49 protein-coding genes (2 of these 49 cut by a window edge) are annotated in these 55,987 nt (G+C 60.7%); 22 read left to right on the top strand and 27 right to left on the bottom strand.

What is annotated here, in order from left to right:
- Positions 1-775, bottom strand: the 5' portion of a protein-coding gene (locus tag AC1RDQ_RS20320) for a substrate-binding periplasmic protein (RefSeq protein ID WP_492587975.1). 23 nt of this gene lie to the left of the window's left edge; 775 of the gene's 798 nt are visible here — the first part of the coding sequence; the start codon lies at positions 773-775; its stop codon lies off the left edge, out of view.
- A gap of 123 nt (positions 776-898) precedes the next feature.
- Here AC1RDQ_RS20320 and dnaX point away from each other — a divergent pair, with 123 nt between their 5' ends.
- From dnaX to AC1RDQ_RS20295, 5 genes are all read left to right on the top strand, one after another.
- Positions 899-2,986: a DNA polymerase III subunit gamma/tau gene (gene dnaX / locus AC1RDQ_RS20315; protein WP_223616154.1), complete on the top strand. Its 2,088-nt coding sequence runs from the start codon at positions 899-901 to the stop codon at positions 2,984-2,986.
- 67 nt (positions 2,987-3,053) lie between these two features.
- A complete protein-coding gene (locus tag AC1RDQ_RS20310) occupies positions 3,054-3,392 on the top strand; it encodes a YbaB/EbfC family nucleoid-associated protein (RefSeq protein WP_007971455.1) in 339 nt (112 codons plus the stop codon).
- Between the two features lie 275 nt (positions 3,393-3,667).
- Positions 3,668-4,699 carry an NADPH-dependent curcumin/dihydrocurcumin reductase gene (curA, locus tag AC1RDQ_RS20305; protein WP_492587974.1) on the top strand — a complete coding sequence of 344 codons (1,032 nt, stop codon included), beginning with the start codon at positions 3,668-3,670 and terminating at the stop codon, positions 4,697-4,699.
- Between the two features lie 79 nt (positions 4,700-4,778).
- A complete protein-coding gene (recR, locus tag AC1RDQ_RS20300) occupies positions 4,779-5,381 on the top strand; it encodes a recombination mediator RecR (protein ID WP_057396224.1) in 603 nt (200 codons plus the stop codon).
- Between the two features lie 205 nt (positions 5,382-5,586).
- Positions 5,587-6,735 (top strand): acyl-CoA dehydrogenase family protein, encoded by a 1,149-nt coding sequence (locus AC1RDQ_RS20295; protein WP_492587972.1) that lies wholly within the window; start codon positions 5,587-5,589, stop codon positions 6,733-6,735.
- A gap of 139 nt (positions 6,736-6,874) precedes the next feature.
- Here the strand turns inward: AC1RDQ_RS20295 and AC1RDQ_RS20290 are convergent, their stop codons facing one another.
- The 8 genes from AC1RDQ_RS20290 to ccoG all read right to left on the bottom strand — a co-directional run bounded on the left by AC1RDQ_RS20290 (position 6,875) and on the right by ccoG (position 15,405).
- The gene (locus AC1RDQ_RS20290) at positions 6,875-7,423 is read right to left on the bottom strand and encodes an adenine phosphoribosyltransferase (protein WP_008057870.1); all 549 of its coding nucleotides are present in this window, start codon (positions 7,421-7,423) and stop codon (positions 6,875-6,877) included.
- Between the two features lie 80 nt (positions 7,424-7,503).
- A complete protein-coding gene (gene fnr / locus AC1RDQ_RS20285) occupies positions 7,504-8,238 on the bottom strand; it encodes a fumarate/nitrate reduction transcriptional regulator Fnr (RefSeq protein WP_046041331.1) in 735 nt (244 codons plus the stop codon).
- 90 nt (positions 8,239-8,328) lie between these two features.
- Positions 8,329-9,711, bottom strand: a complete 1,383-nt coding sequence (gene hemN / locus AC1RDQ_RS20280; protein ID WP_492588008.1) for an oxygen-independent coproporphyrinogen III oxidase — start codon at positions 9,709-9,711, stop codon at positions 8,329-8,331.
- 237 nt (positions 9,712-9,948) lie between these two features.
- A complete protein-coding gene (locus AC1RDQ_RS20275; protein ID WP_492587971.1) occupies positions 9,949-10,632 on the bottom strand; it encodes a sulfite exporter TauE/SafE family protein in 684 nt (227 codons plus the stop codon).
- The gene (gene ccoS, locus AC1RDQ_RS20270; protein WP_056721958.1) at positions 10,625-10,843 is read right to left on the bottom strand and encodes a cbb3-type cytochrome oxidase assembly protein CcoS; all 219 of its coding nucleotides are present in this window, start codon (positions 10,841-10,843) and stop codon (positions 10,625-10,627) included. The genes AC1RDQ_RS20275 and ccoS overlap by 8 nt, the downstream gene beginning before the upstream one ends.
- 22 nt (positions 10,844-10,865) lie before the next feature.
- Positions 10,866-13,319, bottom strand: coding sequence for a heavy metal translocating P-type ATPase (locus AC1RDQ_RS20265; protein WP_492587969.1), 2,454 nt, complete (start codon positions 13,317-13,319; stop codon positions 10,866-10,868).
- 119 nt (positions 13,320-13,438) lie between these two features.
- Complete coding sequence (locus AC1RDQ_RS20260) at positions 13,439-13,978, bottom strand: FixH family protein (RefSeq protein ID WP_057715675.1); 540 nt, start codon at positions 13,976-13,978, stop codon at positions 13,439-13,441.
- 11 nt (positions 13,979-13,989) lie between these two features.
- Positions 13,990-15,405, bottom strand: coding sequence for a cytochrome c oxidase accessory protein CcoG (gene ccoG / locus AC1RDQ_RS20255; RefSeq protein ID WP_090454077.1), 1,416 nt, complete (start codon positions 15,403-15,405; stop codon positions 13,990-13,992).
- Between the two features lie 417 nt (positions 15,406-15,822).
- On the opposite strand from ccoG, the gene AC1RDQ_RS20250 reads away from it, so the two are divergent.
- Positions 15,823-16,041 (top strand): hypothetical protein, encoded by a 219-nt coding sequence (locus AC1RDQ_RS20250; protein ID WP_131726882.1) that lies wholly within the window; start codon positions 15,823-15,825, stop codon positions 16,039-16,041.
- A gap of 241 nt (positions 16,042-16,282) precedes the next feature.
- Here the strand turns inward: AC1RDQ_RS20250 and ccoP (AC1RDQ_RS20245) are convergent, their stop codons facing one another.
- The 8 genes from ccoP (AC1RDQ_RS20245) to ccoN (AC1RDQ_RS20210) all read right to left on the bottom strand — a co-directional run bounded on the left by ccoP (AC1RDQ_RS20245) (position 16,283) and on the right by ccoN (AC1RDQ_RS20210) (position 23,190).
- Positions 16,283-17,260 (bottom strand): cytochrome-c oxidase, cbb3-type subunit III, encoded by a 978-nt coding sequence (gene ccoP, locus AC1RDQ_RS20245; RefSeq protein ID WP_349736691.1) that lies wholly within the window; start codon positions 17,258-17,260, stop codon positions 16,283-16,285.
- Positions 17,257-17,442, bottom strand: a complete 186-nt coding sequence (locus tag AC1RDQ_RS20240) for a CcoQ/FixQ family Cbb3-type cytochrome c oxidase assembly chaperone (protein WP_003175465.1) — start codon at positions 17,440-17,442, stop codon at positions 17,257-17,259. The genes ccoP (AC1RDQ_RS20245) and AC1RDQ_RS20240 overlap by 4 nt, the downstream gene beginning before the upstream one ends.
- Positions 17,443-17,447: 5 nt before the next feature.
- Positions 17,448-18,056 carry a cytochrome-c oxidase, cbb3-type subunit II gene (gene ccoO, locus AC1RDQ_RS20235; RefSeq protein ID WP_009042961.1) on the bottom strand — a complete coding sequence of 203 codons (609 nt, stop codon included), beginning with the start codon at positions 18,054-18,056 and terminating at the stop codon, positions 17,448-17,450.
- Complete coding sequence (gene ccoN, locus AC1RDQ_RS20230; protein WP_008050393.1) at positions 18,056-19,498, bottom strand: cytochrome-c oxidase, cbb3-type subunit I; 1,443 nt, start codon at positions 19,496-19,498, stop codon at positions 18,056-18,058. The genes ccoO (AC1RDQ_RS20235) and ccoN (AC1RDQ_RS20230) overlap by 1 nt, the downstream gene beginning before the upstream one ends.
- Positions 19,499-19,980: 482 nt before the next feature.
- A complete protein-coding gene (ccoP, locus tag AC1RDQ_RS20225) occupies positions 19,981-20,934 on the bottom strand; it encodes a cytochrome-c oxidase, cbb3-type subunit III (protein ID WP_492587967.1) in 954 nt (317 codons plus the stop codon).
- On the bottom strand, positions 20,931-21,143 hold the full coding sequence (locus AC1RDQ_RS20220) for a cbb3-type cytochrome oxidase subunit 3 (protein WP_223473374.1): 213 nt from the start codon (positions 21,141-21,143) through the stop codon (positions 20,931-20,933). Before AC1RDQ_RS20220 ends, ccoP (AC1RDQ_RS20225) begins: the two co-directional genes overlap by 4 nt.
- Before the next feature lie 3 nt (positions 21,144-21,146).
- Positions 21,147-21,755, bottom strand: coding sequence for a cytochrome-c oxidase, cbb3-type subunit II (ccoO, locus tag AC1RDQ_RS20215; RefSeq protein ID WP_057715669.1), 609 nt, complete (start codon positions 21,753-21,755; stop codon positions 21,147-21,149).
- A 10-nt stretch (positions 21,756-21,765) separates the two neighbouring features.
- Positions 21,766-23,190 (bottom strand): cytochrome-c oxidase, cbb3-type subunit I, encoded by a 1,425-nt coding sequence (gene ccoN, locus AC1RDQ_RS20210; protein WP_102668942.1) that lies wholly within the window; start codon positions 23,188-23,190, stop codon positions 21,766-21,768.
- A 94-nt stretch (positions 23,191-23,284) separates the two neighbouring features.
- Between ccoN (AC1RDQ_RS20210) and AC1RDQ_RS20205 the strand changes: the two genes are divergently transcribed.
- Positions 23,285-23,962: an alpha/beta family hydrolase gene (locus AC1RDQ_RS20205; RefSeq protein WP_492587965.1), complete on the top strand. Its 678-nt coding sequence runs from the start codon at positions 23,285-23,287 to the stop codon at positions 23,960-23,962.
- Positions 23,963-24,150: 188 nt separating this feature from the next.
- On the opposite strand, the gene AC1RDQ_RS20200 is transcribed toward AC1RDQ_RS20205, so the two are convergent.
- From AC1RDQ_RS20200 to acnA, 3 genes are all read right to left on the bottom strand, one after another.
- A complete protein-coding gene (locus AC1RDQ_RS20200; protein WP_492587964.1) occupies positions 24,151-25,716 on the bottom strand; it encodes a methyl-accepting chemotaxis protein in 1,566 nt (521 codons plus the stop codon).
- Positions 25,717-25,821: 105 nt separating this feature from the next.
- Positions 25,822-26,613: a CPBP family intramembrane glutamic endopeptidase gene (locus tag AC1RDQ_RS20195; RefSeq protein ID WP_090454089.1), complete on the bottom strand. Its 792-nt coding sequence runs from the start codon at positions 26,611-26,613 to the stop codon at positions 25,822-25,824.
- A 193-nt stretch (positions 26,614-26,806) separates the two neighbouring features.
- Positions 26,807-29,548, bottom strand: coding sequence for an aconitate hydratase AcnA (acnA, locus tag AC1RDQ_RS20190; protein WP_492587963.1), 2,742 nt, complete (start codon positions 29,546-29,548; stop codon positions 26,807-26,809).
- A 222-nt stretch (positions 29,549-29,770) separates the two neighbouring features.
- Here acnA and rlmM point away from each other — a divergent pair, with 222 nt between their 5' ends.
- Entirely contained in the window at positions 29,771-30,844 is a 1,074-nt protein-coding gene (gene rlmM / locus AC1RDQ_RS20185; protein ID WP_057715663.1) for a 23S rRNA (cytidine(2498)-2'-O)-methyltransferase RlmM, read from the top strand.
- 190 nt (positions 30,845-31,034) lie between these two features.
- A complete protein-coding gene (gene tusA, locus AC1RDQ_RS20180) occupies positions 31,035-31,286 on the top strand; it encodes a sulfurtransferase TusA (protein WP_056721984.1) in 252 nt (83 codons plus the stop codon).
- 126 nt (positions 31,287-31,412) lie between these two features.
- Here tusA and AC1RDQ_RS20175 read toward each other — a convergent pair whose 3' ends face one another.
- A complete protein-coding gene (locus tag AC1RDQ_RS20175) occupies positions 31,413-32,807 on the bottom strand; it encodes an MATE family efflux transporter (RefSeq protein ID WP_492587962.1) in 1,395 nt (464 codons plus the stop codon).
- 255 nt (positions 32,808-33,062) lie between these two features.
- On the opposite strand from AC1RDQ_RS20175, the gene pdxB reads away from it, so the two are divergent.
- Positions 33,063-34,205 carry a 4-phosphoerythronate dehydrogenase PdxB gene (gene pdxB, locus AC1RDQ_RS20170; protein WP_057715661.1) on the top strand — a complete coding sequence of 381 codons (1,143 nt, stop codon included), beginning with the start codon at positions 33,063-33,065 and terminating at the stop codon, positions 34,203-34,205.
- 248 nt (positions 34,206-34,453) lie between these two features.
- Here pdxB and AC1RDQ_RS20165 read toward each other — a convergent pair whose 3' ends face one another.
- Positions 34,454-34,633, bottom strand: a complete 180-nt coding sequence (locus tag AC1RDQ_RS20165) for a PA1571 family protein (RefSeq protein WP_057715660.1) — start codon at positions 34,631-34,633, stop codon at positions 34,454-34,456.
- 251 nt (positions 34,634-34,884) lie between these two features.
- Between AC1RDQ_RS20165 and AC1RDQ_RS20160 the strand changes: the two genes are divergently transcribed.
- Complete coding sequence (locus AC1RDQ_RS20160) at positions 34,885-36,672, top strand: ABC transporter transmembrane domain-containing protein (protein WP_492588007.1); 1,788 nt, start codon at positions 34,885-34,887, stop codon at positions 36,670-36,672.
- A 99-nt stretch (positions 36,673-36,771) separates the two neighbouring features.
- Here AC1RDQ_RS20160 and AC1RDQ_RS20155 read toward each other — a convergent pair whose 3' ends face one another.
- On the bottom strand, positions 36,772-38,700 hold the full coding sequence (locus AC1RDQ_RS20155; RefSeq protein WP_057715658.1) for a transglycosylase SLT domain-containing protein: 1,929 nt from the start codon (positions 38,698-38,700) through the stop codon (positions 36,772-36,774).
- 215 nt (positions 38,701-38,915) lie between these two features.
- Between AC1RDQ_RS20155 and AC1RDQ_RS20150 the strand changes: the two genes are divergently transcribed.
- Complete coding sequence (locus AC1RDQ_RS20150) at positions 38,916-40,835, top strand: ATP-binding cassette domain-containing protein (protein ID WP_008022990.1); 1,920 nt, start codon at positions 38,916-38,918, stop codon at positions 40,833-40,835.
- 183 nt (positions 40,836-41,018) lie between these two features.
- Here AC1RDQ_RS20150 and AC1RDQ_RS20145 read toward each other — a convergent pair whose 3' ends face one another.
- Entirely contained in the window at positions 41,019-41,459 is a 441-nt protein-coding gene (locus AC1RDQ_RS20145; RefSeq protein WP_046041383.1) for a universal stress protein, read from the bottom strand.
- 104 nt (positions 41,460-41,563) lie between these two features.
- Here AC1RDQ_RS20145 and AC1RDQ_RS20140 point away from each other — a divergent pair, with 104 nt between their 5' ends.
- The 7 genes from AC1RDQ_RS20140 to AC1RDQ_RS20110 all read left to right on the top strand — a co-directional run bounded on the left by AC1RDQ_RS20140 (position 41,564) and on the right by AC1RDQ_RS20110 (position 50,140).
- Positions 41,564-42,001: a hypothetical protein gene (locus AC1RDQ_RS20140; RefSeq protein ID WP_090454096.1), complete on the top strand. Its 438-nt coding sequence runs from the start codon at positions 41,564-41,566 to the stop codon at positions 41,999-42,001.
- A 619-nt stretch (positions 42,002-42,620) separates the two neighbouring features.
- Entirely contained in the window at positions 42,621-44,768 is a 2,148-nt protein-coding gene (gene fadB, locus AC1RDQ_RS20135) for a fatty acid oxidation complex subunit alpha FadB (RefSeq protein ID WP_057715656.1), read from the top strand.
- A 29-nt stretch (positions 44,769-44,797) separates the two neighbouring features.
- Complete coding sequence (gene fadA / locus AC1RDQ_RS20130; RefSeq protein WP_008023006.1) at positions 44,798-45,973, top strand: acetyl-CoA C-acyltransferase FadA; 1,176 nt, start codon at positions 44,798-44,800, stop codon at positions 45,971-45,973.
- A gap of 95 nt (positions 45,974-46,068) precedes the next feature.
- Entirely contained in the window at positions 46,069-46,305 is a 237-nt protein-coding gene (locus AC1RDQ_RS20125) for a DUF1653 domain-containing protein (protein ID WP_057715655.1), read from the top strand.
- A 114-nt stretch (positions 46,306-46,419) separates the two neighbouring features.
- Positions 46,420-49,047, top strand: coding sequence for a type I DNA topoisomerase (gene topA / locus AC1RDQ_RS20120; RefSeq protein WP_492587961.1), 2,628 nt, complete (start codon positions 46,420-46,422; stop codon positions 49,045-49,047).
- A gap of 240 nt (positions 49,048-49,287) precedes the next feature.
- Positions 49,288-49,812, top strand: a complete 525-nt coding sequence (locus AC1RDQ_RS20115; protein WP_057715652.1) for a DUF6586 family protein — start codon at positions 49,288-49,290, stop codon at positions 49,810-49,812.
- A 94-nt stretch (positions 49,813-49,906) separates the two neighbouring features.
- The gene (locus tag AC1RDQ_RS20110) at positions 49,907-50,140 is read left to right on the top strand and encodes a hypothetical protein (RefSeq protein WP_046041430.1); all 234 of its coding nucleotides are present in this window, start codon (positions 49,907-49,909) and stop codon (positions 50,138-50,140) included.
- Positions 50,141-50,232: 92 nt separating this feature from the next.
- Here the strand turns inward: AC1RDQ_RS20110 and sulA are convergent, their stop codons facing one another.
- Together sulA and lexA are read right to left on the bottom strand one after the other, a co-directional pair.
- A complete protein-coding gene (sulA, locus tag AC1RDQ_RS20105; RefSeq protein ID WP_007991406.1) occupies positions 50,233-50,709 on the bottom strand; it encodes an SOS-induced cell division inhibitor SulA in 477 nt (158 codons plus the stop codon).
- A gap of 10 nt (positions 50,710-50,719) precedes the next feature.
- On the bottom strand, positions 50,720-51,328 hold the full coding sequence (gene lexA, locus AC1RDQ_RS20100) for a transcriptional repressor LexA (protein WP_007995278.1): 609 nt from the start codon (positions 51,326-51,328) through the stop codon (positions 50,720-50,722).
- A gap of 229 nt (positions 51,329-51,557) precedes the next feature.
- On the opposite strand from lexA, the gene AC1RDQ_RS20095 reads away from it, so the two are divergent.
- From AC1RDQ_RS20095 to AC1RDQ_RS20085, 3 genes are all read left to right on the top strand, one after another.
- Positions 51,558-52,265, top strand: a complete 708-nt coding sequence (locus tag AC1RDQ_RS20095; RefSeq protein ID WP_056857021.1) for a TetR/AcrR family transcriptional regulator — start codon at positions 51,558-51,560, stop codon at positions 52,263-52,265.
- Positions 52,266-52,423: 158 nt separating this feature from the next.
- On the top strand, positions 52,424-53,434 hold the full coding sequence (nagZ, locus tag AC1RDQ_RS20090; RefSeq protein WP_007974039.1) for a beta-N-acetylhexosaminidase: 1,011 nt from the start codon (positions 52,424-52,426) through the stop codon (positions 53,432-53,434).
- A gap of 12 nt (positions 53,435-53,446) precedes the next feature.
- Positions 53,447-54,184 carry an S-methyl-5'-thioinosine phosphorylase gene (locus AC1RDQ_RS20085; protein WP_095965243.1) on the top strand — a complete coding sequence of 246 codons (738 nt, stop codon included), beginning with the start codon at positions 53,447-53,449 and terminating at the stop codon, positions 54,182-54,184.
- Between the two features lie 145 nt (positions 54,185-54,329).
- On the opposite strand, the gene AC1RDQ_RS20080 is transcribed toward AC1RDQ_RS20085, so the two are convergent.
- Positions 54,330-55,987: the 3' portion of an SNF2-related protein gene (locus AC1RDQ_RS20080; RefSeq protein WP_349736682.1), read on the bottom strand. It continues 1,036 nt past the right edge of the window; only the last 1,658 of its 2,694 coding nucleotides appear in the window; the start codon falls outside the window, past its right edge; its stop codon occupies positions 54,330-54,332.

Raw genomic sequence — 55,987 nt, 5'->3', positions numbered from 1 at the left:
GGCGGTTTTTTGCCGTTTGCGGTTTATCCACAGCCGCAGGCTCGCCACCGATATACAGCCGAACAACCTCATCGATCTCCCCGGACATCTTCATCCGCGCCAGGGTGCGCAGGATGCTCTGCACCGGAATCTTCGGGTCGTTGCGGACGTAGCAACCGATTTGGTTTTCCTGCAGCACTGCCACGCCTTGCAGTTGCTGCTCCGGCAGCAGGCGGTGATTGAACCAGTCCAGGCTCCATTGATTGCTGACGGCATAGCGATTGCGGCCGGCCAGGAGCTTTTCCAGCACTTGTTCCTGATTGCGTGCGTCGTCGCGCTGCAGTTGGCCGGTGTCGAACAGCGGCTGCAGGGTCGGGTAGCTGTAACCGAGCACGGTGCCAATGGGCTGTTCCGGCAAGTCGGCGGGGTTGACTGCGCCGGGCGGCGCATGCCGGTTGATCAACAAGTCAGGTTGAATGAAGAGCGGGATGCTCCAGAGATAATCGCCAGGCTGATCGGGCAGCCACGATTGCGCGGCATAACAGCGGACATCGACCTCGCCTTGCTCCATGGCGTTTTCCACCCGCCCGCGGGGCAATACATGGAATTCGGCCGGCACGCCGACCTGAGTCGCGAGGCTGAGCATCACGTCATACAGGATGCCCTGGGTCGGCTTGCCCCGTTCAAGCTGCACCATGGGCATGGTCCAGCTGTCGGATATCACGAAGCGCAGCGGTGCTTGCGCAGCCACGCCGTCCAGGCTGATCAACAGCAATGCCCCCAAGGCCAGCCGCATAAACACTCCGTTAAAAGCCCCCGATGTGCAGCTTAGCCACAATACACGAGCGCACCGGATGCAATTTGTCCCTTGCTCCGCTAGCATTAGCCGCTTCTGCTTCCTTCGCTGCGACGGTTTTCGATGAGTTATCAGGTTCTTGCACGTAAATGGCGTCCGCGCTCGTTCCGCGAAATGGTCGGCCAGACCCATGTGCTCAAGGCTCTGATCAATGCCTTGGACAGCCAGCGGCTGCACCACGCCTACCTCTTTACCGGTACCCGTGGGGTCGGCAAGACCACCATCGCGCGGATCATTGCCAAATGCCTTAACTGCGAGACAGGTATCACTTCGACCCCCTGTGGCGAATGCTCGGTGTGTCGCGAAATCGACGAAGGCCGCTTTGTCGACCTGATCGAGATCGACGCCGCGAGCCGCACCAAGGTCGAAGATACCCGCGAATTGCTCGACAACGTGCAGTACGCCCCGAGCCGCGGGCGCTTCAAGGTCTACCTGATCGACGAAGTGCACATGCTTTCCAGCCATTCCTTCAACGCACTGCTCAAAACCCTCGAAGAGCCGCCACCCTACGTCAAGTTCATCCTGGCGACCACTGACCCGCAGAAACTTCCTGCAACGATTCTGTCGCGGTGCCTGCAATTCTCCCTGAAGAACATGACGCCGGAACGCGTTGTCGAGCACCTGACCCACGTACTGGGTGTCGAGAACGTGCCGTTCGAAGACGATGCGCTGTGGCTGCTGGGCCGTGCCGCCGACGGGTCGATGCGTGATGCCATGAGCCTGACCGACCAGGCGATTGCCTTCGGTGAAGGCAAGGTCATGGCCGCCGACGTGCGGGCGATGCTCGGGACCCTCGATCACGGGCAGGTCTACGACGTCCTGCATGCCCTGATCGAAGGCGATGCCAAGGCGTTGCTCGAAGCCGTCCGCCATCTGGCCGAACAAGGCCCGGACTGGAACGGCGTGCTTTCGGAAATTCTCAATGTGCTGCACCGCGTTGCCATCGCCCAGGCCTTGCCGGAAGGTGTCGATAACGGTCACGGCGACCGTGATCGCGTGCTGGCACTGGCCCAGGCGTTGCCGGCCGAAGACGTGCAGTTCTACTACCAGATGGGCCTGATCGGGCGCCGCGACCTGCCGCTGGCGCCGGATCCCCGGGGCGGTTTTGAAATGGTGTTGCTGCGGATGCTGGCGTTCCGGCCCGCAGACACCGCGGATGCCCCGAGGCAACCGTTAAAGCCAGTGGGGATCAGCCAGGCCACAGTTGATTCCGCAAACTCAGTGGCTGCCGCGCCGGTTGTTGCGCCGGTAGTCGCTGCGGCCGTTGCACCGATAGCGGCTGCGCCAGTGGCAGCTCCAGCTCCAGCGCCTGCACCGGAACCGGTTGCGCCGGTCGTTGTGCCAGAACCTGCGCCTGTGCCTGTGGTTGAAGCGGTCGTGGTCGAAGAGGTTGTCGACCTGCCGTGGAATGACCCGGTCGAGCCAGCGCCCGTCCAGCAACCGGCGGCAGAGCCGGTGCTGGAAACCGCCAGCGAACAACCCGAATTACCGCCAATGCCGTTGCCGACGCCGGACAGCGTGGTGCCGGACGCCCCGGAGTGGGCCGCCGCGCCGATCCCGGAACCTTCGGTGGCCGACGTCGATGCCGCGACGCCGGGCATGGACCTGGATGACGAGCCGCCGCTGGACGAGGATTACATCGAGCCGGACATGGATTCGGCCTACAGTTACCTCGACGAACTGGCCAGCGAGCATGCCGCCGACCCGGCTCCGGAGCCCGAGCCTGAGCCCGCGGCGATGCCGGCCACTGGTCTGGCCCTGCAATGGCTGGAGCTGTTCCCGAAATTGCCGATCTCCGGTATGACCGGCAGTATCGCCGCCAACTGCACGCTGATCGCGGTCGATGGCGACAATTGGCTGATGCACCTGGACCCGGCCCACAGTGCCTTGTTCAACGCCACTCAACAGCGTCGCCTCAACGATGCGCTGAACCAGTATCACCAGCGCACGCTGACCCTGAGCATCGAGCTGATCAAGCCCGAGCAGGAAACCCCGGCACAAGCGGCTTCGCGCCGCCGCGCCAACCGTCAGCGCGAGGCGGAGGAATCGATCCACGGTGATCCGTTCATCCAGCAAATGATGCAGCAGTTCGGTGCAGTGGTCCGTAACGATACTATTGAACCTGTCGACGCCCTGGTCACTCAGGGCTAATAACTGAAGGCACCTGGCCGCATGGGCCGGGCGCTGTTTTAATCCAAGTACTTTTGAGGTGATTACCATGATGAAAGGTGGCATGGCCGGCCTGATGAAGCAGGCGCAGCAGATGCAGGAAAAAATGGCCAAGATGCAGGAAGAACTGGCCAACGCCGAAGTCACCGGTAAGGCCGGTGGCGATATGGTCACCGTGGTGATGACCGGTCGTCATGACGTCAAGAGCGTGACCATCGACCCAAGCCTGGTCGAAGGCATGAGCGAAGACGACAAGGAAATGCTGGAAGCGGTCATCGCATCCGCGGTCAACGATGCCGTGCGCAAGATCGAAGCCAACAGCCAGGACAAAATGGGCAGCATGACTGCCGGCATGCAACTGCCGCCGGGCATGAAACTGCCATTCTGATTCGCCTTCAGGCGGCAGATGAGTTACAAAAATGCCAGGCATAGCGCCTGGCATTTTTGTTTTCGGCATTGGAGATGTAGTGTCTGGAATGCCGTCATCGCGAGCAAGCTCGCTCCCACAGGGGGGGCATTCCAAATGTGGGAGCGGCGGTGCGGCGATCCGACTTGCTCGCGATGAAGTCGCCTCGGTCTTGCTGAATAAACATCGAACGCCCTACCGCCACAAAGGTCTGCTCCCTACATCACAGAACCTCATTGATCACAGGAGACGCTGCCATGTCCGACCCCCTGACCCTCAATCAACGCATTGTCCTGGCTTCTCGCCCGGTGGGCGCGCCAACGCCGGAAAACTTCCGTATGGAGCGGGTGGCGCTACCGGACCTGGCTGACGGTCAGGTGCTGCTCAAGACCGTTTTCCTGTCGCTGGATCCCTACATGCGCGGACGCATGAGTGACGCACCTTCCTACGCCGCACCGGTGGAAATCGGCGAAGTCATGACCGGGGGCGCTGTCAGCCGGGTCGAGCGCTCGCTCAATCCGAAGTTTCAGGAAGGTGACCTGGTGGTCGGTGCCACCGGTTGGCAAAGCCACAGCATCAATGACGGTCGCAGCATCATTCCGATTCCCGCGCTGCCAAGCCCTTCGATGGCCCTCGGGGTGCTGGGGATGCCGGGCATGACCGCGTACATGGGTCTGATGGACATCGGTCAGCCGAAGGCCGGCGAAACCCTGGTGGTTGCAGCGGCGTCCGGGGCGGTGGGCTCGGTGGTCGGCCAGGTGGCGAAGATCAAGGGGTTGCGCGTGGTCGGTGTGGCAGGCGGTGCGGAAAAGTGCCGTTATGTGGTCGACGAGTTGGGCTTCGACGCCTGCATCGACCACAAGAGCCCGGACTTTGCCGACGAACTGGCGCAAGCCTGTCCCAAGGGCATCGACATCTATTATGAAAACGTCGGCGGCAAGGTATTCGAAGCCGTGGTGCCATTGCTCAATCCCAAGGCACGGATTCCGCTGTGTGGCTTGATCGCGTCCTATAACGCCCATGAGGCGCCGAGCGGCCCGGATCGCCTGCCACTGTTGCAGCGCACCCTGTTGACCAAGCGGGTGCGCATCCAGGGCTTCATCGTGTTCGATGATTATGGTGATCGCCAGCCGGAATTCCTCAGTGCCATGGCGCCCTGGGTACGCGATGGCAAGGTGAAGTTCCGCGAAGACGTGGTCGATGGCCTGGAACAGGCGCCTGATGCGTTTATCGGCCTGCTGGAAGGGCGTAACTTCGGTAAATTGGTGGTTCGGGTTTCCCGGGACTGAGTAATTCACGCTGCAATTTGACGCTCAACCGAGGCGCGGGTATAAACCGCGTCTCGTTGTTTTGTCGGACTTTTCCACCATGAGCTTCAGCCCTTTGATTCGCCAACTGATCGACGCCCTGCGAATTCTGCCAGGCGTGGGTCAGAAAACCGCCCAGCGCATGGCGTTGCAGTTGCTCGAGCGTGACCGCAGCGGCGGCTCGCGCCTGGCGCTGGCCCTGAGCCAGGCCATGGAAGGGGTCGGTCACTGCCGCTTGTGCCGTACGCTGACGGAAGATGATCTGTGCCCGCAATGCGCCGATACCCGTCGCGACGACACCTTGCTCTGCGTGGTGGAAGGGCCGATGGACGTCTATGCGGTGGAGCAGACCGGTTTTCGCGGGCGCTATTTCGTGCTCAAGGGCCATCTGTCGCCGCTCGACGGCTTGGGGCCGGAAGCCATCGGCATTCCGCAGTTGATGGCACGGATCGAAGAGGCCGGCACCTTCACCGAAGTCATCCTGGCCACCAACCCGACCGTGGAAGGTGAAGCCACGGCGCACTACATCGCCCAATTGCTCAGCAGCAAAGGCCTGATCGCCTCGCGCATCGCCCATGGCGTACCGCTGGGTGGCGAGCTGGAGCTGGTGGATGGCGGGACGCTGGCGCATTCGTTTGCCGGACGTAAGCCGATCACCCTGTAATTTGTGTTGTTCGGGCTGACGCCATCGTCGGATCGCCGCCCGGAGCAAGCTCGCTCCCACATTGGTTTTGTGTGCACCGCAGAACCCCTGTGGGAGCGAGCTTGCTCGCGATGCAGGCGGCGCGGTCCGTCTGAATGACACAATCCTGTTGAAAACCAAGCAAGCGCTCGGTTAACTTCACTGACCCCTTCAGTGGAGCTCGCCGATGTCTGCCTTTCAGGAATACTTCGACCCCAGCCACCAATTGGTCCGCGACAGCGTCAGACGTTTCGTCGAACGCGAGATTCTTCCTGACGTCTCGCAGTGGGAAGAAGCCGAAAGCTTTCCTCGCGAGCTCTACCTCAAGGCCGGCGCGGCGGGGATTCTCGGCATCGGGTATCCGGAGGCCTACGGAGGCAGTCACGAAGGGGATCTGTTCGCCAAGGTTGCCGCCAGTGAAGAGTTGATGCGTTGTGGCTCAGGCGGGTTGGTTGCCGGCCTGGGGTCGCTGGATATCGGCTTGCCGCCCATCCTCAAGTGGGCCCGACCCGAAGTGCGGGATCGAGTGCTGCCCCAGGTGCTGTCGGGAGAGAAGATCAGCGCCCTGGCCATCACCGAGCCCGGCGGCGGTTCCGACGTCGCCAACCTGCAAACCCGTGCCGTGCGCGACGGTGACTTTTACCGGGTCAGTGGCAGCAAGACCTTTATCACCAGCGGCGTGCGCGCGGATTTCTATACCGTCGCAGTGCGAACGGGCGAACCGGGTTTCGGTGGCATCAGCCTGTTACTGATCGAGAAGGGCACACCGGGTTTCACCGTGGGACGGCAGCTGAAGAAAATGGGCTGGTGGGCGTCAGACACCGCTGAACTGTTCTTCGATGATTGCCCAGTGCCCGCAGGAAACCTGATCGGCGCCGAGAACATGGGCTTTGCCTGCATCATGGGCAACTTCCAGAGCGAGCGCCTGGCCCTGGCATTGATGGCCAACATGACCGCACAGCTGGCGCTGGAAGAGAGCCTGAAATGGGCACGTGAGCGCGAAGCCTTTGGCAAACCGATCGGCAAGTTTCAGGTGATCAAGCATCGCCTCGCCGAGATGGCGACCGCGCTGGAGGTGTCCCGGGAGTTCACATACCGCCAGGCCGCGAAAATGGCGGCGGGGCAGAGCGTGATCAAGGAGATTTCCATGGCCAAGAATTTTGCGACGGATACTGCGGACCGGATCGTGACCGATGCGGTGCAGATACTTGGAGGGCTGGGTTACATGCGCGAGAGCCTGGTGGAGCGGCTGTACCGCGATAACCGCATCCTGTCGATTGGCGGCGGGACGCGGGAAGTGATGAACGAGATCATCAGCAAGCAGATGGGGCTTTGAACCGATCTTGAATTTAGTGGTGTTGCCGCTGACGCCATCGCGAGCAAGCTCGCTCCCACAGTGGATTGCATTCTTTCTGACAGAACGCGGTCGAATGTGGGAGCGAGCCTGCTCGCGATGGCGGTCTGACAGGCGCCGCTTACTTGTCGCTCAACGCAAACTGCGTCAGGCAGAACGTAGGAATGCCCATGTCTTCCAGACGCTGCGAGCCACCCAGTTCCGGCAGATCGATGATCGCCGCCGCTTCATGCACCCGGGCGCCCATGCGGCGGATCAGGTTGGCGGCGGCAATCAGGGTGCCGCCGGTGGCGATCAGGTCATCGAACATCACCACCGAATCCCCCTCGCACAGGCTGTCGGCGTGCACTTCCAGGAAGGCCTCGCCGTATTCGGTCGCATAGCCCTCGGCCAGCACGTCGGCTGGCAGCTTGCCTTGCTTGCGGAACAGCACCAGCGGCTTGTTCAACTGATAGGCCAGTACCGAACCGATCAGGAAGCCACGGGCGTCCATCGCGCCGATGTGGGTGAAGTCAGCCTCGACATAACGGTGGGCGAAGCTGTCCATCACCAGGCGCAGGGCCGTGGGCGACTGGAACAGCGGGGTGATGTCGCGAAAGATCACACCCGGTTTCGGGAAGTCGATGACAGGGCGGATGAGGGATTTGATGTCGAAGGAGTCGAAGACCATCGTCGTGGTGTCCTGGCAGGGCTGCAAACGACGCAGTATAACGGCGGCTGACCCGTTTCGCTCAGCCGCAACGTTTTGTTTCAGCCTTCCAGTGAGCCACCGGCCAGGGCGCACAGCTGGATCGGGTCGATAATCCGGATTTCCTTGCCTTCTGCCGCAATCAGCTCGTTTTGCTGGAAGCGGGTAAAGACGCGGGACACGGTTTCCACCGCCAGGCCCAGGTAGTTGCCGATTTCGTTACGCGACATGCTCAGGCGGAACTGATTGGCGGAAAAACCCCGGGCGCGGAAACGTGCCGAAAGGTTGACCAGGAAGGTGGCGATGCGTTCGTCGGCGGTCTTTTTCGACAACAGCAGCATCATCTGCTGGTCGTCACGGATTTCGCGACTCATCACCCGCATCAGCTGACGGCGCAACTGCGGCAATTGCAGGGCCAGTTCGTCGAGACGCTCGAAAGGAATTTCACACACCGAGGTGGTTTCCAGGGCTTGTGCCGACACAGGGTGCTTTTCCGTGTCCATGCCTGACAGACCGACCAGTTCGCTGGGCAGGTGGAAGCCGGTGAGCTGTTCTTCACCGGTGTCGCTCAGGCTGAAGGTCTTGAGGGCGCCAGAACGGACCGCGTAGACAGAATCGAAGGTATCGCCCTGACGGAACAGAAATTCGCCTTTTTTCAGCGGCCGGCCACGTTTGACGATTTCGTCCAGCGCATCCATGTCTTCCAGATTCAGCGAAAGTGGCAGGCAAAGAGGGGCCAGGCTGCAATCCTTGCAATGGGCTTGATTATGAGCGCGCAGTTTTACTGGCTCGGACATTTCTTCAATCCTTGTGGGAATTCACACATAAGACGTAAGGGTAACTCACCATAGGATATCGAGGCCAGTCTGGGGCGCTAGCTTGCAGAATTAGATTACCCGTGAAAATCGCTGGCGACTGTGTTGTTCCAGGTACGCGTCGAACACCATGCACACCGAGCGCACCAACAGTCGCCCGGCGGGCAGGACGGTGATCCTGTCGCGATCGAGTTCGATCAGCCCGTCTTTGGCCATGTATTGCAACTGGGGCCAGAGATCGCCGAAATAGCCTTGGAAATCGATGTTGAAGGCCTGCTCGATGTCAGCGTATTCGAGACTGAAATTGCAGATCAATTGCTGGATGACCGCACGCCGCAGCCGGTCATCGGCATTGCACAGCAGGCCGCGGCTGGTGGCCAGTTGCATGGATGCGAGCGCGTTCTGGTACTGGTTCAGGTCGCTGCTGTTCTGGCAGTACAGGTCGCCGATCTGGCTGATCGCCGACACGCCGAGGCCGATCAGATCGCAATGACCGTGGGTGGTGTAGCCCTGGAAATTGCGTTGCAGGGTCGATTCTTCCTGGGCAATCGCCAGTTCATCGTCGGGCAGGGCGAAGTGGTCCATGCCGATGTAGCGGTAACCGGCGCTGATCAGTTGCTCGATGGTGCGCTGCAACATTTCCAGTTTCTGCGCCGGTGTCGGCAGTTCATCGCTGTTGATGCGCCGCTGCGGCATGAAGCGTTCCGGCAGGTGGGCGTAGTTGAACACCGATAATCTGTCCGGTTGCAGGCGGATGACCTCTTCCACGGTGCGGGCGAAATTCTCCGGTGTCTGTCTCGGCAGGCCGTAGATCAGGTCGATGTTGATCGAGCGAAACTGCAAGGTGCGGGCGGCGTCGATTACCGCGCGGGTTTCTTCCAGGCTTTGCAGGCGATTGACTGCACGTTGCACGGCCGGGTCGAGGTCTTGCAGGCCGATGCTGACCCGATTGAAACCCAGTTCCCGCAGCAGGCCCATGGTCGACCAGTCGGCCTCACGCGGGTCTATCTCGATGCCGTAGTCGCCGGAGTCGTCGTCCAGCAAATTGAAGTGTTTGCGCAAGTGCGCCATCAATTGGCGCAGTTCGTCGTGGCTGAGAAAGGTCGGCGTGCCGCCACCGAAGTGCAGTTGCTCGACTTTCTGCGTGGGGTCGAGGTGGCAGGCGATCAACTGGATTTCCTGCTCCAGACGCTGCAAGTACGGTTGCGCCCGGCCGCGATCCTTGGTGATGACCTTGTTGCAGGCGCAGTAATAGCAAATGTTCGCGCAGAACGGCACGTGCACGTACAGCGACAACGGGCGTTGGGCCTTGCGGCTGTCGCGCAGGGCATGAAACAGGTCGAAGGTGCCGACCTGGCTGTTGAATTGCACGGCGGTCGGGTACGAGGTGTAGCGTGGTCCCGCCAGGTCATAACGGCGGATCAGATCGGTGTCCCAACGAATGGCGTCGAGCATCATGCGGGCATTCCCCCGGATAGGCTGGCAGTGTCAGCCACTTTATGCGAGGGCGGGGTGGGGCATCTTGATTTGCATCAAGTGGGCGTTTGAAGCTCATTTGTGGCGAGGGGGCTTGCCCCCGTTGGGCTGCGAAGCAGCCCCAAAATCAGAGAATGCGGTGAGTCAGTGCGAAAGGAGTTGCCGGGTTTACGACGGCTTCGCCGCCGAACGGGGGCAAGCCCCCTCGCCACAATGTTAGTGCCCCATCAACCAATGCTGATGCGGCCCCGGAAAGGTCCAGATGCCGAACAGCATCACCAGCAATCCGCCCGCCATCCGCACGCTGCGCTTGCGCAACAGTGCGGTGATGCGCTCGGCGGCAAGGCCTGTCGCCAGCAGCACTGGCCAGGTGCCGAGCCCGAACGCGAGCATCAACAACGCACTGTCCAGCGCGTTGCCCTGGCTGGCCGACCATAACAAGGTGCTGTAGACCAGGCCGCACGGCAGCCAGCCCCAGAGCGCGCCCAACAGCAGCGCACGCGGAACGTTCGACACCGGCAGTAACCGGTTGGCGACTGGCTGGATGTGCCGCCACAGGCCTCGACCGAGGCTTTCGATACGGGTCAGGCCGCTCCACCAGCCGGCCAGGTACAGGCCCATGGCAATCAGCAGCAAGCCGGCGAGGATGCGCAGGAACATCGCCGCCGGGCTGCTGGCTACGGCCCATCCGGCCAGGCCGATCAGCAGTCCGGCACAGGCATAGCTCAGAATCCGGCCCAGGTTATAGGCCAGCAGCAGACGAAAGCGGCGGCTGCGTTGCTCCTTGGGAATCGCCAGGGTCAGCGCGCCCATCAAGCCGCCGCACATGCCTAGGCAATGGCCGCCGCCGAGCAAGCCGAGGATCACCGCAGACACCAGCAGTGGCGTCAATTCAAGCATGGGGCGGGGCCTTGTCGTCCGTTTTGGCCGGTTGGCCGCTGGCCTCGTCGACGGCGGCGGTGTGGTTCGGGTCCTGGTCGTCGAACAGGATGCTGTGGGCCGGGCCGTCAAGGTCGTCGTACTGACCGCTGTCCACCGCCCAGAAGAAGATATAGACGGCGATGGCCACGATCAGCAGCGCAGCGGGAATCATCACGTAAAGAGCTGGCATCTGGACTCCATGCCCGCGCGGCTCAGGCCGGCAGCGGGCGGGTTTCTGGCGTGGTGCCGGGGGCGGGCGCGCTCGGCATGCGAGTCAGGCGCAGCGCGTTCAACACCACGGTCAACGAACTGATCGACATGCCCACCGCAGCCCATACCGGAGTGATCCAGCCGAGGGCGGCGAAGGGCAACATGAGGCCATTGTACAACCCGGCCCACAGAAGGTTCTCGATAATGACCCGACGGGTGCGCCGCGCCAGGCTGAAGGCTTGCACCAGCGCGTCGAGGCGGTTGGACAGCAGCACGGCGTCGGCACTGGTTTTTGCCAGGTCGGTGGCCGAGCCCATGGCGACGCTGATATCCGCAGCCGCCAGCACCGGCACGTCATTGACCCCGTCACCGAGCATCAACACCTTGCGGCCTTCCTTGTGGAGTTGTTGCAGGACCTGCAGTTTATCGTCCGGACGCAAGCCGCCGCGGGCTTCATCGATACCCAGTTCCGCCGCCACGCTGGCGACCATCGGCGAGCTGTCGCCGGACAGCAGCAGCGTGCGCCAGCCACGCGCCTTGCACGCAGCGAGCAGCGCGGGTGCATCGGCACGCAAGCGATCGTCGAGGACGAGCCAGGCCAGCGGCCCCTCGCTGTCGCCGAGTAGCAGCCATTGGCCGGCTTCTTCGGGCATCGATGGCACCATGGCGCCGCTGAGTTCGCAGACAAAACCCGGTTGGCCGATACGCAGACGCCGCCCATCAACCAGCCCCTCCAGGCCAAGGCCCGGTGTGCTGTGGACTTCTTCGGCAGCCGTCGGCGCACGACCGAAAGCGCGGGCGATCGGATGTTCGGAGCGGTTTTCCAGGGCGGCAGCGAGGCTCAGGCATTGATCGCTGTCGAGCGCGCCGAGGGGGCGGATCGAACGCAGCGCCAGGCGTCCTTCGGTGAGGGTGCCGGTCTTGTCGAAAATCACCGTGTCGATCTGGTTCAGGCCTTCCAGCACATGGCCGCGGGTCAGCAACAGACCGAGTTTGTGCAGTGTGCCGGTGGCGGCGGTGAGGGCGGTCGGCGTCGCCAGCGACAAGGCGCACGGGCAGGTCGCCACCAGCATCGCCAGCACGATCCAGAAGGCTCGCGAGGCATCCAACTGCCACCACAGCAGGCCAATCGCGGCGGCAGCGATCAACGACAACAGCAGGAACCATTGCGCGGCGCGGTCGGCGATTTCCGCCAGGCGCGGTTTTTCCGCCTGGGCGCGATCGAGCAGGCGAACGATGGCCGAGAGGCGAGTGTCCTGGCCCAGGGCCTGGACCTCGACGGTCAGTGCGCCTTCGACGTTCATTGTGCCGGCGGTGACCGCGTCGCCGAGGGTGCGTGGTTGCGGCAGGTATTCGCCGGTCAGCAGCGACTCGTCGACACTCGACTGGCCGTCGAGGATCTTGCCGTCAGCCGGGAGAATGGCGCCCGGATGAACCAGCACCTGATCGCCGACACGCAGTTCACTGAGCAGAATGCGTTCGCTCTGGCCGTCGGCTGTCAATCGCAGGCACGAGGCGGGCAATAGATTCACAAGCTGCGCGGTGGCGGCGGCGGTGCGCTCGCGGGCGCGGCGTTCCAGATAACGCCCGGCCAGCAGGAACAGGGCAAACATGCCGACGGCATCGAAATACAGTTCGCCGACCCCGCTGATGGACGTCCAGATTCCGGCGATGTAGGCGCTGCCGATGGCCAGCGACACCGAAACGTCCATGGTCAGGTGGCGGGTGCGCAGATCGCGCATGGCGCCTTTGAAGAACGGCGCGCAGCTGTAGAACACAATCGGGGTGGTGAGGAACAGCGCGACCCAGCGCAGGATGGTGTGCAGTTCGGGGCTGAGGTCGATGTTGAATTCAGGCCAGGTGGCCATGGTTGCCATCATCGCCTGGAACCACAGCAGACCGGCCACGCCGAGCTGGCGCAGGGCCAGGCGGTTTTCGCTGGCCAGTTGTTCGCTGGCCCGGTCGGCCTGATACGGGTGTGCGGCGTACCCGATGTGACGCAGTTCGCTGAGGACCTGGCTCAGCGGCAACTGCTCATCGGCCCAGCGTACGTGCAGGCGATGGTTGGACAGGTTCAGGCGCGCTTCGGCCACGGCCGGCAAGTTGCGCAGGTGTTTTTCGATCAGCCAGCCGCAGGCCGCGCAGCTGATGCCTTCCATCAGCAGTGTGGTTTCGGCCAGTTCGCCATCGTGGCGGACAAAGGGCTGCTGCACATCGGCGCGGTCGTACAGCGCCAGTTCATCCACCAGTTGCACCGGCAGCGCTTCAGGGTTGGCCGAGGCTTCGCTGCGGTGCTGGTAATAGCTTTCCAGGCCACCGGCGACAATGGCCTCGGCCACGGCCTGGCAGCCTGGGCAGCAGAATTCGCGGGTTTGCCCCAGGACCGCAGCGGTGAAGCGGCTGCCGGCCGGGACGGGCAGGGCGCAGTGGTAGCAGGGGAGTGGGGTGGTGGTCATGGAGTATTCACTAGTACTGCTGAATCTCTATCGTCGGATAGGGCCTCATCGCGAGCAAGCTCGCTCCCACAGGGATCAACTGTGGGAGCGAGCTTGCTCGCGATGCGCGAAGCGCGGCTTTACTTTTTCAGGTCTTCGGCACCTTGCAACGGCTCATCACCGAGCAGCAGATCCTTGTCATGGCTGACCGGTTCCTCTTCGAACATGCGCCAGATGTGCTCGTCCTGAGTGCCAAGCAACTCGACAAAACGCCGGCCTTCGATCTTGTCACTCAACTGGCCGATGTAGCGGCCCTGTTCGGTTTCGCTGCGGGTCAGGGTGATCTTGCGATCCTTTTCCGGCTGGGTCGGCGAGATCAGGTTCAGCTCCAGGGTCTTGGGCTGGCTGTCGCCGCTCAGGCGCAGGTCAACCTCGCCAGTCATGCCGTCGAGATGAACGCTGGCGCGCATTTTCAGGGTCTGGGCCAGCAGCTCACGGTCGAGGGAGCGGTTGATGCCTTTGCCGGCCTCGTAGTAGTTGTCGTTGACCAGGTTGTCCGGGTTGTTCACCGCGATGGTCACCATGGACAAGGTCAGGGCCACCGAGCAGGCCAGGATCCCGATGATGATCCACGGCCAGAGGTGCTTGTACCAGGGGCTTGCGGCATTTGCTGCGGGCATGTTCAGTTCTCTCAACGATTCTGTGGGCCGATGAACCGGCTCTTGGCTTCAATGTGGACGCTGTCGTCATCGGCGTCCTTGAGGATGAATTTCACCTCGTTGGTGCTCGACGGCAGTTTTTCCGGTGCAACGGACAGCTCGGCAGGCTGGCTGACGATCTCGCCGGCCGCGACCTTGATCTCGCGTCGACCCTGCAATTTGAGATCCGGCAGGCCGGATGCTTCGAGCAGGTAGGTATGGTCGCGCTGGTCCTTGTTCATGATTTTCAGGCTGTAGACGTTTTCGATCCGGCCTTCGGCGTTCTCGCGGTACAGCACGCGGTCCTTGCTGACATCGAAACCCACCAGCGCACGCATGAAGAATGCCGTCACCAGCAGGCTGATCATCGCCAGCAGCACAATGGCATAGCCAATCAGGCGCGGGCGCAGTTTATGGGTTTTCTGTCCGGACAGGTTGTGCTCGGTGGTGTAGCTGATCAGTCCGCGCGGGTAGTCCATCTTGTCCATGATGGCGTCGCAGGCATCGATGCAGGCGGCGCAACCGATGCATTCGATTTGCAGGCCGTCGCGGATGTCGATGCCCGTCGGGCAGACCTGGACGCACATGGTGCAGTCGATGCAGTCACCCAGGCCCTGGGCCTTGTAGTCGATACCTTTTTTACGCGGTCCACGGCCTTCGCCACGGCGCGGATCGTAGGAAACGATCAGGGTGTCCTTGTCGAACATCACGCTCTGGAAGCGTGCGTACGGGCACATGTAGATGCACACCTGTTCGCGCAACCAGCCGGCGTTGCCGTAAGTGGCGAGGGTGAAGAAACCGACCCAGAAGTACGACCAGCCATCCGCCTGGCCGGTGAAAAATTCGAACACCAGTTCGCGGATCGGTGAGAAGTAGCCGACGAAGGTCATGCCGGTAACGAAGCCGATCAACAGCCACAAGCTGTGTTTGCTGAACTTGCGCACAAATTTGTTGGCGCTCATCGGCGCCTTGTCGAGCTTGATGCGTTGGTTGCGGTCACCTTCGGTGACTTTTTCGCACCACATGAAAATCCAGGTCCAGACACTTTGCGGGCAGGTATAGCCGCACCAGACCCGTCCGGCGTACACGGTGATGAAGAACAGGCCGAAGGCGGCGATGATCAACATGCCGGACAGCAGAATGAAATCCTGAGGCCAGAAGGTGGCGCCGAAAATGAAGAACTTGCGCTCCGGCAGGTTCCACCACACGGCCTGATGACCGCCCCAATCCAGCCACACCGTGCCGAAGTACAGCAGGAACAACAGGGCTCCGCCGGTCATCCGCAGGTTGCGAAACAGGCCGGTGAAGGCGCGGGTGTAGATTTTTTCCCTGGAGGCGTAGAGGTCGACGCTGTTGTTCGCGTTTTTGGTGGGTGGAGTGACGTCGTGTACCGGAATCTGGTTGCTCATCATTGCATCCCACGGCAGTGGAAAAATGCCTCGGTCAGTACGTGCCGACCGCGGTCAAAAAGGGGTGTTGCAGTGGCGCAATGATACGCCTGTCGCTCTAGCCTGCGGGTGCGACCTTTGGTCGCGTTGGGGAAAAATCATGAATGGTGTAGCAGATGTAACAAAACATGATGCAGGTCAATTGACTATAGACGATTTATCTTTTTTCTCCGTCGAGCGTCGACGGGTGCCTGGGTGGAAAGAGATATCAAAAGTCTGCTGTATAAAGAATATATTTTTAACTTTGGTCATACTTTGTGATTGTTGGTCGATGGATGTTTGGTTCTTGTTTTAATAAGTTGTCACTGCGGCAGCAATAAGATTTGATTGTGGTGTTGCGTGTCGTATATTTAAAAATCTACTTAAGGATAAGTAAAAATGTCTATTAATGATAAAGATTGCACCTGGGCAACTCAGTCTGTTGGACCAGTCACTGTCGAAGCTCATGAGCCTGGTACAGACTGCACGATTCCGGCACCAGCCACGACTGTGGATATGGTGGCGCCGACGGCGAAAAAAGTTCAGGAAAATCGCTCTTCAGGCAACAAGAAAGGGACTGGTGGTCTGGACAGTCTGGGTGGCGGTAACCTTCCTTGATTACAACCAATACGCATGAATGCGAAGTGTGTTCATGAGCGTCTAAAACGGTTTTGCCAACTAAAAATGGCGAAGCCGTTTTACATTGGTTGATTGAAGAGTGCGTGAAAAATAATAACCCGGATGACTCGCCAGCAAGTCCATGGAACTATGCGCAAATAAGCGTGCGTAGACTTGAAATGAAAACGGCCCCGCCAATTCACATTGGCGGGGCCGTTTTTTGTTGCTTCAAGCGTTTGCCTTACTCGGCGTCCGCTGCCTTCTCACCGTGAGACAGGCTGTAGACGTAAGCGGCCAGCAGGTGAACCTTGTCGTTACCCTGCATTGCCTCTTGTGCAGGCATCTGGCCCTGACGGCCGTAACGGATGGTCTGCTGCAGTTGAGCGAAGCTCGAGCCGTAGATGAACGCTGCCGGGTGAGTCAGGTCAGGTGCGCCCATCGCTGGCGTACCCTTGCCTTCCGGACCGTGGCACGCCACGCAGTTGGTGGCGAACAGTTTCTGCCCGGCAGCCGGGTCGGCCTTGGCGCCTTCCGGCAGCTTGCGGCCATCGAGGTTGGTCAGGATAAACGCGGCCACGTCGGCCACGCCTTGCTCTCCGATCACTTCAGCCCACGCAGGCATCACCGCGTGACGGCCGCCCATGATGGTGGTCTTGATGGCTTGCGCGTCGCCGCCCCAGCGCCAGTCGGCGTCGGTCAGGTTAGGGAAGCCGTAGGCGCCCTTGGCGTCGGAACCGTGGCAAACCGAGCAGTTGGAGGCGAACAGGCGGCCGCCCATCTTCAGGGCTTGCGGGTCCTTGGCCACTTCTTCGATTGGCATGGCCGCGAACTTGGCGAAGATCGGACCGAACTTGGCGTCCGACCTGGCCATTTCCTTTTCCCACTCGTGAACGCCGGTCCAGCCGGTCTGGCCGTTGGCGAACGGGGTCTGCTTCTCGTTGTCGAGGTAGCCATAACCCGGCAGCAGGCCTTTCCAGTTACCCAGGCCCGGATACAGCACCAGGTAGCCCAGTGCGAAGATGATGGTGCCCACGAACAGCATGAACCACCATTTCGGCAGCGGGTTGTCGTACTCCTCGATGCCATCGAAGGAGTGCCCGACGGTCTCGTCTGTCTGCTCGGTGCGCTGGCCCTTGCGGGTCGACAGCAGCAGCCAGGTCAGGGAAAAGATCGTACCGAGACTGAGGACTGTGACGTACAGACTCCAGAATGTAGTCATTCTTTGTTACTCCTAGAAGCTTGCTCGACGTGCTTGATGGCTTCGGGATCATCCGCAAAAGGCAGCAAGGTCGCGTCTTCAAACTCAGACTTGCGCTTGGGGCTGAATACCCACAGCGCCAGACCGATGAAGGCCACCATCACAACGACGGTGCCCAGGCCACGAATCATCCCGATATCCATTTAGATCACCGTTTGCTTTTGATGATGGTGCCCAGGCCTTGCAGATAGGCCACCAGCGCGTCCATTTCGGTTTTGCCCTTCACAGCATCCTTGGCGCCGGCGATGTCTTCGTCGGTGTAAGGGACGCCGAGCGTGCGCAAGACTTCCATTTTCTTGGCGGTGTCTTTGCCGTCGAGCTTGTTTTCCACGAGGAACGGGTAGGCTGGCATTTTCGACTCAGGCACCACGTTGCGCGGGTTGTACAAGTGCGCACGCTGCCAGTCATCGGAGTAACGACCGCCGACGCGGGCCAGGTCCGGACCGGTACGCTTGGAACCCCACAGGAACGGGTGGTCCCAGACGCTTTCACCGGCGACCGAGTAGTGGCCATAGCGTTCGGTTTCAGCACGGAACGGGCGGATCATCTGCGAGTGGCAGCCGACACAACCGTTGGCGATATAAACGTCCCGGCCTTCCAGTTCAAGGGCGGTGCGGGGCTTCATGCCCTCGACCGGCTTGTTGGTGACATCCTGGAAAAACAGCGGAACGATCTGGGTCAGGCCGCCGATGCTGACGGCGATGACCATGAAGAAGGCCAGCAGGCCAATATTCTTCTCGACTGCTTCATGCTTCATCAGTGAGCTCCAACTACGGCAATCTGTTCGGCGGCTTTGGCTTCAGCCGGGTTCGAGGCGCGTACGGTACGGAATACGTTGTAGGCCATGAACAACATGCCGGTGGCGAAGAACGCACCGCCCAGGGCGCGGACAATGAAGCCCGGGTGGCTGGCTTGCAGCGCTTCGACGAACGAGTAGGTGAGGGTGCCGTCATCGTTGATTGCACGCCACATCAGGCCCTGGGTGATGCCGTTGACCCACATCGAGGCGATGTAGAGCACGGTACCGATGGTCGCGAGCCAGAAGTGCGTGTTGATCAGGCCGGTGCTGTGCATCTGCGCACGACCGAACAGTTTCGGGATCATGTGGTAGATGGCGCCGATCGAGATCATCGCAACCCAGCCCAGAGCGCCGGCGTGTACGTGGCCGATGGTCCAGTCGGTGTAGTGCGACAGGGAGTTGACGGTCTTGATGGCCATCATCGGGCCTTCGAAGGTCGACATGCCGTAGAACGCCAGGGAGACGACCAGGAAGCGCAGGATCGGGTCGGTGCGCAGCTTATGCCAGGCGCCCGACAGGGTCATCATGCCGTTGATCATGCCGCCCCAGCTTGGCGCCAGCAGGATGATCGACATTGCCATGCCCAGGGACTGAGCCCAATCCGGCAGCGCGGTGTAGTGCAGGTGGTGCGGACCGGCCCAGATGTACAGGGTGATCAGCGCCCAGAAGTGCACGATCGACAGGCGATAGGAGTAGATCGGACGTTCGGCCTGTTTCGGCACGAAGTAGTACATCATGCCCAGGAAGCCGGTGGTCAGGAAGAAGCCCACGGCGTTGTGGCCGTACCACCACTGGATCATTGCGTCCGTCGCACCCGAGTAGGCCGAGTAGGACTTGAACAGGCTGACCGGCAGCGACATGTGGTTGACGATGTGCAGCATCGCGGTCACGACGATGAACGCGCCGTAGAACCAGTTACCCACATAGATGTGCTTGGTCTTGCGCTTGACGATGGTGCCGAAGAACACCAGACCGTAGGTGACCCAGACAATGGCCAGCAGAATAGCCAGGGGCCATTCCAGTTCCGCGTATTCCTTGGTGGTGGTGAAACCCATCGGCAAGGTAATGATCGCGCCGACGATCACCGCTTGCCATCCCCAGAAGGTGAAGGCGGCGAGGCTGTCGGAAATCAGTCGCGTTTGGCAGGTTCGCTGCACGACGTAATAAGAAGTGGCAAACAGTGCACATCCACCGAAGGCGAAAATCACCAGGTTGGTGTGCAACGGGCGCAGGCGTCCAAAGCTCGTCCATGCCAGACCGAAGTTCAACTCCGGCCAGACCAGTTGCGAGGCGATGAAGACACCAAGCCCCATGCCAAGGATCCCCCAGACCACCGTCATGATGGCGAACTGGCGGACTACCTTATAGTTATAAGCAGTCGGACTGATTGCTGTGCTCATTCTAAGGTTCCACGGTTTGGGTGTTTTATTAGGATTAAAAATCGGCCGCAAGTATGGAGAAAGCAGGGGGTCATTGCAACGCGCCATGACCTGGGTCAATGCTTTCAAAAGCTGATTCTGCGGCCTTTCCATGCGCCGCGTAGGGACAAAATTGCCCGTGGGCAAAACGTCCCGGCGGACTGATCAGGCGAGGGGGTCAGGTCGGATGTAACGCGGTGTGTTCAAACGCAACGTTTGGCTGACCGAAGGCAACTGGCGCGACAGCCGGTATCTACCAGCCTTTGCGGCCTGTCATCGGGCAGATTCGTCGAACACATCGTTCAGGGTCGACCTGGAACCGGCACCGGCCAGTCCGCATCGGGGGAAGCTTAGACTCGAATCCGGGGTTCCGAAAGAAAGTCTGTGCGAGGGTGCGACAATGGGTCGCAAAGGGGCAGGGAACTGCCGCATCCGGGAGAATGCGGCAGCAGAGCGGTCGGAATTTATTTGCGGTTGTCTTCAGCCTGCAGGCGCTCGGTATTCAAACCGTGGGACAGGCTGTACACATACGCAGCCAGCAACTGCACCTTATCGTTGCCGAGCAGTTCGTTCTGCGCCGGCATATGGCCTTGGCGACCATGCCGAATCGTCTGTTCAAGCTGCGTCAGGCTTGTACCGTAAATGAAGCCGGCCGGGTGGGTCAGGTTCGGTGCGCCCATGGCTTCAGTGCCCTGGCCATTGGCTCCGTGACAGGCGACGCAGGTGGTGCTGAAGGCTTGCTGTCCGGCTTGCAGGTCGGCTTTGCTGTCGGTAGGCAACGGCAGCTTGGCCAGGCCATGGCGCACATAAGCGGCGACGTTTTTCACACCTTCCTCCCCCAGGGCTTCACCCCAGGCCGGCATCATCGCCATCCGGCCGCCCATGACGGTGGTCTTGATGGTTTCCGGGTTGCCGCCCCAGCGCCAGTCGCTGTCGGTCAGGTTGGGGAAGCCGAATGCACCCTTGGCGTCCGAGCCGTGGCACACCGAGCAGTTGGAGGCAAACAGGCGGCCGCCCATTTTCAGAGCCTGCGGGTCCTTGGCCACTTCTTCCACGGGCATTGCCGCGAATTTGGCGAAGATCGGCCCGAACTTCGTGTCAGCCTTGGCCATTTCCTTTTCCCATTCGTGCACCCCGGTCCAGCCGTTTTCGTAGCCGGGGAGGATGCCTTTCCAGTTGCCCAGGCCCGGATAGAGGATCAGATAGCCGACGGCAAACACCAAGGTGCCAACGAACAGCATGAACCACCATTGCGGCAACGGATTGTCGTACTCCTCAATACCGTCGAAGCTGTGGCCCATGGTCTGGTCGACACTGCCCTTGGTTTCGCCCTTGCGGGTGCTGAGCAGCAACCAGGTCAGGCCGATCAGGCTGCCGATGGTCAGTACGCAGATCCACGTACTCCAGAAGGTGGTCATGGCCGGGTACTCCTTGTTGCTGATTCTTCAGTGATGTCGGGTTGTGGCTCGTCGGCGAACGGCAACAGGCGCGCTTCGGCGAATTCCGGGCTGCGCTTGCCGTTGAATACCCACAGTGTCAGGCCGACGAAGGCCACGAACACCACGACGGTGCCCAGGCCGCGGATCATTCCAGTGCTCAATTCGATCTCTGTAAAAGACAGGGGCATGGCTCACCTCTTGCTCTTGATGGCAGTGCCGAGCACTTGCAGGTAGGCGACCAATGCATCCATTTCGCTCTTGCCCTTGAGTGAAGCGACGGCGCCGGTGATGTCTTCGTCGGTGTACGGCACGCCCAAGGTACGCATGGCCTTGATCTTGGTTTCGGTATGACTGCTGTCGACCGGGTTGGCCACCAGCCACGGGTACGCCGGCATCTTCGACTCCGGCACGACGTTGCGCGGGTTGTACAAGTGCGCGCGGTGCCAGTCATCGGAGTAGCGCGCACCGACACGGGCCAAGTCCGGCCCGGTGCGTTTCGAGCCCCACAGGAACGGGTGATCCCACACGCTTTCGCCAGCCACCGAGTAGTGCCCGTAGCGTTCGGTCTCGGCACGGAACGGACGGATCATCTGCGAGTGACAGCCGACACAGCCTTCGCGGATATAGATATCGCGACCTTCCAGTTGCAGCGCGGTGTAGGGCTTCATGCCTTCCACCGGTTTGTTGGTCACGTCCTGAAAGAACAGCGGGACGATCTGGGTCAGGCCGCCGATGCTCACGGCCAGGATCATCAGCAGCAGCAACAGGCCGACGTTTTTCTCGATAGTTTCGTGTTTCATGGCGGACTCCTCAGGCCATCTGCGCGGCAGCGGCGACTTCGGCAGGCTGCGAGGCCCGCACGGTGCGCCAGGTGTTGTAGGCCATCAGGAACATGCCGCTGAGGAAGATCGCGCCACCCACCAGCCGCACGACGAAGCCTGGGTGGCTGGCCACCAGGGTTTCGACGAAGGAGTAGGTCAGCGTGCCGTCCTCGTTCACCGCACGCCACATCAGGCCCTGGGCGATGCCGTTGACCCACATCGAGGCGATGTACAGAACGGTGCCGATGGTGGCGAGCCAGAAGTGCGCGTTGATCAGGCCGATGCTGTGCATCTGCTCGCGGCCGAAGACTTTCGGGATCATGTGGTACAGCGCGCCGATGGAGATCATCGCCACCCAGCCCAAGGCGCCTGCGTGTACGTGGCCGATGGTCCAGTCGGTGTAGTGGGAGAGGGCGTTGACCGTCTTGATCGCCATCATCGGCCCTTCGAAGGTCGACATGCCGTAGAACGCCAGCGACACCACGAGGAAGCGCAGGACGGGGTCGCTGCGCAACTTATGCCAGGCACCCGAAAGGGTCATCATGCCGTTGATCATCCCGCCCCAGCTCGGCGCCAGCAGGATCAGCGACATCACCATGCCCAGCGACTGCGCCCAGTCCGGCAGCGCCGTGTAGTGCAAGTGGTGCGGACCGGCCCAGATGTAAAGGGTGATCAGTGCCCAGAAGTGCACGATGGACAAACGATAGGAGTACACCGGACGTTCGGCCTGTTTCGGCACGAAGTAATACATCATCCCGAGGAAACCGGCGGTGAGAAAGAAGCCTACGGCGTTGTGCCCGTACCACCATTGCACCATCGCATCGGTGGCACCGGAGTACAGCGAGTAGGACTTGGTGAAGCTGACCGGCAGTTCCATGTTGTTGACGATGTGCAGGATCGCCACGGTGACGATGAATGCACCGAAGAACCAGTTACCGACATAGATGTGCTTGGTCTTGCGCTGCATGATCGTGCCGAAGAACACGATGGCGTAGGCGACCCAGACAATGGTGATCAGGATGTCGATCGGCCATTCCAGCTCGGCGTATTCCTTGGAGCTGGTGTAGCCCAGCGGCAGGCTGATGGCTGCCAGGAGAATCACAAGCTGCCAGCCCCAGAAACAGAACGCGGCGATTTTCGGCGCAAACAATTGGGTCTGGCAGGTGCGTTGCACCGAGTAGAACGAACTGGCGAACAGCGCGCAGCCGCCGAACGCGAAGATCACCGCGTTGGTGTGCAGCGGGCGCAAACGGCCGAAGCTGGTCCACGGCAGATTGAAGTTGAGTTCGGGCCAGACCAACTGGGCAGCGAGAAAAACCCCGAGCCCCATGCCGACGATGCCCCACACCACCGTCATAATGGCGAATTGGCGGACCACCTTGTAGTTGTAGGCGGTACTGATAGAAGTGTTCATGGTTCCCCATCCACGGTTCAGCCGAAGTGAGCGCGCAGCGCAAGGCAGTGCACCCTTCGGCCGGAGTTATAGGCAGACTAAAAGCGAGGCAAGCATGGACAAAGGGCACAAGGCCGGTATTGACGGGGATCAATGGGTGCAGTGCGTGCGGGATCATGGATGGTTGTGGAATGCCGCCGCTGGCAAGGCTGCGGCGACGCTGATCCTCGCCCATGGCGCCGGCGCACCGATGGACAGCGACTGGATGAGCGACATGGCTGCACGCCTCGCCGCTCAAGGCGTCAACGTGTTGCGCTTCGAGTTTCCCTATATGGCGCAACGGCGCCTCGATGGCGGTAAACGCCCGCCGAACCCCGCGCCGAAACTGCTGGAATGCTGGCGTGAGGTGTATGCCCAGGTGCGACGCCATGTCACTGGGCCGCTGGCCATCGGCGGCAAGTCCATGGGCGGGCGCATGGCCAGTCTGCTGGCGGATGAGTTGGGCGCGGATGGGCTGGTGTGCCTGGGTTATCCGTTCTATGCGGTGGGCAAACCGGAGAAGCCACGGGTTGAGCATTTGGCGGAGTTGAAGACGCGGACCTTGATCGTGCAAGGTGAGCGCGATGCGTTGGGCAACCGGGAGGCGGTCGAGGGTTACGCGCTATCGCCGGGTATCGAGGTGTTCTGGCTGGTGGCGGGGGATCATGACTTGAAGCCGCTGAAGGCTTCGGGGTTTAACCATGAGCAGCATTTGGCGGCGGCGGCGCAGAAGGTGGCTTCATTCCTTCAGTGAGGTTTTGTGCGGGCTGTAAGGCCCCCATCGCGAGCAAGCTCGCTCCCACAGTGATTTGTGGTGTGGCTCAAAACCCTGTGGGAGCGAGCTTGCTCGCGATGGGGGACTACCAGACAACATCACTGTCACCGGCTCAATAAAAAACCCGGAAGCTCTCACTGTCCGGGTTTTTATCATTCCAGCAGCAATCAGCGGTTAAACCGCTCCACCAACGAATACTGGGTATTGGCAGTCTTGGTCAGCTCTTCACTCAGCAACGCCGAGTTCTGCGCCTGTTCCGAGGTCTGGTCCGCCAGTTCCGAAATGTTGCTGATGTTGCGGCTGATCTCTTCGGCCACGGCACTTTGCTCTTCGGTCGCGGCGGCGATCTGGGTGGTCATGTCGGTGATGTTGGCCACCGCTTCGCTGATCCCCACCAGCGCCTGGTCCGCTTCCAGTACCCGCGCCACGCCTTCTTCCGCCTGACGATGCCCGGCTTCCATGGTTTGCACGGCAGTGCCGGCGGTGTGCTGGAGCTTGGCGATCAGCGCGTGAATCTGCCCGGTGGACTCGCTGGTGCGTTGCGCCAGCTGACGGACTTCGTCGGCCACCACCGCAAAACCACGACCCATCTCGCCGGCACGGGCCGCTTCGATGGCGGCGTTCAGGGCCAGCAGGTTGGTCTGGTCGGCGATGCTTTTGATCACGTCGACCACGCCACCGATTTCGTTGCTGTCCTTGGCCAGTTGGGTCACGGTCACGCCGGTTTCACCGACGACTACCGACAGGCGCTGGATGGCTTCGCGGGTTTCCCCGGCGATGTCACGACCACGACCGGTCAGGCGATTGGCTTCCTGGGTGGCGTCGGCGGTGCGTTGCACATGACTGGCGACTTCCTGGGTGGTAGCGGCCATCTGGTTGACGGCGGTGGCCACTTGCTCGGTCTCGACCCGTTGACGTTCCAGGCCGCTGGAGCTGTTGTGCGCCAGGGCGTCGGACTGTCTGGCCTGATCGGTCAGGTGTTCGGCCGTGTCCTGCAGACGCGTCAGGCAGGTTTTCAGGCGTGCTTCCTGACTGAGAATGGACATTTCCAGACGCGCCTGGGCGCCGCGGCTGTCGGTGTACATCTGTGCGATCAACGGATCGGAGGTGGTCTGCTCGGCCAGGCGCAGCAAACGCTTGAGGCCTCGCTGTTGCCACTGGAGGCCCATCAGGCCCAGTGGCACCGAGAGCCCCGCAGCCAGGGCAAACCCCCAGTGGGAGTTCAACGAGGCACCGATCATGAAGCTCAATTGGCTGACCAGAATGAACGGCAGCCAGTCCTGCAGCATCGGCAACCATTTATCCGAGGAGGGAATGGCTGACTTGCCCTGGTTGATGCGCTGGTAGAGCGCTTCGGCACGGCGGATCTGTTCGGCGGTGGGCTTGACCCGCACCGACTCATAACCGATCACCTGATTGCCTTCGAAGATCGGTGTCACATAGGCGTTCACCCAGTAATGATCACCGGTCTTGCAGCGATTCTTGACAATGCCCATCCATGGCAAGCCTTGTTTCAGCGTGTCCCACATGTGTGCGAACACCGCCGCCGGGACGTCGGGGTGACGGACCAGGTTGTGCGGTGCACGGATCAATTCCTCTCGGGAGAACCCGCTGATCTCGACGAAAGCATCGTTACAGTAGGTGATCATGCCCTTGGCATCGGTGGTGGAAATCAACCGTTGCTGAGCCGGGAAGGTCCGCTCGCGTTGTGTAATTGGCTGGTTGTTACGCATGGCTTTTTTAATCCGCAAGGCTTTCAAGTGCTGTATCGGCAAGGCTGGCGGATTGTTGAGATTATTTTTCGATAATCGGCAATGCGTCGCAAAATGACCCTTGCGTCAGCCGGCGAGCATCGGATAGGTGAACAGACCGAAGTGCAGCAGGTTCAGGCCAAAGTGGCTGGCGATGGCGGCACCCAGCCCCCCGAACCGATAGGCCAGGCCATAGCCGACCCCGGCCAGCGTTGCCAGCAATACCCACTGCCATCCCGCGCCGGCATGGGCCAGGCCGAAGACCAATGACGCCAGCAGCAGGGCGAGGTGTTCACCGTAGGGCCGGTCTTTGAGATACCGGGTCAGGCCGCCCTGGATGTAGCCACGGAACAGCGCCTCTTCGACCAGCGTCACCAGCAGCAGATTGTTCAGCAACCACAGCCAGGCTTGATCCGGCCATTTCGGCGCCCAGGCGATTACGCCCAGCAACAGCGCGCCACCCAATGCCAGCATGGCGCTCAAGGTCAGGGCCAGTACGGTGGCATACAGTGACAACCGAAGCGAACGGCGGCCGACAATCCACGGGCAAACCAGTAACAGCCAGAAGCCGATCAGCGGTTTGTCCAGGTTCAGGTGCATGGCGAATGACACGGCATTGTCGGTAAAACGCTGGGGGTCGATGGCGCGACCGTTATAGAAGCCGGGTAGCCAATGCGTCGCCAATGCCAGGGCCAGAACGATGAACAGGCCGTGGCCGAGGTTGCGGGCAAAAGGGATGTCGCGTTGGCGGACGGCGACACCTGCGACCAGCAACAGGAACACCGAGATTGCCGAGAGCCAGCCGAGATGGCCGTAGGTCAGCGCCAGGCCGTAGCCGAAGGAAAGCAGGGCCAGAAGCGTCCATGGCAGGGCAATCATTTGAAGTCCTTTTGTCGGGATTTGCGATGCACCGCCAACCCCCTGTGGGAGCGAGCTTGCGCACGATAGCTTACCGACTGTCGGCAACAATGTTGAATGTTCTCTCCATATCGCGAGCAAGCTCGCTCCCACATGGCTTTTCGTGGCCCAAACAAAGACACCGCCCGAAGGCGGTGTCTTTGTCAGCGGTCGGTCAAGACGCGATCAACTGCCGCAACACATAATGCAGAATCCCTCCGGACTTGAAGTACTCCACCTCATTGAGTGTATCGATGCGGCACAACACCTCGATCTTCTCGCGGCTGCCGTCTTCGCGGGTGATGACCAGCGTCAGGTTCATCCGTGGCGTCAGCTCGACGCCGGTCAAGCCGAGGATGTCCAGGGTTTCGCTGCCGCCCAGTTTCAGGCTCTTGCGGTTCTGATCCAGCTTGAATTGCAACGGCAGCACGCCCATGCCCACCAGGTTGGAGCGGTGAATCCGTTCAAAGCTTTCGGCGACGACCGCTTTCACCCCCAGCAGGTTGGTGCCCTTGGCCGCCCAGTCGCGACTCGAGCCGGTGCCGTATTCCTGGCCGGCGATCACCACCAGCGGCGTGCCCGAAGCCTGATAGCGCATGGCGGCGTCGTAGATCGACATTTTTTCCCCGGTGGGAATGTAGCGGGTGTTGCCGCCTTCTTCGCCGCCGAGCATTTCGTTGCGTATGCGAATGTTGGCGAAGGTGCCGCGCATCATTACTTCATGGTTGCCACGCCGCGAGCCGTAGGAATTGAAGTCCCGCGGTTCCACGCCTTTGTCGCGCAGGTATTGTCCTGCCGGGCTGTCGACCTTGATGTTGCCGGCCGGGGAAATGTGGTCGGTGGTCACCGAGTCGCCGAGCAGTGCGAGGATCCTGGCGCCGCTGACATCCTTGACCACGGGCGCTGGGCCGCCGATGTCGTCGAAGAACGGCGGGTGCTGGATGTAAGTCGAGTCGTCCTGCCAGACATAGGTCGCCGCCTGCGGAACCTTGATTGCCTGCCATTGTTCGTCACCGGCAAACACTTCGGCGTACTCCTTGTGGAACATGGCGGTGTTGACCTGATTCACGGCGTCGGCAATTTCCTTGCTGCTTGGCCAGATGTCCCGCAGGTACACCGGTTTGCCGTCCTTGCCATCGCCCAGAGGCTCGCGGCTGAGGTCGGTGCGCACCGTGCCGGCCAGCGCATAGGCCACCACCAGTGGCGGGGAGGCCAGCCAGTTGGTTTTCACCAATGGATGCACCCGCCCTTCGAAGTTGCGATTGCCCGAGAGCACGGAGGCCACGGTGAGGTCGGCTTGCTGGATGGCTTTCTCGATGGGCTCCGACAGCGGCCCGGAGTTGCCGATGCAAGTGGTGCAGCCATAGCCGACCAGGGCAAAGCCCAATTCATCGAGGTACTGGGTCAGGCCGGCCGCCTTGTAGTAGTCGGTGACCACTTTCGAGCCGGGGGCCAGCGAGCTCTTCACCCAGGGTTTGCGTTGCAGGCCTTTTTCCACGGCCTTCTTTGCCACCAGCCCGGCGGCCATCATCACGCTGGGGTTGGAGGTGTTGGTGCAGGAGGTGATCGCGGCGATGACCACGGCGCCGTTTTTCAGGCGATAGGTCTGGCCTTCGTAATCGTAATCGGCTTCGCCGGCCATATCGGCATTGCCGACGGCAACACCGCCACCGCCTTCACTTTCCAGGCGGCCTTCTTCCTTGCTGGTGGGCTTGAATTGCAGGTCGGTGAAGTCGCTGAACGCTTGCGCGACATTCGGCAGCGTCACCCGGTCCTGCGGGCGTTTCGGCCCCGCGAGGCAGGCTTCGACGCTGCCCATGTCCAGCGCCAGGCTGTCGGTGAACACCGGTTCCTGGCCGGGCAGGCGCCACAGGCCCTGGGCCTTGCTGTAGGCCTCGACCAGTTGCACCGTTTCCGGGGGCCGGCCGGACAGGCGCAGGTATTCCAGCGTGATGTCGTCCACCGGGAAGAAACCGCAGGTGGCGCCGTATTCCGGGGCCATGTTGGCGATGGTCGCGCGGTCGGCCAGGGGCAGGTCGGCAAGGCCGTCGCCGTAGAATTCGACGAATTTGCCCACCACGCCTTTCTTGCGCAGCATCTGGGTCACGGTCAGCACCAGGTCGGTGGCGGTGATGCCTTCCTTGAGCTTGCCGGTGAGTTTGAAACCGATGACTTCGGGAATCAGCATCGACACCGGTTGCCCGAGCATCGCCGCTTCCGCCTCGATACCGCCGACACCCCAGCCAAGCACGCCGAGGCCGTTGATCATGGTGGTGTGGGAATCGGTGCCAACCAGAGTGTCCGGGAAGGCGTAAGTGCGGCCGTCCTCGTCCTTGGTCCAGACCGTGCGGCCGAGGTATTCAAGATTCACCTGGTGGCAGATCCCGGTGCCCGGCGGCACCACGCTGAAATTGTCGAAGGCACTCTGGCCCCAGCGCAGGAACGCATAGCGCTCGCCATTGCGCTGCATTTCAATGTCGACGTTCTGCTCGAAGGCGCTGCTGCTGGCGAACTTGTCGACCATCACCGAGTGGTCGATCACCAGGTCCACCGGCGACAGCGGGTTGATCCGTTGCGGATTGCCGCCGGCCTTGGCCATCGCCGCGCGCATCGCGGCCAGGTCGACCACCGCCGGTACGCCGGTGAAGTCCTGCATCAGCACCCGCGCGGGGCGGTACTGGATCTCGCGGTCGGAACGACGCTCCTTGAGCCACGCGGCCAATGCCTTGAGGTCGGCACCGGTGACGGTTTTTTCGTCCTCCCAGCGCAGCAGGTTTTCCAGCAGGACTTTCAACGACATCGGCAACTTGTCCAGATCACCCAGGCTTTTGGCGGCCTCGGGCAGGCTGAAGTAGTGGTAGGTCTTGTTGCCGACTTGCAGGGTCTTGAGCGTATTCAGGCTATCGAGGGACGGCATTGCGATCACTCCTTTGAGTCCGCACGGCTACGGACTGAGGGGATGGGCAGAACATTAAACCTAGCTCTGTTTTCAGTAGCTGGCTAATAACCGGGTTCTATCGACAAGCTCCAGCTTCCGATCTCGGCTATCATGCGCCGGTTTTCGTGACAGGCTTTGCTTCAGGGCAAGCGGTCTCTCTTTGTGGGAGCGAGCTCGCTCCTACAGGGTCCAGGAGTATTAATGAACACCCTCTTTATGCATTGCCGGCCGGGCTTCGAAGGCGAAGTCTGTTCCGAGATTTCCGACCTCGCCGCGCGCTTGAACGTGGCCGGTTATGCCAAGGCCAAGGCGGCTACTGCCTGCGCCGAGTTTGTCTGCACCGAAGAAGACGGCGCCGAGCGCCTGATGCGCGGGCAGCGTTTTGCCGAGCTGATCTTCCCGCGCCAATGGGCCCGGGGGATTTTCATCGATCTGCCGGAAACCGACCGCATCAGTGTGATCCTCGCCCACATGGCGGACTTTCCGCTGTGCGGCAGCCTGTGGCTGGAAATGGTCGACACCAACGACGGCAAGGAACTGTCGAACTTCTGCAAGAAATTCGAAGTGCACCTGCGCAAGGCGCTGATGGCGGCCGGCAAGCTGGTGGAAGATGCCCACAAGCCGCGTTTGCTGCTGACGTTCAAGAGCGGTCGTGAAGTGTTCATGGGCCTGGCGGAGTCGAACAACTCGGCGATGTGGCCGATGGGCATTCCCCGTTTGAAGTTCCCCCGCGAGGCGCCGAGCCGCTCGACCCTCAAGCTGGAAGAGGCCTGGCACCACTTCATCCCGCGCGACCAGTGGGACGAGCGCCTGCATGGTGACATGACCGGCGTTGACTTGGGGGCCGCCCCTGGTGGCTGGACCTGGCAACTGGTCAACCGTGGCATGCTGGTGACCGCCATCGACAACGGCCCGATGGCCGAAAGCCTGATGGACACCGGTCTGGTGCAACATCTGATGGCCGACGGTTTCACCTTCAAGCCCAAGCAGCCGGTGGACTGGATGGTCTGCGACATCGTCGAGAAGCCGGCGCGCAATGCCGCGATGCTGGAAGAGTGGATCGGCGACGGCCATTGCCGCGAGGCGGTGGTCAATCTCAAGCTGCCGATGAAACAGCGCTATGCCGAAGTGAAGCGTTTGCTCGAGCGCATTGCCGATGGCTTCAAGGCCCGGGGTATCAAGGTCGAGATTGGCTGCAAGCAGCTGTACCACGACCGCGAGGAAGTGACCTGCCATTTGCGTCGACTGGACGTGAAGAAACCCAAGTCCCGCTGAAACACCGCAATCCCCTGTAGGAGCGAGCCTGCTCGCGATGGACCTGAGAGCACCACGGGGTGTCAGGTCCCCGCGTCATCGTTGACGATCATCGCGAGCAGGCTCGCTCCTACAAGGGGGCGGCGTAATGCCACAGATGACGTTACACCCGGCAATGCGCGACAATGCCGGCCAGTTTCAGGAGTGAATCATGAGTGAAATGCTTGATACGCCGGTAGACGGCACCCTCGACGCCACCGGCCTCAATTGCCCCGAGCCGGTGATGATGCTGCACCAGCACATCCGTGATCTGGTGCCCGGCGGCCTGCTCAAGGTGATCGCCACTGACCCGTCGACCCGTCGCGATATTCCCAAGTTCTGTGTGTTTCTCGACCATGAACTGGTGGCACAGCACGAAGATGAGGGCACCTACCTCTACTGGATTCGCAAGAAGTCTGTTTAACCAACAACCCCCCTGTAGGAACGAGCTTGCTCGCGAAAATAACGAAGGCGCCGTTGGGCATCTGGTTTTCGCGCGTTATCGTTCACGACCTTCGCGAGCAAGCTCGCTCCTACAGGGTTGTGGCGATCAACCCTGGCTGTTACGAATCCGCCGGCGCGCACTGAGCGTCAGTCGGATCGACAGCATCAGCGCCGCACAGCTCAAACCGGCAATCAACCCTTCCCACAGCCCGCTCGGGCCGCTGGCCGGACCGAACCAATCGGTCAGTCCCAGCACGTAGCCGACCGGCAGGCCGATGCCCCAATAGGCGAACAAGGTCAGGATCATCGTCACCCGGGTGTCCTGGTACCCACGCAGCGCGCCGGCGCAGATCACCTGGATGGCATCGGAAAACTGATACAGCGCGGCATACACAATCAACATCGACGCAATCTGGATCACGGCCTTGTCAGGCGTGTAGATCGAGGCGATAGGTTCGCGCAGGAGCAGGATCAGTGCCGCCGAGAACGCCGCGAACACCAGTGCCGCGCCTAGCCCGACCTTCGCCGCGAAGCGCGCCTGCCAAGGATTGCCGGCCCCCAGTGCCTGGCCGACCCGCACGGTCACCGCCATGCCCAGCGAGTAAGGAATCATGAACAGCAACGAGCTGATATTCAGGGCGATTTGATGCCCTGCCACCACGGTGGAGCCGAGACTGCCGATCAACAGGGCGATGACCGCGAAGATGCTGGACTCGGCGAAGACGGCGATACCGATCGGCAGGCCAATGCTGACCAGGCGCTTGATCACGGCCCATTTCGGCCGGTCGAAGTGCACCAGCACACGGGTGCGGGCATAGAACGGGGCCCAGAAGGTCCAGCCGGCCATGCTCAACGCCATGAACCACATCACGATGCCGCTGGCCCAGCCGCAACCGACGCCGCCCAGGGCCGGTGCGCCGAAATGGCCATAGATCAACGTGTAGTTCAGCGGGATGTTCAGCAGTAGGCCGCACAAGCCGATGACCATGCTCGGACGGGTCCGACCCATGCCATCGCTGTAGCAGCGCAGCACGTAATAGAACGCCATGCCCGGCAAGCCGAAGGCGATTCCGTGCAGGTAACCCATGCTCGGCTCGATCAATTGCGGATCGACTTTCATCCAATGCAGGATCGGCTCGGCGCCGAGCAACAGGCCGCTGCCGATCAACCCGACACACAATGCGAGCCACAGCGCCTGGCGGACCAGCGGGCCGATTTCGTCAAACTGCCCGGCGCCAAAGCGTTGCGCGACCTTGGGTGTGGTTGCCAGCAGGACGCCGGACATCAACAGGTAGACCGGAATCCAGATCGAATTGCCCAGGGCCACCGATGCCAGGTCCCGCGGGCTGACGCGGCCGGCCATCACCGCATCGACGAAGCCCATGGCCGTGGTGGCCAGTTGCGCGATCATGATCGGCAGGGCCAGGCCGAGCAGGCCCTTGAGTTCCAGGCGAACCGGGGTCGTGCGTGGGGCGGCGGTAGTGTCAGTCACGGAATTCACAAGCGAAGCGTCCAGAGGTTTTGATGCGCAGGGCTGCGCATTCTACGCGTTGACGCTTCGGTCAGGAAAAGACTGTGTTGGGTATTTGTAATCGCTCCGCTCTCTCTGTAGGAGCGAGCTCGCTCGCGATGAATGTGAGGGCGCCGCGTTCATTCAGGCAGCCCTCGTTATCGTTAACGCCCATGGCGAGCATGCTCGCTCCTACACAGAGATGAATTCTGCGCCTACACTGCCAACCCGCCAAAGGAGCCTGCCATGCTGATTGTTGCCGACGAAAATATCCCTCTGCTCGATGCCTTCTTCGAAGGCTTCGGTGAAATCCGCCGGGTACCGGGTCGCGCCATCGACCGTGCCACGGTCGAGCAGGCCGATGTGCTGTTGGTGCGCTCGGTGACCAACGTCAATCGCGCGCTGCTCGAGGGCAGCAAGGTGCGCTTTGTCGGTACGTGCACCATCGGCACCGATCATCTGGACCTGAATTACTTTCAGCAGGCCGGTATCACCTGGTCCAGCGCGCCGGGCTGCAATGCCCGTGGTGTGGTCGACTATGTGCTCGGCAGTCTGCTGACCCTGGCCGAAATCGAGGGTGTCGACCTGACCCGGCGTACCTACGGCGTGGTCGGTGCCGGCGAAGTGGGTGGACGCCTGGTCAAGGTATTGCAAGGCCTGGGCTGGAAGGTGCTGGTGTGCGATCCGCCACGGCAAACTGCGGAAGGTGGAGACTACGTCAGCCTCGAGCAGATCATCGACGAGTGCGACGTCATCAGTCTGCACACGCCATTGACTAAACAGGGTCAGCAATCGACCTGGCATTTGTTCGATGAAAAACACCTGAACCAGCTCAGGTCCGGCACCTGGCTGATTAATGCCAGTCGCGGGCCGGTGGTCAACAATGCAGCACTGCGCGACGTGCTGCTGGAGCGCGAAGACCTGCAAGCGGTGCTCGATGTCTGGGAAGGCGAGCCTGAAGTCGACGTGGCGCTGGCCGAACTCTGCGTGCTGGCAACGCCACACATTGCCGGCTACAGCCTCGACGGCAAGCAGCGGGGCACCGCGCAGATTTATCAGGCCTATTGCGATTTCCTTGGGCAGCCAGCCCGGGTCAGCCTGGGCGATTTGCTGCCGGCGCCGTGGCTGTCGCACGTGACCCTCAATGCGCAAAGTGACCCGGCCTGGGCGTTGGCGATGCTGTGCCGTGGCGTGTATGACCCGCGACGTGACGATGCGGACTTCCGTCGCAGCCTTGTCGGCAGTGTCAGCGAACAGCGAGCGGCATTTGATGCGTTGCGCAAGAATTATCCTTCGCGTCGAGAGATCGACGGATTGCAGGTGCGGATCGAGGGGGATGCGCCTGAGTTGCAGAGGATTGTGGCGGCGTTGGGGGCAACGGCAGTCTGATAGACCGCGGTGGCCCCTTCGCGAGCAAGCCCGCTCCCACACAGGATCTATATGCACCACAAATCCCCTGTAGGAGCGAGCCCTGCTCGCGATGGTCGTCAACGATGACGCGGGAAACCTGACACCCCGTGGTGCTCTCAGGTTCATCGCGAGCAAGCTCGCTCCTACAGAGAGGGGGTAATTGTCTTTTTTGCCGGCAATAAAAAACCCGGCCAACAATGGGCCGGGTCAAGAAGACGGTGGCTACATCACTTTTGTTTGGCAGGTTTGACCAATCGCTTATCCAGTTCGCTGCAAGCTTTCTGGATCATTTCTTCAGTGATCGGTACTTCGCGACCCTGCTCGTCAATAATCGAGCAACCCAGAGACTGGTCTGGTTGCGTGCGGATCACTTGAATCTTGTCATCGCTGCTGTGTTGCAAGGACATGGCCTGTCTCCTCATCAGGTTGTGTGCTTACTGTAGAACCGCCAGGTGACCGGGCTATGACAACTCCCTGCGATCTTTCCTGGGGGGCAGAACCAGTCCACCAGAAATGCCACCACGTGGCTACCCGAACTTTAGACCAATAGCGTCTAGCCTCTAGTGTTGGCGGACATAATTAACCCGACTCATTGTGATTTGCAGCAAGCCACCCCATTGAGCGGTATAGGCTGACCCTAATGATTGCCTTGTCCAGGATGATTACGATGCTCTCTGCCCGTCACCGCCGTGCCATTCGCCTGGCCAGTCGCTTCATCGCGCCATATCGCTGGCAGGCCTTTGGCGCCTTGCTGGCGCTGATCGTCACCGCTGGCATCACCTTGTCCATGGGGCAAGGCATCCGCCTGCTGGTGGACGAGGGGTTCATGACCCAGTCACCGCATCTGCTCAATCAGTCCATCGGTCTGTTCATGTTACTGGTGGCGGGATTGGCGATAGGAACCTTTGCACGGTTTTACCTTGTGTCGTGGATCGGCGAGCGCTGCGTCGCCGATATCCGCCGCAACGTGTTCAATCATCTGATTTACCTGCACCCGGGGTTTTACGAAGACAATCGCAGCTCGGAAATCCAGTCCCGCCTGACCGCCGACACCACGCTGCTGCAATCGGTCATCGGTTCTTCGCTGTCATTGTTCCTGCGCAATTTGCTGATGGTGATCGGTGGGATCGTCCTGCTGTTCATCACTAACCCCAAACTCACCAGCATCGTGGTGGTTGCCTTGCCCCTGGTGATCGCGCCGATCCTGATCTTCGGACGCCGGGTGCGTAACCTCTCACGCCTGAGTCAGGACCGGATTGCCGATATCGGCAGTTATGTGTCCGAAACCCTGGGGCAGATCAAGACCGTGCAGGCCTACAACCATCAGGCCCAGGACGAGCGACGGTTTGCCGTGACGGTGGAAGAGGCGTTCAACACCGCGCGCAAGCGCATCTTCCAGCGGGCCTGGCTGATTACCCTGGTGATCGTGTTGGTCTTGGGTGCGGTCGGGGTGATGCTCTGGGTTGGTGGCATGGACGTCATCGCCGGGCGAATTTCCGCTGGCGAGCTGGCGGCGTTCGTGTTCTACAGCCTGATTGTCGGCAGCGCGTTCGGCACGTTGAGCGAAGTGATTGGCGAGTTGCAGCGGGCAGCCGGCGCGGCCGAGCGGATTGCCGAGTTGCTGCGTTCGGAAAACATCATCTTGCCGCCGGTGGCGGACGCGGTGAAGCTGCCGGAGCGGGTCAATGGCCAACTACAACTACACAATGTGCGTTTTTCCTACCCGTCGCGGCCGGAAAATTATGCTGTCGACGGGTTGAGCCTGACCGTCAATGCCGGTGAGACGCTGGCGCTGGTCGGGCCATCGGGGGCCGGAAAATCCACGGTGTATGACTTGCTGCTGCGTTTTTACGACCCGGCCGAGGGGCGCATCCTGCTCGATGGCGTGCCGTTGACTCAACTCGACCCGCTGGACCTGCGTCGCTGTTTTGCCCTGGTGTCGCAAACCCCGGCGCTGTTTTTCGGCAGCATTGAAGAAAACATTTGCTACGGCAATCCGCAGGCGACGTTGGCCGAGGTACAGGAAGCGGCAAAAGTCGCTTACGCCCATGACTTTATCGAAGCCATGCCCAATGGTTACCAGACTCATCTGGGGGACGGTGGCCTCGGCTTGTCCGGCGGCCAGCGCCAACGCCTGGCCATTGCCCGTGCGTTGCTGGTGGACGCGCCGATCCTGCTCCTGGACGAGGCCACCAGCGCCCTCGACGCCCAAAGCGAACACCTGATCCAGCAGGCGCTGCCGAGCCTGATGAAAAACCGGACCACCCTGGTGATCGCCCATCGCCTGGCCACGGTGAAAAACGCCGACCGAATTGCGGTGATGGACCAGGGGAAACTGGTGGCGGTGGGCACGCATCTGGAGCTGATTGCCAGCAATGCGTTGTATGCGCGGTTGGCGGCGTTGCAGTTCAGTGATGGATTGATTAACGCTGGGGAACTCTTGTAGGAGCGAGCCTGCTCGCGATGGTCGTCAACGATGACGCGGGATGCCTGACACCCAGCGGCACTCTAATGTCCATCGCGAGCAGGCTCGCTCCTGCAGTGATCATTGATCGTCGAAATACCGCTCATGCCAATCCACGATTGGCTGCGGCGAGTTGAGCTTCTCGCCATAGATCACCGAATACGACAGCACGTTTTGCACGTACTGGCGGGTTTCGTCGAACGGAATGCTTTCCACCCACACGTCGAAACTCAAGTGATCGGCACCGCGCAGCCATTGGCGCACTCGGCCCGGGCCGGCGTTGTAGGCGGCGGAGGCGAGGACGCGGTTGCCGTTGAACTGGCTGTGCACCTGGCTCAGGTATGCGGCGCCGAGCTGGATGTTCTTGTCCGGGTTGAACAGTTGCTGTGGCGAGCTATAGGGAATGCTGAACTTGCGTGCGGTTTCCTTGGCGGTGGCGGGCATCAGTTGCATCAGGCCCGAGGCGCCGACCCCGGAGCGGGCATCTTCCATGAAGGCGCTTTCCTGGCGAGTGATGGCGAATGCCCAGCTCGGATGCAGGCCGCGATTCTTCGCTTCACGCACCAGCGTGTTGCGGTGGGCCATCGGGAAACGGATATCCAGATCGTCCCAGTACTGCGCCTGGCTGATGGTGCGAATGGCCGGGAAGTACCATTTCAGGTCGTAGGCCAGTTTGGCCTGGGCGACCATTTCGTCGCGGCTGAAGTGACGGCTGACGTGGTACCACTCGCGGCGCCCGTCGACGATTTGCCCGCGAGCGTGGAACTCCAGGGCGCGACGTATGCCGGGAGTGTTGCGCACTTTGTTGATCAGCGCCTGGCTCATCACCAGCGGCTTGTTATTCAGCGAATAGGGTGACTGCGAGCGATCCGCCGCGAGGAACCCATAAAAGTCGCGCTCACGAGCCACGCTTCGATACAGGGTCTGGGCTTCCGGGTTCTGCGGTTGCGCCAGCTCCAGGGTGCGGGCCTGCCAGTAACGCCAGCGGTTGGTGGTGGCCAGGTCCTGGGGCAGGCGGCGGGTCAACTGATAGGCATCGTCCCAGCGCGCCAGGCGCAGGAGCAGGCGCAAGCGCCATTCGGAAACCGTGTTGTCGCGCAGTTCCGGATCGTATTTGGTCATGACGTCCAGGGCTCGACTGTCGAAACGTTTGGCGAGAGTCAGCCCGATTTCCCGGGCGATCGCCACTTTTTCATCCCGGGAGAAATGCATGCTGCTGGCGTAACCGTCGAGCAGATTCATGGCCCTGTCCGGGTCCTGACGAGCCAGGCGGCGCAGGCCGAGGCTGACCACGTCGGACATGGCTTCATCGGCCGGGGTAAAGCGTGACGGCTGGTTGAGCAGTTCCGGTTTCTGCGCCACGTCCACCAGCAAGCGGCCGCGAGGGGCGAGGGTGGTCATGCCGTTGATCAGGCTGTTGGCCAGGGGATAGTTGCGCGCCTGGGCGGCGAGTTTGGCGCGTTCCCAACGCTTTTGCTCGGTCAACTGGCCATCGGCGGCCCACATGCCGAACAGGGCATCGCAGGCTTCGGGCTGGGATTTACCGGTCAGCCAGAGTTTTTCAGTGTTGGCGTAACCTTCGGCTTTGAGGTTGTGGCTGATCTGGTACTGCGCATTCAGGCAGTCCAGTTCGGTGAAGTTCATTTTCGGGTCGTAGTACTTGACGAAGGTCGCCCAGTCGCCCCGTTCCGCCAGCCAGCGCAACCAACGCAACTTCATCCAGTTGGCCTGGGGCAGGTCGCCGTGTTCGGCGAGGAATTTCTCGATTTCGGCGTTGCTCGCGGTTTTCAGGCGCGCGGTCAGTTCGTCGTACGCCAGGTAGGGTTCCAGCGGATAATCGGCGAGGGCCTGGCTGTAACGGAAATACGGGCCGCTATCACCCTTGGCCAGGGCGCGCTTGGCTTCATCGTAATACTGGCGTTGGGTGGACAGGTCCACCGCCTGGGCGGATTGGACGGCAGCGGCAGACAGTAAAAAAGCAGATAAAAGATTGAAAAGGCGACTGCGCATGAGACGTCCGGGCAGAGAAAAATCATGACAAGCGCGGGCCAGGCCCGCGCTGAATTGTCTGTAGCTTAGCCTTTTGCCAGCAGCCGGTGAAAGCTTTGCGGGTCTTCCCGCATCAGTTCGCAACATTTGTCATGCAGAGTGCTACGAGAGTGAAATTGCCGGCCTTCTGAAGCCTCAAGTCAGGTAGAATGCGCGCCCGGTTTTTGGAGAAGCTCATGACCCTGCTCAAATTCAGCGATGTGTCCCTTGCTTTCGGCGCTATGCCGTTGTTGGACAAGGTGTCCTGGCAGATCGCCCGTGGTGAGCGGGTGTGCATCATCGGCCGCAACGGCACTGGCAAGTCCAGCATGATGAAGCTCGTCAAGGGCGACCAGAAGCCCGATGACGGCTCCGTTTGGCGCGCACCCGGGCTCAAGATCGGCGAATTGCCGCAAGAATTGCCGGTGGCCGACGAGCGGACAGTGTTCGACGTGGTGGCCGAAGGCCTCGACGGCGTTGGCGCCTTGCTCGCCGAATATCACCACCTGAGCCAGAACATCGTCACTGACGCCGATCTGGACAAGCTGATGCACGTCCAGCACGACCTCGAAGCCCGCGATGGCTGGCGCTTGCAGACCCTCGTCGACAGCACCTTGAGCCGCCTGCAACTGCCGGCCGACAAGACCCTCGCCGAGTTGTCCGGCGGCTGGCGTCGTCGCGTCCTGCTGGCCCAGGCCCTGGTGTCCGAGCCGGACCTGCTGCTGCTCGACGAACCGACCAACCATCTGGACATCGGTGCCATCGCCTGGCTTGAAGAAGCGCTGAAGGATTTCCAGGGCGCCGTGCTGTTCATCACGCACGACCGTTCTTTCCTGCAGAACCTGGCAACCCGCATCCTCGAACTGGATCGCGGCGGCCTGATCGACTGGAACGGCGACTACGCCAGTTTCCTCGTGCACAAAGAAGCCGCACTGGCCGCCGAAGAAACCGCCAACGCGTTGTTCGACAAGCGCCTGGCCCAGGAAGAAGTGTGGATTCGCCAGGGCATCAAGGCCCGTCGTACCCGCAACGAAGGCCGCGTACGTGCGCTGAAAGCCTTGCGTGTCGAGCGCAGCGAGCGTCGTGAGCGTACCGGCAAGGCCAATATCCAGCTGGAAACCGCCGACAAGTCCGGCAAGCAGGTGATGGTCCTCGATAATGTGAGTTTCGCTCACCCGGACGGTCCGTTCCTGATCAAGGACTTCTCCATGGTGCTGCAGCGCGGCGACCGTATCGGTCTGCTCGGCGCCAACGGTACCGGCAAGACCACGCTGCTGAAGCTGATGCTCAGCGGTTTGCAGCCAACCAGCGGCAAAGTGGAAGAGGGCACCCGGATCGATGTCGCCTACTTCGACCAGTTGCGCCATCAGCTGGACCTGGAAAAAACCGTGATCGACAACGTCGCCGAAGGTCGCGACTTCATCGACATCGACGGCCAGAGCCGCCATGTGCTGAGCTACCTCGGCGACTTCCTGTTCAGCCCCCAGCGTGCGCGTACGCCGGTCAAGGCGCTGTCCGGTGGTGAGCGTGCCCGTCTGTTGCTGGCCAAGCTGTTCAGCAAGCCGGCGAACCTGCTGGTGCTCGACGAACCGACCAACGACCTCGACGTCGAAACTCTCGAATTGCTTGAGGAGGTCCTGCTGACCTTCAACGGCACCGTACTGATGGTCAGCCACGACCGGGCATTCCTCGATAACGTGGTCACCAGTACCCTGGTCTTCGAAGGTGAAGGCAAGGTGCGCGAGTACGTCGGTGGCTACCAGGACTGGCTGCGCCAGGGCGGCTCGCCGCGCCTGCTGGGCGTGACCGAGAGCAAGTCCGGCAAGGCCGACCTGAACTCCGCGGTGGTGAAGGCCGAGCCTGCGCCGGTTGCGGCAGCTGTCGAAGCGCCAGTGGCGAAGAAAAAGCTAAGCTACAAATTGCAGCGCGAACTGGAAGCGTTGCCGGGGCAGATCGAGGCCATGGAGCAGCAGATTGCCGCCGTTGAAGCACAGATGGCGGATGCCGGCTTCTATCAGCGTCCGGCGGCCGAAACGGCTGCGGTGATTGCTCAATTGGAGCAGTTGCAGGCTGAACTCGACATCATGGTCGAGCGTTGGGCCGAGCTGGATGCCTGATTGACCCGGTAACAAAAAAAGCCCGGCGTTCAGTGATGAACGCCGGGCTTTTCATATGAAATGCAATCCCCCTGTAGGAGCGAGCTTGCTCGCGATGAACTTGAGAGCGCCGCGGGGTGTCAGGCTTCCCGTGTCATCGTTGACGACCATCGCGAGCAGGCTCGCTCCTACAAGGGTGTGTTGTCAGCTTTTGTTTTGCAGACGCACCGCCAGCACATCACAAGGCGCGCCATGCAGCACGTCATTGGCGGTGGAGCCCAGCAACAGTGCCAGACCATGCCGGCCATGGCTGCCCACCACGATCAGGTCGCAGGTTTGCTCCTTGGCCAGGTGGTGGATCTCCTGGCGTGGCTGTCCGTAGGTCAGGTGGCTGTATTCCCTGGAGAGCTCCGGGTATTTCAGGATCAAGCGGTCAAGGCGCTCCTTGGCTTGATCGAACTGCTGCTGTTGCAGTTGTGACAGGTCCATCGGCACGTCGCCGCCGAAGGCCATCGCCATCGGCTCGACAATGTGCACCAGCGACAATTTCGCACCGTTGCTCACCGACAGTTCGCGAGCGCGGTGAATCACAGGGTCGCACTCTTCGGTCAGATCTACAGCGACCAGAATATGGTTGTAGGGCATGAGGTGCTCCTCCTGAGGGATGCAATATTGGTAAGTATGGCTGGTTTCAAGCGCATTGGTTCCAAAGTGACACAATGGGCTCATTCAAATTCGGGAGTACAGATATGACGGTCTGGATAGTGGTGTCAATCCTGCTGGTGGTGCTGAGTCCGCTGGCATGGTTGCGGCCGTCGCGAGTTCAGAGCGGGCGCATCGCCTTGCGGATGGAGGCTCGGCGCATCGGGCTGGCCATGCAATTGGCGCCTCAGGAGTGGCCGCACTGGCTCAGCCAGGAGCCGCCGAGCCCCTGCGCCCAGTACCATCGTCCTCGCCGTGGCAATCAGCCGGCGTGCTGGAGTTACTGGCAAAAATCACCGGGTGTCTGGGTCAATCAATGGCAGGAAATCTGTGAAGACAGGGCACTGCTCGATCATTTCGAAAAATTGCCGGCCAACGTCTACAAAGTCGAGGCGGACAAGCAAATGATCACGTTGTACTGGGGCGAGAAGGGCGAGGCCGAGGTGTTGCAGCAGATCGACGCCACCCTCAAAGCCCTCGCCTGAAACCCGATCCCCTGTAGGAGCGAGCCTGCTCGCGATGAACCTGAGAGCGCCGCGGGGTGCCAGGCTTCCCGCGTCATCGTTGACGTCCATCGCGAGCGAGCTCGCTCCTACAGGTGTTTTTCGCAGGCAATAAAAAGCCCGACATTCATCATCGGGCTGGAGTTGGCCAGGCAGGCCGGTAAAAACGGTGTTGGCTGATCTTACGCTGGGCATTCGCCAAAAGCGTTCAAAATTTTCCCCTGGGTTCCGCCAGCGTAGCTTGTTAAACACGGGCTGCAGCGAATTAGGGCGAACTTTCTAACAATTGATTCTATGAATGACCTTGCATGCTCAAGCGTGTTTAAGGTCTTCGCAGTACGGATATGACCGGAAAGTCGCGTTTCAACCCGTGTTTCGGGCGATTGACAATTGTCGGAAATTCCGTGAAGGTGACGTACCCAAATCAAACGGGCGTATGAATTGAGCGTTTGTATTTCAGACCGCTCCTACAGAATCCCGACTATCGCGTTGGCGGGTGTGCCGGGGGAATGGGCGTAGCATTGACGATCAACGTCCCTGCCAAGCCGTTCGCCTGCGTCCGACGTGTACTGTTCAGCTTCCATATCGTGGAGATCAGTTGATGATTTACGAAGGTAAAGCCATCACGGTTAAGGCTCTTGAAAGTGGCATCGTCGAACTGAAGTTCGACCTCAAGGGTGAGTCCGTCAACAAGTTCAACCGTCTAACCCTGAACGAACTGCGTCAGGCCGTAGACACCATCAAGGCAGATGCTTCGATCAAGGGCGTGATCGTCAGCAGTGGCAAGGACGTGTTCATCGTCGGCGCCGACATCACCGAATTTGTCGACAACTTCAAGCTGCCGGATGCAGAACTTGTTGCTGGCAACCTCGAAGCCAACAAGATTTTCAGCGATTTCGAAGACCTCAACGTCCCGACCGTCGCCGCGATCAATGGCATCGCGTTGGGTGGCGGTCTGGAAATGTGCCTGGCGGCGGACTACCGCGTCATGTCCACCAAGGCCAAGATCGGTCTGCCGGAAGTCAAGCTGGGCATCTACCCGGGCTTCGGCGGTACTGTGCGCCTGCCGCGCCTGATCGGTGCCGACAACGCCATCGAATGGATCGCCGCCGGCAAGGAAAACCGTCCTGAAGACGCGCTGAAAGTCGGCGCCGTCGACGCCGTGGTTGCTCCTGAGCAACTGCAGGATGCCGCGCTGGAACTGATCAAGCGCGCCATCTCCGGCGAGTTCGACTACAAGGCCAAGCGCCAGCCGAAGCTGGAAAAGCTGAAGCTGAACGCCATCGAACAAATGATGGCTTTCGAAACCGCCAAGGGTTTCGTGGCCGGCCAGGCTGGTCCGAATTACCCGGCGCCGGTTGAAGCGATCAAGACCATCCAGAAAGCCGCGAACTTCGGTCGCGACAAGGCGCTGGAAATTGAAGCTGCAGGTTTCGTCAAACTGGCCAAGACCTCTGCTGCGCAGAGCCTGATCGGCTTGTTCCTGAACGATCAGGAACTGAAGAAAAAGGCCAAGGCCTACGACGAAATCGCCAAGGACGTGAAGCAGGCCGCCGTACTGGGCGCCGGCATCATGGGTGGCGGTATCGCCTATCAGTCGGCCTCCAAAGGCACGCCGATCCTGATGAAGGACATCAACGAGCACGGTATCGAGCAGGGTCTGGCCGAAGCCGCCAAACTGCTGGTCGGCCGCGTTGATAAAGGTCGCATGACCGCCGCGAAAATGGCTGAAGTGCTCAACGGCATCCGTCCAACCCTGTCTTACGGCGACTTCGGTCACGTGGATCTGGTGGTCGAAGCGGTCGTCGAGAACCCGAAGGTCAAGCAAGCGGTACTGGCCGAAGTTGAAGACAAGGTCAAGGAGGACACCATCCTGGCGTCCAACACCTCGACCATTTCCATCACCTTGCTGGCCAAGGCCCTCAAGCGTCCGGAAAACTTCGTCGGCATGCACTTCTTCAACCCGGTGCACATGATGCCGCTGGTGGAAGTGATCCGTGGCGAGAAGTCCAGCGAGCTGGCTGTTGCCACCACCGTTGCCTACGCCAAGAAAATGGGCAAGAACCCGATCGTGGTCAATGACTGCCCGGGCTTCCTGGTCAACCGCGTCCTGTTCCCGTACTTCGGCGGTTTCGCCAAGCTGGTCAGCGCCGGTGTGGACTTCGTCCGTATCGACAAGATCATGGAAAAATTCGGCTGGCCGATGGGCCCGGCGTACCTGATGGACGTGGTCGGCATCGACACCGGTCACCACGGTCGCGACGTAATGGCTGAAGGTTTCCCGGACCGCATGAAAGACGACCGTCGCTCGGCCGTTGACGTGCTCTACGAAGCCAAGCGCCTGGGCCAGAAGAACGGCAAGGGCTTCTACGCCTACGAGACCGACAAGAAAGGCAAGCAGAAGAAAGTGGCCGATCCTTCGGTACTGGAAGTGCTCAAGCCGATCGTTTACGAGCAGCGCGAAGTCACCGACGAAGACATCATCAACTGGATGATGATCCCGCTGTGCCTGGAAACCGTGCGTTGCCTGGAAGACGGCATCGTCGAAACTGCTGCCGAAGCCGACATGGGTCTGGTCTACGGTATTGGTTTCCCTCCATTCCGTGGCGGTGCGCTGCGTTACATCGATTCGATCGGTGTGGCAGAGTTCGTTGCCCTGGCTGACCAGTACGCTGATTTGGGCGCGCTGTACCACCCGACCGCGAAGCTGCGCGAAATGGCCAAGAACGGCCAGAGCTTCTTCGGTTAAGCGCCCCCAACTAGAGTGAGAGTGAACTTATGAGCTTGAATCCTAGAGACGTCGTGATTGTCGACTTCGGTCGTACTCCGATGGGCCGCTCCAAGGGCGGCATGCACCGCAACACCCGTGCCGAAGACATGTCGGCGCACCTGATCAGCAAACTGCTGGAACGTAACGTCAAGGTCGACCCGAACGAAGTCGAAGACGTGATCTGGGGCTGTGTGAACCAGACCCTGGAGCAGGGCTGGAACATCGCGCGCATGGCGTCGCTGATGACCCAGATCCCGCACACCTCGGCCGGCCAGACCGTCAGCCGTCTGTGTGGCTCGTCGATGAGTGCGCTGCACACTGCCGCGCAAGCAATCATGACCGGCAACGGTGACGTTTTCGTGGTTGGTGGCGTCGAGCATATGGGTCACGTGAGCATGATGCACGGTGTCGATCCGAACCCGCACATGTCGCTGTACGCGGCGAAAGCCTCGGGCATGATGGGCCTGACCGCGGAAATGCTGGGCAAGATGCACGGCATCACTCGCGAGCAGCAGGACGCTTTCGGCGTGCGCTCCCACCAGCTCGCCCACAAGGCGACCGTGGAAGGCAAGTTCAAAGACGAAATCATCCCGATGCAGGGCTACGACGAGAACGGTTTCCTGAAAACCTTCGACTACGACGAAACCATTCGTCCGGAAACCACCCTGGAAAGCCTGGCGGCTCTGAAGCCGGCGTTCAATCCGAAGGGCGGCACCGTGACAGCCGGTACCTCGTCGCAGATCACCGATGGTGCCTCGTGCATGATCGTGATGTCGGCGCAGCGTGCACAGGATCTGGGTATCCAGCCTCTGGCGGTGATTCGTTCGATGGCAGTGGCAGGTGTGGATCCGGCAATCATGGGCTATGGTCCAGTACCGGCCACACAAAAAGCACTGAAGCGCGCGGGTCTGGGCATTTCCGACATCGACTTCTTCGAGCTCAATGAAGCTTTCGCCGCACAGGCCCTGCCAGTGCTGAAAGATCTGAAAGTACTCGACAAGATGAACGAGAAGGTTAACCTGCACGGCGGCGCGATCGCCCTGGGCCACCCGTTCGGTTGCTCCGGTGCGCGTATCTCCGGCACTTTGCTCAATGTGATGAAGCAGAATGGCGGTACCTTCGGGGTAGCCACCATGTGCATTGGTCTCGGCCAAGGCATCTCCACCGTCTTCGAACGCGTTTAAGCGTCTCGTTGATGGAAGCCGGGGCCAAGTGCCCCGGTTTTTGTTTTTCCGGATTTATTTTTTTATTTTGAAAAAATTTGAGTGAGGGCCAAAGCATGCCGATACAACCTGGGCTCTACCAACATTACAAAGGTCCGCAGTACCGCGTATTCAGTGTTGCGCGGCATTCGGAAACCGAAGAAGAAGTGGTCTTCTACCAAGCCCTGTATGGCGATTACGGCTTTTGGGTGCGTCCCTTGAGCATGTTCCTGGAGTCCGTCGAGGTTGACGGCGAACAGGTGCCACGCTTTGCTTTGGTGCAGGCCGAACCGAGCGTTTTTCCGCAGCCATAAGGGGAGTGCGCGCAGAGCCCTGCGCTTGACCTCATCTTGTAGCCACTATATATAGCGGTGCCGCGTCAGGCGCCAACCGCCTTTCACTTCTCGAATTCAGGAATTTTCTGATCCATGGGCAAATCGCTGGTCATTGTGGAATCCCCGGCTAAGGCCAAGACCATCAACAAGTATTTGGGCAACGAATACGTGGTGAAGTCGAGTATCGGCCATATCCGAGACCTGCCCACCAGCGGTTCGGCTAGCGCCAGCAAAGAGCCAGCCGCCAAGCGCGGCAAGGCCGCTGCGGGTGAAGCGCCGGCACTGTCGCCGAAAGAAAAAGCGCGCAAGCAGCTGGTCGCGCGCATGGGTGTCGATCCGGATCATGGCTGGAAAGCCAAGTACGAGATCCTCCCGGGCAAGGAAAAAGTCATCGAAGAGCTGCGCCGGCTCGCCAAGGATGCTGACACCATCTATCTCGCAACCGACTTGGACCGCGAGGGGGAAGCCATTGCCTGGCACCTGCGCGAAGCCATCGGTGGTGACGACACCCGCTACAAACGCGTGGTGTTCAACGAAATCACCAAGAAGGCGATTCAGGAAGCCTTCTCGAAACCAGGTGAGCTGGATATCGACCGCGTCAACGCCCAGCAGGCGCGTCGTTTCCTCGACCGCGTGGTGGGTTACATGGTTTCGCCGCTGCTGTGGGCCAAGATCGCTCGCGGTCTGTCCGCCGGTCGCGTGCAGTCGGTTGCCGTGAAGCTGGTGGTCGAGCGCGAACGTGAAATCCGCGCGTTCATCCCGGAAGAGTACTGGGAAGTTCACGCCGACCTTGGCACCGCAAAAGGCGCGACCGTGCGCTTCGATGTGGCCCGCGAGAAAGGCGAAGCCTTCAAGCCGCTCAATGAAACCCAGGCCATGGCCGCGCTGGAGAAGCTCAAGGCTTCCAGCTACAGCATCGTCAAGCGCGAAGACAAGCCGACCAGCAGCAAGCCGTCGGCACCCTTCATCACGTCCACCTTGCAGCAAGCCGCAAGCAATCGCCTGGGCTTTGGTGTGAAGAAGACCATGATGATGGCCCAGCGTCTTTACGAAGCTGGCTACATCACTTATATGCGTACCGACTCCACCAACCTTTCGGTTGATGCCGTGGCGATGGCGCGTGCCTATATTGAAGGCGAATTCGGCAAGAAATACCTGCCGGAAACCCCGAACGTCTACAGCAGCAAGGAAGGCGCACAAGAGGCTCACGAAGCGATTCGTCCGTCCGATGCCAATACCGAGCCAAGCAAGCTGTCGGGCATGGAGCGTGACGCTGAGCGCCTCTACGAGCTCATCTGGCGCCAGTTCCTCGCCTGCCAGATGCTGCCGGCGCAATACCTGTCGACCACGGTCACTGTCGGTGCCGGCGACTTCGAGCTGCGCGCCAAGGGCCGCATCCTGAAGTTCGACGGTTACACCCGCGTCATGCCGCAAATCGCCAAGCCAGGCGATGACGACGTGCTGCCGGACATGGCCCAGGGCGACGCGATGAAGCTGATCAAGCTTGATCCAACCCAGCACTTCACCAAGCCGCCGGCGCGTTACTCGGAAGCCAGCCTGGTAAAAGAAATGGAAAAACGCGGCATCGGTCGTCCTTCGACCTACGCGGCGATCATTTCGACCATTCAGGACCGCGGCTACGTGGCGCTGCACAACCGTCGTTTCTATTCGGAAAAGATGGGCGACATCGTCACCGAGCGTCTGGCCGAGAGTTTCTCCAACCTGATGGACTACGGCTTCACCGCGGGCATGGAAGAGCATCTCGATGACGTGGCCCAGGGCGAACGCGACTGGAAAAACGTGCTCGACGAGTTCTACGGCGACTTCAAGAAGAAACTCGAAGTAGCCGAAAGCCCGGAACACGGCATGCGGGCCAATCAGCCCGTCATGACTGATATTCCGTGCACCACCTGCGGCCGGCCGATGCAGATCCGTACCGCGTCGACCGGCGTGTTCCTCGGTTGCTCGGGCTACAGCCTGCCGCCGAAAGAGCGCTGCAAGGCCACCGTCAACCTGGTGCCGGGCGATGAAATCGCTGCGGACGACGAGGGTGAATCGGAGTCGCTGGTGTTGCGTGGCAAGCATCGCTGCCCGATCTGCAGCACGGCGATGGACGCCTACCTGCTCGATGAGAAGCGCAAGCTGCACATCTGCGGTAACAACCCGGATTGCGATGGCTACGAAATCGAAGAGGGCACCTATCGCATCAAAGGCTATGAAGGTCCGAGCCTGGAGTGCGACAAGTGCGGTAGCGAGATGCAGCTCAAGACCGGCCGTTTCGGCAAGTTCTTCGGTTGCACCAATGCCACCTGCAAGAACACCCGCAAACTGCTGAAGAGTGGTGATGCGGCGCCGCCGAAGATGGATCCGGTGAAGATGCCTGAGCTGAAGTGCGAAAAGGTCAACGACACCTACATTCTGCGCGACGGTGCATCCGGTCTGTTCCTGGCGGCCAGCCAGTTCCCGAAAAACCGCGAGACTCGTGCTCCATTGGTGATGGAAATCATCCCGCACAAGGATGAGATCGATCCGAAGTATCACTTCCTCTGCGAAGCACCGAAGAAAGATCCGGATGGCCTCCCAGCTGTGATTCGTTACAGCCGCAAGACCAAGGAGCAGTACGTGCAGACCGAAGTTGACGGTAAGCCGACTGGCTGGAAAGCGTTCTACGACGGCGGCAAGTGGGCGGTCGAAGACAAGCGTCCGGCAGCCAAGGCTTAAAAAACTGTAGGAGCGAGCTTGCTCGCGATGGTCGTCAACGATGACGCGGGCCTTCAGAATGCCCGCGTTGCTCTCAGGTCCATCGCGAGCAAGCTCGCTCCTACAGTCAGTGCGCAAGGCCGCATGAGAACCCTCGGGTTTTCATGCGGCCTTTTTGTTTTGTGCTTGCGGTCGGATCGGCTGATCCATGACACTGTCAAACCTGCGTGAAGCAATTATTTCGTTGTGGAGGCTGCCGTCATGGCCCACGAACTGTACACCCGCACCAATCAGAAGATTTATTTCGCCGGCTTGTCGCTCGAAGCGCTGGCCCGCACTGAAGAGGGGCGGGCGATGAATTCGCTGGCGCTGATCCAGGCTGGGCGCGAATCCGCGCTGTTTCATCTGTACGGCGCGCTGCTGGGCCTGTGTCACGAGATCGCCGGTTTCTATCGCTTGCCTCAGGCCAATGCACCCCGTGCAGAGTTGTTGCTGACTCGCGAAGTGCTGGACACCATCGCCATTCCGGAAATGGCTGAGCTGGTCGAGCTGGCCAATAACCCGGAAACCTGGCTGGCCAAGTTGTTGGCTGCCCATGCTGCGTTGTTTCAGCCGCCGCGCGCGCCCCACAAGCCGAAAGGGGACGTGACCCAGCCACTGATTCAGGCTGTCAATCTGGATGAAGAGGAGGCGCCGCAAGAGCTGAGTCGGGAAGAGCTGGAGAGTTGGCGTCAGAACCTGAAGGGGTTGGCGATCCGCTTTCGCGAAGGCCTGAACGAGTGCTGACAGAAACAGTTTTGGGATGGCATCTGGTCAAGATCCCGAGCGAAGCCTGGCCGATGCCTATATAATCCCCGCCTTTCGTGGAGAACAGTCCTTTATGCCAACGTCCTTTCTAGAAATTGTCGAGTTACCAGACGGCCGTATCGAGCTGCGCAGGGCCGAGGACGAGGGTTCTCTGGTTACTTTGGATTTCTCCGAGGACGCCAAGGCATTCCTGCAAGGGCAGCACGTGGAAGTCGCCAAGGCGATGTTGAGCGTCGGTGTTCAGATGGCCGGTCGCCTGGTTGAAGGCGAATTCGACAAGGAAGAGGGGTCGCGGGTTCTTCATTGACCGCCGCCTGTCGTTTTTCCTGATGTCGTTACTCATCGGCTTCTCTGTCCCTGGAGAAGCCTTGCGCGGTGAATCACGCGTTTGTCCGCCGGTTAACCCAGTCGAATATTCAGGCTCTGAGCGTCCCCGGTACGGGCGGCGCTGATCAGTTGTTGTCGCGATTGGGGGCTCAGCGGGTTGATCCAGCTGACCACCGTGTGGCTACGACCCAGGCGCAGGGCTTCGCAAGTCAGTTGCTGGGCGCTCTGGGTGCCCCGGGGTTGCAGCAGCAGAATGCGCTCGCGGTTAAGGCCGGCATCTCGCAGCCAGGCTTGAGTCAGGCTGGCGGGTGGCGCGATCAGTGTCAGCCAGCGTGCGTCCTGGTCCTGGCTCAATTCCCTGAGGATCGGTGCCAGAAGGCTCAGGCAGTTCCCGGCTGCACCACGCAGTGACAGCTCGCTGAAAACGTCAGGTTCGGCGCTCCAGGGGGACTCGACTACGTCTTTCAGGATCGGCGCCAATGGCTGTGCCATGAACGCTTCGAACAACGGCAGTTGGGTTTGCTGTGGTGATGTCTGTGGGAACTGCATGGTGCCTCCTTTAGCGGCGAATGACGCCGACACTCAAGCCTTCGATCACCAGTTCCTGGTCTTGAAGGTTCACTTCAATAGGGGCGAACTCGGGGTTCTCGGCGATCAGCCAGACTTTGCTGCCGTCACGCTTGAAGCGCTTGACGGTCACTTCGTCGCCGATCCGCGCAACGACGATCTGGCCGTTACGGGCTTCGCGGGTGGTGTGGACCGCCAGCAGGTCGCCGTCGAAAATGCCGATATCCTTCATGCTCATCCCATGGACGCGCAGCAGGTAGTCGGCGCGCGGATGGAAGAAGGCGGGATTGATGTTGCAGGACTCTTCGATGTGTTGCTGCGCAAGAATCGGGGCGCCGGCTGCTACCCGGCCAATGATCGGCAGGGTGGAATCGTCGGCCTTGGCTTCGAAGCCGGGAATGCGGATGCCGCGGGAGGCGCCAGGCGTCATCTCGATTGCACCCTTGCGGGCCAGTGCCTTGAGGTGTTCTTCCGCCGCATTGGGTGACTTGAAACCCAGTTCCTGAGCGATTTCCGCGCGGGTGGGTGGATACCCGTTGTCTTCTAGGCAGCGCTTGATGAAGGCCAGAATCTCTGCTTGTCGTGGCGTCAGCTTTAGCATATCGATCGCTCTGTTTTTTTATACAGTGACTGGGATTATATACAGTAAGTCGGTCTTGGCAATGCTCCATTTTTCAGTCGCCGCCGGACGGTCAAACAGCCGATGGATTGAAGCTTTGCCGTTGTGTGGTTAAATGTCTGACCGACCATTCCCGAAACGAACTGCCAGACTTGACAATGCACAGGCTGAAACGTATGTTTCAAACAAGTGTTTGTCAGGCGGAGTAGCCATGGCCCAGTCGGAAACCGTTGAACGCATTCTTGATGCCGCCGAGCAGTTGTTCGCGGAAAAAGGTTTCGCCGAAACCTCGTTGCGTCTGATCACCAGCAAGGCGGGTGTCAACCTGGCAGCGGTGAACTATCACTTCGGTTCGAAGAAGGCGTTGATTCAAGCGGTTTTCTCGCGGTTCCTCGGGCCATTCTGCATCAGCCTCGATAAAGAGCTGGAGCGGCGTCAGGCCAAGCCTGAAAACAAGCCGACACTCGAAGAGTTGCTGGAAATCCTCGTCGAGCAGGCACTGGTGGTGCAGCCGCGCAGTGGCAACGACCTGTCTATCTTCATGCGTTTGCTGGGACTGGCGTTCAGTCAGAGCCAGGGGCACTTGCGTCGTTATCTGGAAGACATGTACGGCAAGGTGTTTCGCCGCTACATGATGCTGGTCAACGAAGCAGCGCCACGTATTCCACCTATCGAACTGTTCTGGCGCGTGCACTTCATGCTGGGTGCGGCGGCGTTCAGCATGTCCGGTATCAAGGCCTTGCGCGCGATTGCCGAAACCGATTTCGGCGTGAACACCTCGATCGAGCAGGTCATGCGCCTGATGGTGCCGTTCCTGGCTGCCGGCATGCGCGCCGAATCCGGCGTTACCGACACGGCCATGGCCACGGCCCAGTTGCGTCCACGTAGCAAATCGACACCGGTTGCCGCCAAGGTTTAACCGCACACGGGTGGGCGCGGCAGCTGACATCCGCTAAGCTAGCCGCCCATGCCGACTCTCGTTCTGAACCCGTTTCCCATTGAAATCGCCGACCTGCCGGGCACAGCGTCTTGCGGCGAATTCGTGTGGGCCGGGTTTTCTGTTATCAAGGAATTTCTATGACTGCTGGCTTGCAAGGCTCGTTGATGGTGGACGTCGCCGGTACCTGGCTGACGGCTGAAGATCGCCAATTGTTGCGCCAGCCCGAAGTGGGTGGTCTGATCATCTTTGCCCGCAACATCGAGCATCCGCGTCAAGTGCGCGAGCTGAGTGCGGCCATTCGCGCCATTCGTCCCGATCTGCTGTTGGCGGTTGATCAAGAGGGCGGCCGCGTGCAACGCCTGCGCCAGGGATTCGTGCGATTGCCCGCCATGCGCGCCATTGCCGACAACCCGAACGCCGAATACCTGGCCGAGCAATGCGGCTGGATCATGGCCACCGAAGTGTTGGCCGTTGGCCTGGACCTGAGCTTTGCCCCGGTGCTGGACCTGGATTACCAGCGCAGCGCCGTTGTTGGCACCCGTTCGTTCGAAGGTGATCCCGAGCGCGCAGCCTTGCTCGCGGGTGCATTCATCCGCGGGATGAACAGCGCCGGGATGGCCGCCACCGGCAAGCACTTCCCCGGCCACGGCTGGGCTGAAGCGGATTCTCACGTCGCGATTCCCAACGACGAACGCAGCCTCGACGAGATCCGTGCCAATGACCTGGTGCCGTTTGCCAGGCTGAGCAAGCAACTGGCCGCGGTCATGCCGGCCCACGTCATTTATCCACAAGTCGATTCCCAGCCCGCCGGCTTCTCCCGCCGCTGGTTGCAGGACATCCTGCGTGGCGAATTGCAGTTCGATGGCGTGATCTTCAGTGACGACCTGTCCATGGCGGGCGCTCACGTGGTCGGCGATGCTGCAAGCCGTATCGAAGCGGCGCTGACTGCCGGTTGCGACATGGGCCTGGTGTGCAACGACCGTGCGGCCGCCGAACTGGCCCTGAGCGCTGCCCAGCGTCTGAAGGTCAAGCCTTCCGAGCGCATTGCGCGGATGCGCGGCCAGTCGTTTGCCAGCACCGAATACCGTCAAGATCCGCGCTGGCTGGCCGCTGTCGGCGCGCTCAAAGAAGCTCAATTGATTGATTAAGGACTGTTCGTTATGACGGTTTACGCGATTATCGGTGGCACTGGCCTGACTCAACTCGAAGGCCTGAGCATTCGCCAGTCACTGGCAGTGGACACGCCTTATGGCGCACCTTCGGCCGACGTTCAGATCGGCGAGTATGCCGGCAAGGAAGTACTGTTCCTCGCGCGTCACGGTCATCCCCATCGTTTTCCACCGCATCAGGTCAACTACCGCGCCAACCTCTGGGCGCTGAAGCAGGCCGGTGCCGAAGCCATCCTGGCGGTCAACGCCGTGGGCGGCATCCATGCCGCGATGGGCACCGGGCATTTCTGCGTGCCGCATCAGTTGATCGACTACACCAGCGGTCGTGAGCACACCTACTTTGCCGATGACCTGGAGCACGTCACCCATATCGACTTCAGCTACCCCTACAGCGAGCCATTGCGTCAGCAACTGATTGCTGCATTGGCGGCGGAAGGCGTGGGCTACAGCAGTCATGGCGTGTATGCCTGCACTCAAGGGCCGCGCCTGGAGACAGTGGCTGAAATCGCCCGGCTGGAACGCGATGGCTGCGACATCGTCGGCATGACCGGTATGCCGGAAGCCGCCTTGGCCCGCGAGCTGGAACTCGATTACGCCTGTCTGGCGCTGGTGGTGAACCCGGCGGCGGGCAAGTCGACGGCGGTGATCACCATGGTCGAGATCGAGCAGGCGTTGCATGACGGCATGGGCAAGGTGAAGTCGACGCTGGCGAGGGTGCTCAAGGGCTGAGTCCCGCTTGATACCGAGTTGACTTCATCGCGAGCAAGCTCGCTCCCACAGTGTCCGCGTCTTTTGCGGACACCTCTGAATCTGTGGGAGCGACGGTGCGGCGATCCGACTTGCTCGCGATGGCGGATTAAAAACGCCACAGATCTCAACGTTTTTCGAGGTTTTCCGGCAGCGGCGCAAACAGCGCCTCGATATCATCGCTCTGCAGTTTCCAGTCCCCGGCCTTGCGCCCATCCAATACGCCGGCCGCGAGGTCGGATTTTTCCTTTTGCAGGTGCTGAATCTTTTCTTCCACCGTTCCGCGCGCGATCAGTTTGTAGACGAACACCGGCTTCTCCTGGCCGATGCGATACGCACGGTCGGTCGCCTGGTTTTCCGTCGCCGGGTTCCACCACGGGTCGTAATGAATCACCGTGTCCGCTTCGGTCAGGTTCAGGCCAACGCCACCGGCCTTCAGGCTGATCAGAAAAATCTGACGCTTGCCGCTCTGGAATTCCTTCACCGGTGTGCGGCGGTCGCGGGTCTGGCCGGTCAACAGAGCGTAGGCCACGCCGCGCTTGTTCAGTTCGTCTTCGATCAGTGACAGCATTGAAGTGAACTGCGAGAACAGCAGGATCCGCCGACCTTCCTCGAACAATTCCTCGAGCATTTCCATCAGGCTATCGAGCTTGCCTGACGTGCTGCCACGGCTTGGCAGGGTCGCCTCGTTGACCAGGCGCAAATCGCAGCACACCTGTCGCAACTTGAGCAGGGCTTCAAGAATGATGATCTGGCTGCGGGCCACGCCTTTGCGGGTGATCTCGTCGCGGACTTTCTTGTCCATGGCCAGGCGCATGGTTTCGTACACGTCGCGCTGGGCCTCATTGAGTTCGACCCAGTGGATGATCTCGGTTTTCGGTGGCAACTCGGTGGCAACCTGTTCCTTGGTGCGGCGCAGCAGGAAAGGTTTGATCCGGCCGTTGAGGTGCTGGAGCCTGACCTCGCTGGTGCGTTTTTCAATCGGCACGCGGTAATCGCGGTTGAAGCTTTTGACGTCGCCCAGCCAGCCGGGCAACAGGAAGTGAAACAGCGACCAGAGTTCACCGAGATGGTTTTCCAGCGGCGTGCCACTCAGGCACAGGCGCTGCCGGGCATTGAGCTCGCGGGCAGCCTGGGCGGCCTTGCTGGTCGGGTTCTTGATGTATTGCGCTTCGTCCAGCACCAGTATGTGCAAGGGCTGCGCCGCCAGGCGTTCGACATCCTTGGGCAGCAGCGCATAGGTGGTCAGGATCAGATCGTAGTCGGCCAGCTTGTCGAAGTGCTTTTTGCGGCTGGCACCGTACAGCGCCAGTACCTTGAGCTGCGGCGTAAAGTGCGCAGCTTCGTCGAGCCAGTTGGGGATCAGGCTGGTCGGCATCACCACCATGCACGGCCGGTCGAGACGACCGGCGTTTTTCTCGCTCAGGACGTGCGCCAGTGTCTGCAGGGTTTTGCCCAGACCCATGTCATCCGCAAGGATTCCACCTACTTCCAGCTGCCGCAGCGATTGCATCCAGCTCAACCCCTCAAGCTGATACGGACGCAACGTCGCATTCAGGCCGTCCGGGGCGACGGCCGTGTGGTCCTTGATGTCGCGCAGGCGCTGGGCAAAGGTGCGGATCTGTTCGCCACCCTCCCAGAGCAGTGGCATGTCTTCCAGTGGGTTCAGGCGTGTGGCATCGGCCTTGCTCAGGCGCAGCGTGGTGTCGCCGGGCTCCTGCAGGTAGAACTCGCCGAGGGTGGCCAGCACCGGTTTCAAGCGGCCGAAGGGCAGGGCGACTTGCA

The sequence above is a fragment of the Pseudomonas sp. GW823-FHT02E01 genome (assembly GCF_058797535.1).
The sequence above is the reverse complement of the archived record's forward strand: the minus strand, read 5'-3'. Positions and strand labels throughout refer to the sequence as shown.

What these genes read in the sequence shown, in the direction of transcription:
- AC1RDQ_RS20260 (WP_057715675.1), bottom strand. Translation starts at nt 13,978, where the DNA reads ATGCCCGCAGCAAATGCCGCAAGCCCCTGGTACAAGCACCTCTGGCCG.
- AC1RDQ_RS20115 (WP_057715652.1), top strand. Translation starts at nt 49,288, where the DNA reads ATGGCCCACGAACTGTACACCCGCACCAATCAGAAGATTTATTTCGCC.
- AC1RDQ_RS20110 (WP_046041430.1), top strand. Translation starts at nt 49,907, where the DNA reads ATGCCAACGTCCTTTCTAGAAATTGTCGAGTTACCAGACGGCCGTATC.
- AC1RDQ_RS20290 (WP_008057870.1), bottom strand. Translation starts at nt 7,423, where the DNA reads ATGGTCTTCGACTCCTTCGACATCAAATCCCTCATCCGCCCTGTCATC.
- dnaX (WP_223616154.1), top strand. Translation starts at nt 899, where the DNA reads ATGAGTTATCAGGTTCTTGCACGTAAATGGCGTCCGCGCTCGTTCCGC.
- AC1RDQ_RS20145 (WP_046041383.1), bottom strand. Translation starts at nt 41,459, where the DNA reads ATGCCCTACAACCATATTCTGGTCGCTGTAGATCTGACCGAAGAGTGC.
- AC1RDQ_RS20250 (WP_131726882.1), top strand. Translation starts at nt 15,823, where the DNA reads ATGTCTATTAATGATAAAGATTGCACCTGGGCAACTCAGTCTGTTGGA.
- AC1RDQ_RS20200 (WP_492587964.1), bottom strand. Translation starts at nt 25,716, where the DNA reads ATGCGTAACAACCAGCCAATTACACAACGCGAGCGGACCTTCCCGGCT.
- fadB (WP_057715656.1), top strand. Translation starts at nt 42,621, where the DNA reads ATGATTTACGAAGGTAAAGCCATCACGGTTAAGGCTCTTGAAAGTGGC.
- AC1RDQ_RS20140 (WP_090454096.1), top strand. Translation starts at nt 41,564, where the DNA reads ATGACGGTCTGGATAGTGGTGTCAATCCTGCTGGTGGTGCTGAGTCCG.
- AC1RDQ_RS20085 (WP_095965243.1), top strand. Translation starts at nt 53,447, where the DNA reads ATGACGGTTTACGCGATTATCGGTGGCACTGGCCTGACTCAACTCGAA.
- AC1RDQ_RS20295 (WP_492587972.1), top strand. Translation starts at nt 5,587, where the DNA reads ATGTCTGCCTTTCAGGAATACTTCGACCCCAGCCACCAATTGGTCCGC.
- ccoP (WP_349736691.1), bottom strand. Translation starts at nt 17,260, where the DNA reads ATGACTACATTCTGGAGTCTGTACGTCACAGTCCTCAGTCTCGGTACG.
- topA (WP_492587961.1), top strand. Translation starts at nt 46,420, where the DNA reads ATGGGCAAATCGCTGGTCATTGTGGAATCCCCGGCTAAGGCCAAGACC.
- ccoP (WP_492587967.1), bottom strand. Translation starts at nt 20,934, where the DNA reads ATGACCACCTTCTGGAGTACGTGGATCTGCGTACTGACCATCGGCAGC.
- AC1RDQ_RS20165 (WP_057715660.1), bottom strand. Translation starts at nt 34,633, where the DNA reads ATGTCCTTGCAACACAGCAGCGATGACAAGATTCAAGTGATCCGCACG.
- AC1RDQ_RS20125 (WP_057715655.1), top strand. Translation starts at nt 46,069, where the DNA reads ATGCCGATACAACCTGGGCTCTACCAACATTACAAAGGTCCGCAGTAC.
- AC1RDQ_RS20155 (WP_057715658.1), bottom strand. Translation starts at nt 38,700, where the DNA reads ATGCGCAGTCGCCTTTTCAATCTTTTATCTGCTTTTTTACTGTCTGCC.
- acnA (WP_492587963.1), bottom strand. Translation starts at nt 29,548, where the DNA reads ATGCCGTCCCTCGATAGCCTGAATACGCTCAAGACCCTGCAAGTCGGC.
- AC1RDQ_RS20275 (WP_492587971.1), bottom strand. Translation starts at nt 10,632, where the DNA reads ATGCTTGAATTGACGCCACTGCTGGTGTCTGCGGTGATCCTCGGCTTG.
- curA (WP_492587974.1), top strand. Translation starts at nt 3,668, where the DNA reads ATGTCCGACCCCCTGACCCTCAATCAACGCATTGTCCTGGCTTCTCGC.
- ccoO (WP_057715669.1), bottom strand. Translation starts at nt 21,755, where the DNA reads ATGAAACACGAAACTATCGAGAAAAACGTCGGCCTGTTGCTGCTGCTG.
- hemN (WP_492588008.1), bottom strand. Translation starts at nt 9,711, where the DNA reads ATGCTCGACGCCATTCGTTGGGACACCGATCTGATCCGCCGTTATGAC.
- ccoN (WP_008050393.1), bottom strand. Translation starts at nt 19,498, where the DNA reads ATGAGCACAGCAATCAGTCCGACTGCTTATAACTATAAGGTAGTCCGC.
- fadA (WP_008023006.1), top strand. Translation starts at nt 44,798, where the DNA reads ATGAGCTTGAATCCTAGAGACGTCGTGATTGTCGACTTCGGTCGTACT.
- tusA (WP_056721984.1), top strand. Translation starts at nt 31,035, where the DNA reads ATGAGTGAAATGCTTGATACGCCGGTAGACGGCACCCTCGACGCCACC.
- AC1RDQ_RS20240 (WP_003175465.1), bottom strand. Translation starts at nt 17,442, where the DNA reads ATGGATATCGGGATGATTCGTGGCCTGGGCACCGTCGTTGTGATGGTG.
- lexA (WP_007995278.1), bottom strand. Translation starts at nt 51,328, where the DNA reads ATGCTAAAGCTGACGCCACGACAAGCAGAGATTCTGGCCTTCATCAAG.
- AC1RDQ_RS20095 (WP_056857021.1), top strand. Translation starts at nt 51,558, where the DNA reads ATGGCCCAGTCGGAAACCGTTGAACGCATTCTTGATGCCGCCGAGCAG.
- fnr (WP_046041331.1), bottom strand. Translation starts at nt 8,238, where the DNA reads ATGTCCGAGCCAGTAAAACTGCGCGCTCATAATCAAGCCCATTGCAAG.
- AC1RDQ_RS20265 (WP_492587969.1), bottom strand. Translation starts at nt 13,319, where the DNA reads ATGACCACCACCCCACTCCCCTGCTACCACTGCGCCCTGCCCGTCCCG.
- ccoS (WP_056721958.1), bottom strand. Translation starts at nt 10,843, where the DNA reads ATGCCAGCTCTTTACGTGATGATTCCCGCTGCGCTGCTGATCGTGGCC.
- sulA (WP_007991406.1), bottom strand. Translation starts at nt 50,709, where the DNA reads ATGCAGTTCCCACAGACATCACCACAGCAAACCCAACTGCCGTTGTTC.
- recR (WP_057396224.1), top strand. Translation starts at nt 4,779, where the DNA reads ATGAGCTTCAGCCCTTTGATTCGCCAACTGATCGACGCCCTGCGAATT.
- AC1RDQ_RS20195 (WP_090454089.1), bottom strand. Translation starts at nt 26,613, where the DNA reads ATGATTGCCCTGCCATGGACGCTTCTGGCCCTGCTTTCCTTCGGCTAC.
- pdxB (WP_057715661.1), top strand. Translation starts at nt 33,063, where the DNA reads ATGCTGATTGTTGCCGACGAAAATATCCCTCTGCTCGATGCCTTCTTC.
- ccoN (WP_102668942.1), bottom strand. Translation starts at nt 23,190, where the DNA reads ATGAACACTTCTATCAGTACCGCCTACAACTACAAGGTGGTCCGCCAA.
- ccoO (WP_009042961.1), bottom strand. Translation starts at nt 18,056, where the DNA reads ATGAAGCATGAAGCAGTCGAGAAGAATATTGGCCTGCTGGCCTTCTTC.
- AC1RDQ_RS20220 (WP_223473374.1), bottom strand. Translation starts at nt 21,143, where the DNA reads ATGCCCCTGTCTTTTACAGAGATCGAATTGAGCACTGGAATGATCCGC.
- ccoG (WP_090454077.1), bottom strand. Translation starts at nt 15,405, where the DNA reads ATGAGCAACCAGATTCCGGTACACGACGTCACTCCACCCACCAAAAAC.
- AC1RDQ_RS20205 (WP_492587965.1), top strand. Translation starts at nt 23,285, where the DNA reads ATGGACAAAGGGCACAAGGCCGGTATTGACGGGGATCAATGGGTGCAG.
- AC1RDQ_RS20150 (WP_008022990.1), top strand. Translation starts at nt 38,916, where the DNA reads ATGACCCTGCTCAAATTCAGCGATGTGTCCCTTGCTTTCGGCGCTATG.
- AC1RDQ_RS20160 (WP_492588007.1), top strand. Translation starts at nt 34,885, where the DNA reads ATGATTACGATGCTCTCTGCCCGTCACCGCCGTGCCATTCGCCTGGCC.
- nagZ (WP_007974039.1), top strand. Translation starts at nt 52,424, where the DNA reads ATGACTGCTGGCTTGCAAGGCTCGTTGATGGTGGACGTCGCCGGTACC.
- AC1RDQ_RS20310 (WP_007971455.1), top strand. Translation starts at nt 3,054, where the DNA reads ATGATGAAAGGTGGCATGGCCGGCCTGATGAAGCAGGCGCAGCAGATG.
- rlmM (WP_057715663.1), top strand. Translation starts at nt 29,771, where the DNA reads ATGAACACCCTCTTTATGCATTGCCGGCCGGGCTTCGAAGGCGAAGTC.